Source organism: Bacillus cereus group sp. BfR-BA-01349, from assembly GCF_022663795.1.
In the GTDB taxonomy this organism is placed as follows: domain Bacteria; phylum Bacillota; class Bacilli; order Bacillales; family Bacillaceae_G; genus Bacillus_A; species Bacillus_A cereus.
Map to the genome: position 1 here is coordinate 1 of NZ_JAKUGE010000017.1, position 57671 is coordinate 57671.

Here is a 57671-nt window from a genome sequence, read left to right on the forward strand (position 1 = left end):
CTTTTATTTTATCTTTTGAAGAAAATTTAGCCATAAAAAATGCACCTCCAATTGTTAGTTATGTGTCTAACAATTGGGGTGCACTTCATACGTGAAGTCTGTTTCCTCATTCTTTTATTTTTGTAAATCTGCCCATTTTAAACTTGTAGCTGGACCAAATTGATGTACATATAAATCTTTCACATATGGTTTTTGTAAGTATGATAATCCGCGCTGGAATACCGGTGCAATTACTGCATCATCAAGTAGCATTTTTTCAGCATCTTGCATTGCTTTCCAGCGAGCCTTTTCATCATTACCTAATTCTGTTTTAATCTTCTTAATTAATGCATCATATTCTGGATTTGCATATTCTGTATTATTGACGCTACTTCCAGAAAGGAATACTTCTAAGTAAGTCATTGGATCCGGATAATCTGGTAACCAGCGTGATAACGACATTTCATATTCTTTCTTCTTCTCAAGTGCTAATTTTTGCGTATGTGGTTGTAATTTCACATTCACTTTTAATCCTGGTAAGTTTTTCTCAAGCTGCTCTTTAATGTACTCTCCAACTTTTTTAAAGTTTTCTAAGTCATAATTTAATAATTCTAACGTCACTTCATTTGTACCTGTCTCTTGTTTCGCTTTCTCCCAATATTCCTTCGCCTGTTTTACATTTGTCTTATTAAACTCGCCAGCCGTACTTCTAAAATCTTTCTGATCTGGGCCCTTTAAAAATCCTTTTGGTACGTAATAGTTTGCTGCAACCGATCCATCATTTAAAAATGAATCTGCGAGTCCCTTCTTATCAAAAACTGTACTTAGCGCAAGACGTGCATTTTTATTTTTAAGAATTGGTACATTTTCATTAAATCGGAAGAAGTACATAACTGGATCTGTATATTGTTTTAGCTCTTTATTATTTTTATATTTATCTACGAATTCTGTAGAAATAACAGCTCTATCAACTTTATCTGTTTCATATAAATTTACCGCAGTTGAAATTTCTTTTACAATTTGATAGTTTACTTCATCTAACTTCACTTCTTTTTTATCCCAATACTTATCGTTTTTCTTCATTGTAAAGCTAGCTTCATGCTTCCACTCTGATAATGTAAACGGTCCATTATATACCGCTTTATTTGCTTCTAAGCCGTATTTATCACCTTGCTCTTTCGCATATTTTTCGTTAATTGGATAGAAGGATGGTAAAATTAATAATTTCGTAAAATACGGTACAGGGTGTTCTAGCTCTACGACGAATGTTTTATCATCCTTCGCTTTTACTCCTAATTCATCTAGACCTAGTTGTTTTTTATTTATCTTCTCAGCATTTTTTACATCGTACGCAATGTATGCATATTGAGAAGCTGTATCTGGATTAATCAATTGCTTCCAAGCGTATACGTAATCATGAGCGGTTACTGGATCTCCGTTAGACCATTTCGCATCACGCAATTGGAATGTATATGTCTTTCCATCTTTACTCACTTCATATTTTTGTGCGCCGGCTTCAATTACTTCATCATTTTTCGATAGACGGAATAGTCTTTCCATTACGTTATTCAAAACGTTAAACGAGACTGCATCTGTTACTTTCCCTGAATTTAACGACGGAATTTCACCCGTTTCTAGTAACTGTAATACTTTCTTCTCATCTTTCGGCTTTGTTGCAGTTTTTTCTTTTGCGCAACCAACTAAAAATGAAGAAACTAATAGAGTACTAACTAATGAGTAACGAACAACTTTTTTCATTTAAAAACCCCCTCTATTTTTAAGGTAAGTAACGACGAGCACCAGCGTATTCTTCTATATATCCTGGTGTATTTAGCGGTATAATCTCTACCGATCTTTCAGCTCTTGGTGAGTGAATCATATTGCCATCACCAATATACATTGCAACGTGATGGACACTACCTTTCCCTTGATCATGTGCAAAGAAAATTAAATCACCTTTTTGTAGATTTTCTTTATCAACTGCAACTCCTGCTCTTGATTGCGGTCCAGAATCTCGCGGAATTGTAATGCCGTGCGATTTGTAGATTGTATGCGTGAAGCCAGAGCAATCAAATCCAAAACCGCTTGTACCAGCCCATATATACGGTAATCCTAAAAACATTTTCCCTGTGTTAATTAAATCATCAGCCGCCGGAGTTGGAATATCAGTTTGAGATTGGTAAACTGTTCCATCATTTTTACGTATCCATGCTTTTTGACCATTTGGCAACAATACACGGTATGAAATTGTGTCTTCACTTAATAGCGGCAGTCTTGTATTATAACTGACTTCAAGTGATTTATGTTTTTCAGAAGGGTTTATATATAAAATCGCTGTTGGTTTGGTTATTAAGACAAAAGGTTCATTTGTTTTATCTGCAAATTCTTGATTATATGTTAATTGTTTTTCAGGTATCCAGCCCGGATAACCTTCTTCATTTCGTGGTGTTGGCTGTCCATGCACTAATACCTTCACCCATTCGCCTTTCTTATCAATAACAGTTACTTCTTGACCGAGTAACGCTTGTGTTTCTAATTTATTTGCATTTGTTAACCATAGTTTCTCGTCAAGTGTCATTGATTTCGTCCATTTCCATAGATCCACTGGATTTGTTGCACTCGGTGTATCGATTGGCCTTAATGAATCAGGTACTGTCCATAACGTTGCAGCAGATACATCTATAAATGCTTTATTATCCTTCTTTTCTTCAGCATTTGCCGATGTAAACGATGAAAATATAAATAAAGTTGTTAAAAATACAGTTCCTACTTTTTTCATATTTATCCCCCTTAAAAGATAGTTTACTAGTCTCTTCTCCTAAAACTTACTATTCACTGCCGATTGAAGGTTTATCTTTGATCCAGAATAAGTCATTCCTTCTGGCTCTTCCATTAACCAAAGCGGTGCATCAAGATCAAAATAATGAATATTAGGATGCGCTGCCGCTAAATGCGCAACAGCACTAACGGAAAGTGAAGACTCCATCATGCTGCCCACCATACACTTCACACCAGCTGTTTCTGCGATATCTGCAATACGCCATGCTTCACGTATGCCACCACACTTCATTAATTTAATATTAATGAAGTCTGCATATCTTCCTTGAACGAGCTTTAATGCGTCACTTGCCGAAAATATACTTTCATCGGCCATAATTGGCGTTTGCACACGATCTTTGACGTACTTTAACCCATCCAAATCTTTCGCGTGTACTGGTTGTTCAATAAATTCTATATTTAAATTACGATTTTCCATCTCTTGAATGATAGAGACCGCTTCTTTTGGACTCCAACCTTGATTCGCATCTAAACGTAATGTCGTATTTCTTGGTACCACATTTCGAATTGCCTCAATACGTTCCAAATCTAAATGCGCCTCTTTACCCACTTTAATCTTTAATGTTTGAAATCCTTTTTCTATATGTTTCTTCGCTTCTTTTGCCATTAATACAGGTTCATCCACACTCACTGTAATATCGGTAGGAATTTTTTTCTTCCCGCCTAACAATGCATATAACGGCACATTTTGATATTGGCAATATACATCAAATAAAGCGATATCTACCGCTGCTTTCGCACTTGAATTTCCAATACAACTCATTTGAATGTCCTGTAATAACTGCTGAAACTGAATGATATTTTGACCAATTAAACATGAACGCATCGGTCCTAAAATCGCTTCTTCTATTCCGCTGGTGAAATCCCCCGTAATAACTGGCGTTGCGGCTGCAGCCCCCTTACCAATCACTCCTTCGTCTGTATGAATATAAACATCTATACTTTCAATTTCTGTTACAGTACGAAGTGCGGTTTTAAACGGTGTATGCAGTTTTACACGTCTACGATTTACTTTTACATCTATAATTTTCATTTTGTTCATCCTTTCGTTCCCCAATGAAGTGAAATCTTAATCCACCGGAGATTTATACCCACGAATTATTAGGTAAACCCATTGGACATTTACTCTTCTATCACTCTACTTTGTTTTCGTTTACTTTTGATGTAGAACGATAATGTGAAATAAAAAAATCCAGCCATAAGAATGATTCTTACGGCTGGATTTTGTCTATGATTGAGTAGACAAAGCAGCAATCTGATTATATTTTTTCTGTGCATCTTTTAGCGCTACAAGTAACGCTTTTTGAGAAGAACCGAAATATCGGTTCTTTACTTCCATTACTAATGCCGGGTCATTTATATTTTTATGTAGAAATAAATATTTAACAAATTGAGATGTTAATGCAATTGTCGCTGAGCAGTCTGCATCTACAATTTCCCCTGTATCCTTAACAAGTATAAATGCTACAAAATAGCTTTTAAACTTTTCAGTAATGGGATTATTTTGAGGTGCTTTCGCATCCCCTACGATATAAATTGTATTTGAAGCGTACACAGCTATCTTCCTTTCTTATACGAGGATAACGGGTTTCTTAATAGTCGTATGAGCGAGGAACTCAACGTTGATTAAAAAATGTATCCGCTTACCTTGTATTATAATATAATTGACAGAATTTTAACAACATTTATTTCAGTGCATATTCCATATTTATGAAAATAGCTTAAACTCTTCATTTCTACAATATGTGATTGTTCCTTGTACCATGACATTCATACATAAAAAACTGCACCCCCAATTGTTAGACGGCGTCTAACAATTGGGGGTGCAGTTCAATAGCTAACTGTTTTTTATTACTTTGGCATCACAAATATAGTTTCATTTGACTTAGAAAATTGATACTCTTTTCTCGCTAACTTCAAAATTTCTTCCTCATCGTCTGTTAAATTTTCTATGTTAGTCTTTAAAGAATCTTTATCTTTCTTTAAAGATACTAATTGTTTCTTTTGATCCGTAATCGTATCTTTCTTTTTATCAATTACTTCTTGTTGTTTCGTTAAAATATATTGAACATATAGAGTAGTTGCCGCAATAAAAAGGACCATTAAAATAAGTCGCCTTAACTTCTTTTTATTTACCCTACGCTTGTCACTAGGTTGTGATAATTGCTCTGGTATATTAGGAACATTTACTCGCTCGAGTTTCCTCATTCAAATCCCCCTAACCCATATTTTTCACTACCATCGGCACGTTTTCTTACTAAACTAAATTCTATTCTTATAAAATAAACTCCTTCACAAAAATATCCCATAAATTAACCAATTAAAGATAGCATTCGACGACATTTCCATATTTACACCGATTTTTTTTATACATGCTGCTATAAAATAGTAGTTTCTGTAATTCTTTTTCTACTATTGTAGAAGAGTTTTTTCACACACAAAATTCCTTCCCCACATATCCATGTTATAACATGCTTACAAGGAGGGGGAATATGCATTACCGCACATTAGGTAAAACTGGAATAACTGTTTCTGAAATAGGTTTTGGCGCATGGGCAATCGGTGGTGATGAATGGGGACCTGTTAACGATAAACAATCTATAACCGCTATAAAAAAAGCAATTGAATGTGGTGTGAATTTTATTGATACTGCGGATGTGTATGGTTTAGGACATAGTGAAAAGTTGGTGGCTACCGCGATTAAAGGACATCGTAATGATATTATCCTATCAACAAAAGGTGGTTTAATCGGACATCACTACGACCCTAATGGAGTTCCTGTATATGATACTCCCGAAAAAATCATCGCCGTATTCGAAACAAGTTTACAACGTCTTCAAACAGATTATATTGATCTTTATTTTTGTCATATTTGGTGGCATAATCGTAGAGAAATAGAAGCATTTCTACGTGCATTTGACATATTAAAACGTGATGGCAAAGTAAGAGCAGTCGGTGTTTCGACTCATGATTTACAATACATTCATCATTTCAATAACAACAACGAAATTGATATCGTACAACTTGATTACAATATATTAAATCGAAAACCGGAAAAAGATATATTACCATTCTTACAAGAGAAAAATCTAGGAGCTGTTATTCGTGGTCCATTAAAAATGGGCATTTTAACTGGAAAATTCACAAATAAAACAATTTTTCCAGATGGAGATTTACGCAAAGATTGGCCAAATGAAACTTGGTTTCAAGAAGACTTACAAACCGTAGAGAAACTTCGGTTGCTCTCAAATAAAAATCAGACCCTAGGGCAACTTGCACTTCGCTATGTACTCTCTCATCCGGCAGTAAGTGTTGTAATTCCTGGTGCAAAAACAGGAACACAAGCACAAGAAAATGCAAATGCATCTGTTCGCCCTATTTTGAGTGATGAAGAGCTTAACTATATTCATTCAATATAAAAAGCCCAATCCGGGCTTTTTATATTGGCAAACTAATATCATACTCCATTCGCTTCGCTGTGTCCTCCGCAACATGCACACCTAACAAGTTTTTCACAATATGAAATGCCATATTAATTCCAGCTGAAATTCCGGCAGATGTTATAATATGTCCTTCATCTACAAACTTTACATTTTCTATAACTTCAACATTTTGAAACTCATTTTTAAACTTTTCAATACTAGCCCAATGTGTTGTTGCTTTTAAACCTTCCAGTAAACCTGCTTTCGCCAGTAATAGCGCTCCTGTACAAACTGAAGTCATCAGCTTTACTTCTTTCATTTGTTGGCGAATCCATTTTATTACTATTTCATTTTTTATTTCATATTTTCTAGCACCTAGCCCACCTGGAATTATTAAAATATCCACTTATAATCTGGCTGTACCTTCAATCCATTCCTTGCTGTAATCATTTCCCCATTCTCGCTAACTGTATAAACAGTAAATGTTTTTTCTTCATTCACCTCAGTTACAGAAAAAACTTCAAATGGCCCTGCAAAGTCTAACACTTCTACTTCATTAAATAAAAATATACCAACACTCCATTTATTCATCATAAGTTCACTTCCTGTTTCAAATGATGTAAAAGGTGATTATATCCTTTTTCTAATGCAATATCATACGCTGTTTTCCCATCATTTTTCTTAATCATCTTATTAGCTCCATTTTTAAGGAGCAACATAATTATTTCTTCATTTCCTAATAATGCTGCTTCGTGGAGTCCTGTTCAGCCACCACTTTGCATAATATTTACATCTGATCCTTTTTCAATTAAGAAAGCGACAAGTTCACTTTGCTTGTTCGCAATTGCCGCTTGCAAAGGTGTATTTTCATTTTCGTTTTTCGCTCTACTATGTATATCTGCACCGCTTTCTAAAAGAAAACTCGCTATTTCTTTCTGTCCAAAATAAGCTGCTAAATGAAGTGGTGTCCAGCCATCTTCACTACATTCGTTAACAATACTTGGACTCGCCTTTATAAACTTCACTACTTTTTCCTTATTACCACTTATAACAGCTTGTGCTATTGATTGTAAATGCTCCATAATAATCTCCCATCCTTCAAAATATTTAAGCATCTCCTTCTACATGTTCTATTAATTATTATATTTTCCTTTTAAAATCTTAAGTTTACATAATAATATTATATATATTACTTTTTTGTGCTTAATGCTGAATAGCAATAATGTTAAAAATACTACCTTTAAACAATGAAGACCATGATTTCATTAGAGTTACTGAAAAAGCAAGCAAAAAACTATACACATAGTTTTCATCATATTTGTTCAGTTGCATGAACTAAAACAGGTAATGTTTATTCTGCTATTTATGCTTTCAACATATCAAATAATATTATTCCAATAAAAAAACAATCCATTTTTAAAATGGATTGTTTTTTTATTTCTGTTTTATGCGGTTTATTTTATTTTTGTATTTTCAATGATGAAATAATTACATTTACAAAAATGAAACGCTACTATCTTAGCCCCTCTTATAGTAAGTTTTTCGTTTGAAAACAAAAATACAATTTCACCTTACGATTGAAAAAACATATGTAAAAGTTTCTAAAACAGCTGCCTTATCATACTAATCTATAGCAATTCTGTCTTCTTCCCTTACCTGTTTCCTTTAACACATACGATTTTAAAACTAGCGCCGTTAATGAATCTGTTAATGTTTTATATGATAAATTTGATAATGCCAATAGATCGTTCGTATATAACATTCTATGCTTCTCTAATAATAATAGTACTAATCGTTCAGACGGTTTTAATGCCTCATCACTTTCTAGTATAAAGTCTATATTTTTCATTTCTCTAATTATTACTCCTTATATAAAAAAATACTTTAGACGCTTATTTAATATAAAAATAATACATAACAAAATTATAAATATATTAAAATAGCACCATCTAAAAACACTATTATACTATAACATAGAAGTAGTGTTTACCCAAATAGGAAATGCTTTTTTATATCGCTTATAACATTTTTGCAAACCTACATAATATTTTGTACCATTACCCGCCAAGTTTTCTTCTAATTTTGCTGGTCATCCCGATGTATTTGTAATCAATGAAGTTCTTCTAAATTTATAAACAAATAAAAAACGGTTCGTCTATCATGCCCTAAACATGAATGACAACCGTTTTCCAGCTTCTTCTTAATTAACATGTTCTATCTTAAATATTTCTTGCAATATGCGGCTTACTGTAATGACTTGTTTCACCGCCACCTACTACTACTTTACCGCCTTTTTCGAAAATTAATAATTTACTTGAACCATCTGCAAGAAGCACTATTACTTCAGCATTATTACTTGTTGCTACATAAATTACATAACCACTCTTTGATATACAAGTTTCCCAATTCGAATCAAATTCTGATCTTACTACACGATTTGAATACACTTGATTTTCAATTCTATCTTGTTCTACGTTTTCCAAATTGATTCCTCCCACTTCACTAAAATAGCATTTATAGGAAAATAACAGCCCTATATAAAATAGTAGCCGACTTTAACATAAATAGTATGTGTAATTAGTAGGAGAATGCTTGGACAACGAAAACGAAATAGACTTCAAAAATTTCACAATTGAAACTTCTCTTTAATCATTTCCGCTACTTCTTTTGCACTCAAATACGTGTTATTAATTTTTATATACTCTTCTTTTTCAATTTCACCATGAAGAGAGTTTAATCTATGCTTTTTCATCGTTTCTTTCAAATTATTTTCAGACCACTCAATATCTCTTTTTTTCGGTTTATGTTCTAATCTATTCGGGCTTTTATTTCGTTCTAATCTTTCATCTAATTCCGCTTCCAGCTCTACAAAATACACTGTCCCACCTTTTGATTCAAAAATACTTTCTACATGATGTATATAATTCCAATCCGCTTGGAGGTCAAATGCCCATATATACGTAAAAATCATTCCAGATAAATCACTTTTAGATACTTCTTCAAATATTTCATTACGAAATAAACTTACTAGTCTTTTTGCTTCTTTCGTACTGTAATCAAAAATTGGACTTACTAAATCAATTGTCATGTGGTTATGAAAAAGTTTGAAACCGGTTAATGTTGCTAATTCTTGCCCCACTGTCATTTTTCCAACTGCTTGTGGGCCAAATATTAATATAAGTTTCATTTATTTCCCTCCAATCTTTCTCTATAAACCATTACATAAAATTAAAAATAAGGCAGCCGATTTTAAATCGATTGCCTTATTTTTTATTCATAGTTTTAGTTCTATTCTTTTCGCATAGCTTCAAAAGTAATCATTTGATTTGCATTTGACGGTTCTTTTTCATAATCATATTCAGCAGAGCAAGTAATGTTAGAGAAACCTATACTTTCTAACAGAAGTTTAAACTCTTCTATTCCACACCAACGTACCGCAAAGCGTTGTAGTTCTGTTTGTACTAACTGTCCTTTACTCCACTTTTCATATTTCAAATATGATACAGTAACTTGGTTCAGCCAATCTATTTCAATTGATTTATTTTCTAATGTGATTCCGTCTCCACTCGGCAAAGAGAAAGTCGATGTATGAATTTCCCCAGTCTTCCAGTCATGCGGAAGCATAATATCTACGATTAATCGTCCATCTGGATTAAGATGTTCATAAAAACATTTCAATGCATTTATAGAATCCACACGATTTTCAATTAAACAAAAAGATCCAGTAGGAATGATAATTGCGTCATATTTATGCGGAAGTGAAAATTGTTGCAAGCTTCCTTCATATAAATTAGGATGTAAGCCTCTCTCTTTACAGCGCTTACGGCAAGAATCTAGCATTTCAGGTGAATAATCTATCCCATCCACTTTAAAACCAGCCTCTAGAAGCGGAATGATGACACGCCCTGAACCTACTGCAGCTTCGAGGATTCTTCCTCTACAATCTTTTAAACGTTCTTTGTAATACTCAATATCACCATTTAAAGAATAACCGACTGGTTTTGTGTAATCATACAGTTCCGTACAAAGTGTACTATAAAAGCTAAACATTTATTTTCTCCTCCGTTTTTACGTACGGAAGATTTCAATTCAACTAATCTTCCTGTACCTCTAATTTTAATGATATTTCGAAAGAGCTGACTGTCATAATATATCACTCACTTTCCATAGAATATAATGATATTGTATTACATAACCTTCCAATTTGAAATATAAAAATTAAAAATTCAGACTACAAATTAAAGAGCTTACTTTAGTAAGTTCTTTAGAAAAAATATTTATTTCACAATCGGCAATGTCACTTCACTTAATTTCACTGTAAGTTTCGTGCCAGCTTTCGGTCTAATTGTATAATCATAATCACTTGCAATTAAAACAACTCCGATTTGATGCCCCACTTTAAATACATAATCATCTGGCTGCATGTCCCATGTAAATGTATAATCTTTGCCCGGTTGAATCGCTGTTGAATTTTCTATACTCTTTAAGTTTTGTGGATCCATCCAGCCTCTCGTTACGATTTCCGGCTTCGCTCCTCCATAGTCAACAAGTAATGCTGTTAAATTTGATACAGATCGATCAATATTTCCTGTAATTGAAATCTTTGGTGTACCACTTATACGCGTATCTTTTTGCAGTACAGGCATTGTATATACTAATCGATTTGCTACTTCTAATTCTGGGTTTGCTACTAATTGGTTTGATTTCATTTGTGCATCATCTAAGACTGAGAAAACTTTATTAGCCGCTCCCATACTTAATGGTAAATTGACTGATTTATTACTTAAATACATACGGATTTTTGAAGGTACAGCCGCTGGATCTGGCCAATTTTTTATCTTTTGCCACGTTTTATTTTCTCGTTGCACATCAACCATTGGTTCATCCATAATTCCATTTTCAATTCCGTACAACCAATAATCTAACCATTTATTTTGTGTTTGCTGCCAGTTATTACTTGATGTCCCACCATGACCACCTTGGTGTAGCCACATTTTACGAGGAACATTATTTTCCGCAAGTGCTTCCCACCATTGCGCGAACTGTTTCGTCTTAACATTCCAATCGTTTAAACCATGAACAACAAATACACTCGCTTTTACATTTTTAGCATCTTTTACATAGTTACGTTTATCCCAAAAATCATTATAATTACCTGTTTTTCGGTCTTGTCCAGCCGTTAATTCTTTTATAACTTGTCCGCAAACTTCAGGATTTTCCCTTGTCAGTACTGCTTCTGCCATATTATCTGTATCTTCTCCTTGATATCCGCCTGGAGCAATGACTGCACCATTTGCACGATAATAATCATACCAACTACTAATTGCTGCGATTGGAACAATTGTTTTTAAACCTTCGACTCCAGTAGTCGCAACAGCATTTGGTAAAGTACCATTATAGGAAACTCCAGTCATACCTACATTTCCTGTAGACCAATTTGCCTGAACTTCCTCACCCTGTTCTGTAAATGCTTTCGCGCGACCGTTTACCCAATCAATAACAGATTTTGTCCCGAGTATCTCTTGTTCATCTCCAGTTGTAGGGCATCCATCTGATTTTCCAGTACCGATACTTTCGCCTAGAATAACTGCATAACCTCTTGGCACGTAATAGTTCCCATACGAACCAAGATTAACCGCTCCATACGGTTTTCCTTCATACGCATACAATTCTTCATCTACATTATATACAGGAACATCTTTTAATCCAGATCGATATGGACTCATTTCATAAATAACAGGAACTTTCACATTCGGATCTGTCTTTGGACGCATAACTTTTATCGATACTCTATCTTTCTTACCGTCTCGATCACTATCAACTTCTGTCTCTACATATAAATTTTCGATAATAGCTTCATCGAGAGAATAAATCGGCTTTGTCATCCCATTTTCTAATTCAATTTTCGTATTTTTAATCTCTTCCTTCTTCTCTGCATGCACATTCATAGTAAAGCTAGGTATAATTGTTGCAGATAGCATTGCTGACAGTGTAATTGCCATTTTCTTTTTACTCAAAATGTTCCCTCCCCTTATTCGTTCTCTTTTACTATATAACAAAATAACTGAAAATTCAGTTTTATTTTTATATAAAAGTTGAGAAACTCAAAGATTTCTTATTAAGTAAAATTTAATGCAGGTATGAAAGTATTTTCCCGCTTCCTCCTTCTTTATAAAGTAAAACTTTAATCAGCCCTCACCAATTGGGCGTTTACGAGCAGCAGGGCCACTTCTTTGCTTTCGCTGAATTTTGAGGTGGGGTCTTACTGCCCGGCAAATAGCGGGATAAATAGAGAAAAAGACAACCGATATTTCTATCGCTTGCCTTACATTCCATTTATTATTTTTCTAACTCTTTAAAGGTATCTTTCAAGTCTTTATCAGATACCTTTATATCTGCATTTTTAAGCAGTTCTCTAGTAACTTGTTGATGGAATTGAGGATCTTGTATACGTTGCTGTTCTAATTCTTTACGAATATTCTCTTTCTCTTCCTCATACGGTTTAAGCTCTTTTTTATCCGTTAGCTTAATAATATGATATCCGAAAGAAGATTTAACAGGTTCACTCAATTGACCAACTTCTAACTTATACGCAGCATCCTCAAATTCTTTCACCATCATACCAGGTCCAAATTCAGATAGTTCCCCACCTTTTTCTTTAGAACCTGGATCCTCTGAATATTGTTTAGCCAATGCCGCGAAATCTTCGCCACTATTTAATTTTTCTTTAATTTCTTTTGCTGTCTTTTCATCTTTTACTAAAATATGGCTAACTTGAAGCTTTGGCTTATAATGATCTTTAATATCTTTTTCCGTTACGGTTGCTTTAATAGCTTTTTCAAAAGCAAAAGTAAGCTTTAATTTCTCTTTCAACTGATCTTCATTTTTCACACCATTAGATTCCATATATGTATTAAAATTATCGCCCATCTTGTCTTTTAATTCTTTTAGTTGTTTCGTTACCTCTTCATCCGTAACTTTATATTTATCATTTAATACTTTTTCTACTACCATTTCAGATAAATTCTGTTTACCGTAGTTTTCTTTTAATTTTTTGTTAAAATCACTTTCTGAAATGCTTCCTGATTTTGTCGTTACAATATTATCTGATGAACCACATGCAGATAAAGATAACGTCATACCCATTAAAATGCTACCAATTACTAATTTCTTTCTTTTCAAATCTGAATACCTCACTTCATTAAATTCAAATATAACTATGTAAATATAACGTTTTCCTGTGAACTTCACGTGAATTTAATGAAAGTAGAACATTTGCTAATTCTCTATTTAATACATCAATTTTGAAAATTATGGTGATTCATCCTGTATCGCTAATCTCTAAAGCTGCAAAAAGGACTAATATTTTCATTAGTCCTTTTTCACATTTATATAAAATTGAATTTCTCTATCTATAGAGGAAACTCCATATTCAAAACCATGCCTTTCTAAAATACTTTTCACTATCGCTAGACCTAATCCTGTACCTGATTTTTCTTTACTACGAGAAGATTCTAGTACATAAAAAGGCTCCCAAATTTTCTCGATATCCTTAATTTTATCCGTAGGAATGCCATTTTTTATTTGGAAATATATACTTTTATTTCTATCTTCTAATGTAATTATTATGTTTTGATTTGCTGTATATTTTATCGCATTAGAAATTAAATTTTGAAACACCATTCTCATTTTATTTAAATCTGCATAAACGATTGTATCGCCCGCATTACAATTTACTTGCAAGTTAATTTCTTTCGAATCCAGTTCAATCTGATGCTTATCTAATATACTCTGGACCAGTGGTTCAATGGGGAATTCTTCTTTTTGTAAAATATCTCTTTCTAGTTTAGAAAATCGTAATAGTTCTTCAATTAAGTTTGATATTTGATCTGTTTGTTTAATAATTGTATCTACATAAGTCCCATCATCTAATCCATCTTTAATCCCCATAGAGTATGCTTTTACTAATGCAATCGGTGTCTTTAATTCATGCGTTACATCACCCATAAATCGTTTTAAATGTTCATTACGATCAGTTAAGTCTTGATGTGCTTCATGTAGTTTTTCACTCATGATATTAATACTATTGGCCAACTCTCCTATTTCATCATTCGTTTTCACTTTCGTTCTTTTAAACTGCAAATGTGAAATATCCTGAGCCACATCACTTAACTCTTTCAGTGGTGTCGTTATTATTTTTGAAAGTATCCACACAAGTAAAATAATAAGAAGGAGCGAGAAACATAGGATATATAAGTAAAATGTATTTAACGTATTTATAATTTCATTTGAATTCGCAATGGAAGTCCCAATTAAAATTATCGTATCATCTTTCGCAATATATTTAGCAAAAAAACTCGCTTTTACCTTTCCTTGATCGTACAGTTTATTCGATTGCCCTTCCGTCTTCACTTTCATAACTTCGTCTTTCGTAATCCAAAGCTTATTTAACGTTACTTTCTTTTTCGTAAGTTGCATGCGTAACGCGTCGTTCATAGCATCTTCTGACTGATTAATTGGCGTATACGCAATTGTAACATTATTTTCACTTTCAATTGTATGAATAACATCTTCTAAATCATTGACTAGCGCATTTTGTATTTGAGTTGTAAATTCATTTAAGTTTTCACGTGTTTTATAAATATTATATTTCGGCAGGAGAAAGTTAATTAATAATAAAGAAATTGTAAATATAAGAATAACGGTTAAAGAAATGCTGAGAAATAGCTTTTTCCCAAGTTTATTCACTTTGTTCCTCCAAACTATAACCCAGCCCACGATGCGTCTTAATAATATTTTCTCCAATTTTTTTACGCAGCCTTCTTACATGTGTATCAACCGTTCTCTCTTCTCCAAAATAGTCAAATCCCCATACAATGTCTAACAATTTTTTACGAGTTAAAATAGTTCCTTTATGATTTAAAAAGCATTTTATTAATTCGAGCTCTGTTTTTGTAATTTCTAACTCTATATCATTTTTATATACTTTATTTTTGGCGAAATTTATCTTTACATCTTGTACTTGAATAATATCATCATGCTGAATAAGTTTTTTCGCTCGTGTAATTAGTACTCCTGGATGAAATGGTTTTTTTACGTACTCATCTGCCCCACTTTGAAGCGCTGCTAATTCATCTTCACTTTCACTTTTCGCCGTAAGCATTAATACTTTTACGCTTGAATTCTTTTTTATTTCCTGACAGACAGTAATACCACTATGTTTCGGCATCATCCAATCCAAAATAGCTAAATCAATTTTTTCATCATAAAATATTTGAAGTGCTTCCTCTCCGTCTTTCGCTAATAATACTTCAAAGCCTTCTTTTTCAAAATAAGCTTTTAAAATCCTTAACATATCTTGTTCGTCATCTGCAATTAAAACTTTCATATTTTTTCCTCCATTGCCTTTAAACAAAAACCAATTGTATCATACAACATCTTTGTTACATGAATGTGACAGAAAAATATTTAAAGCTTTTGAGGGGATAGTAATGGTGAGGTGTTGTACTATGATAAAAAAAATCGGGGTCATTTCTCTTCTTCTATTTCTATTATCAACAAATGCGTTCGCAAATACAAATCAACAAATTGAAGTATTTGATTGTCAAAAAGAAATGGTCATTCAAAAACAATCTTTAGATCCAGTAATCCAAAAAGAAGCAGTTCAATACGCTAAATCAATTACTGGTCCATTTAAAAACTTAAATGTCGTTCCAAAAGATGGCTATATGATAAAAATCCCTTTATCTAAGCCGGTTTCTATTACTAATCAATGGTTACACACTACAATAGACGAAGTACTTATACTACTCCCACTAAAAGAAAAGCCTTATATTATGCTTTATGATGATGAAAATAATCCGCATTTTTATTATGTAAAAGGTAAACCAGGATTATTATTGAAACAAATGAAGGTTAAAACGTAATTGACTGAAAAGGAGTCACCTTATAAGCTAAATTTTAAAAGCTAAGGTGCTCTTTTTTATAATAACAATTTGGTAAATGAAATTATAAAAGTTGTTTCTAATATAAGGGTCGCACCTTCATATATATCAGCGATTTTTTAAGATATATCGATTTATCAACGAAAATACCTTTCCGTAGCTATTGTTTGGATAGCAATCTCTATAATACTTTGTAGTGACTTGATCCCTTATATAATCCCCCTTTCACAAATCCATTTGCAGTATAAAACACATCCCCTTGCTTCGTGTCAGTATGTAAAACAATCACTTCAAAATACTTTTCCGCATGACCTAATAGCTGGTTTAATAATAAGTTCCCTAACCCTATACGCCGATAATCCCTTAAAATATAAAATCTCCTTAACCGCCCAATCCTATTGTCTTTTATGTACTAATCTTTATTTAAACCTCCAACTCCGACTAACATATCCCCTTGGAAAATACCATATAAACATTCTCCAGTTTTATTGAATACATTTATTTTGTTTTTATATTCATTTATTAGCCTTATAAGGAAATTAAAGCCCTCTTCTTCACTGTCTTGAACGAGATGACTGAATTCATATTCCATTAAATTTTCTATTTGTTGAATATGTATATCTTTCAAGTCCACTCCCCCTAAGTACGAAAATACATAAAAATGCTCGAGAACCATTTATTCTGAGCATTTTTATGCTTATTACTTTATTTAATTCATAGTATGCATATACTTCACTTCATATGTAAATCGATAATACAGTCGATTAATTTTATTATGAAAATATAAGAGTCTTGTTACAATCTAGTGTGTCGTAAGGCTCTTTAAAGTTGTTTAATTCTTATTGAACTAAAGCATCTGTTTGTTTAAGTGTATACATTCACCATTTATACTTTCTCTCAAATATACTATCAGTTTATATATTCCTCATTCTTCTCTAACAGGTTCAAGATAAATTATAATTTGTTAATCGATATGTTTGTGTAACCACTGTTCAAATATCTTTAACTGTTCTTCGGTATGAAAGTAATGTTCACCCGTCTCCATAACTTCTAATTCACAACGATGTTTTTTTGTAAAATAGTTAATAGTTTCAAGTTCACACAGTTCATCCTTAGCTCCGTACATAATATATGTATCTGTATTCCATGTACTAATAGGATGCTCTTTTACATAGCATAAATAATCCCAATATAACTTTTGACCAATAGGTGTCTCTATAGTCATTTCTTTTTGCAAAAGCTCCGGTGTTACATTAAACCATTTCATCATATTTTCAATAATTCGTTCCATATTAACTACTGGTGATAAAAATAATGCCTTTTTTAGCACATCATTTTGATAAGCTAAAAGACTAAAATACGCCCCCATACTACATGCAAATACGTTTATTTCTTTCCAATGTACTTTTCCGTAGTTCATAATTATAGATAATTCATTAACACAAAACTGTACTTTACAAGGAGTGTTATCATTTTTTCTTTCTCCATGCTCAGGTAAATCAAAGCTTAATACTTGATAACCTTTTCGATTGGCTTCTTCAGCTAATATTTGAATAACTGCATCTTCCTTATTTGACATATTTCCATGTACTGCAATAAAAACTTTTTCACTCTTCTCTCCCCACAAAACCGCAGGAATATTACTAATTTTAAAATTATTTTTAAGCATACTCCCTCCATAAAATAAGACATATAGGACTTGGAAAAAATGCACACACTTTATTTATCTCTGTACAGCAGGCAGTATCCGCTTTAACTCTATTAAATCATCTATTACTATATCAGCGTGAGCAAGTTCATCTTCTTGCGCAAAATCAAAATTGCACCCAATTGCAAGTAAACCGTTGTCTTTCGCTGCATTTATATCAGATAGCCGGTCACCAACTACCGCTGCCTCTTTTATATCATATTTGTTCATAATACTTTTAACTAAGTCACCTTTATTTAGCGATTGTATTTGTTCAATACTAAACGTTTCTGTCACCCACTTGTCTAAAGCATAATACGTTACGATTGCTCGTAAATATTCTTTCAAACCATTACTAGCAATGTAAATTGAACAATTATTTTCTTTTATATATGTAAATATTTCTTTTACATTTGGATATAAAGCGCCTTTTCCGCTTTTTATGTTTTCAATTAGTCTATCTAAAAAATATGCATCTGTTTGTTCTCGTATTTCAATAGAATGGTCCGGTAATAAAGCTTCCCAAACTTTCGGTAGCGGCACACCCATAATTTCACGGTATTTTTCAATCGGTGTTACCGTATCCCATAATTGAAGTGATCTTAAGTGATCAAAAGTATCATCTAACGATAATTCTAAAATTTTATCTGTTTGAAATAATGTTCCATCCATATCAAAAATTAATGCTTGTAACATTCCTATCTCTCCTTTTGGACTATAGTTTTACCAGATATATTTTTAAGCATCGCAATAATAATTTCTGAGCAATAATTCGCAGCAGTTTTCGCGAAGTCATCATAAGAAACTTGAGCTTCATCATCTGCGCTGTCAGAAATACATCGTATAACAAGAAACGGTATATCATTTATGTAGACGACATGTCCAATTGCTGCCCCTTCCATTTCTGTACAATGAGGTGCATATTCATCTATTAATTTTGCCTTTAACTTTGAATCTTCAACAAAACATTCACCACTTACAATTCTTCCTTCGTGAGCTTGAATATTTGAACTATTACTGTTACATGCTTTACGTGCTAACTCTATCAATTCCTTACTTGCAATAAACTCCTCTTGAAACGGGAATAATTTTTTCATTTGATTTTTACTTACATCATGATGGGTAACGTTAGTTGAAATAACTAAATCGCCAACTTTTACACCTGGATGTAATCCACCAGCAACGCCCGTATTGATGATAGAGTCTACATTAAATTTATGAATTAATGTTTGCACACATGCAGCAGCATTTACTTTCCCTACACCAGAACGTGTAATAATTACTTCTGTTCCCATGAATTCTCCAATATAAAATGGCATTCCCGCAATTGTCTGTTCTTCTTGTATTACTAGCTTTTTTAAAAGTAAATCTATTTCAATTTGCATTGCTCCGATAATGCCGATTCTGTTCATGTATGTAGTCCCCTTTATTAATTAATCCCTTTAATCCTCTCAGACATAACTGATAATAAAAATTTCGGAAGTACAAGTTGTCGCTTTAATCTTTTCGGCTGTGAGAGTAACCTATACAGCCATTCAGTTCCAGTATCCCTCATTATTTTTGGTGCTCTTTTTACAGTACCAGATATTATATCAATCATACCTCCGATACCAATAGATAGCGGAACGTTTAATGTTTGTATGTTTTCATAGATGAACTCTTCTTGTTTTGGTGAGCCTAGTCCTACGAGTAGTAAATGCGGCTTGAACTGCTTAATTTTCATTTTTATTTCTTCTATTTCTTCACCATTTACAAATCCATGCTGTCCTTTAAATTGTGCTCCTGGGAACTGCTCATTTAATTTTTCTAATGCCTTTTTATTACTTTCTGGCGCAGCTCCAAAAAGAAAGACACGATATTCATTGTCGTTACAATATTTTATTAAATCGTGAGTTAAATCCGCCCCAGTAACACGTTCTTTCAAAGTTCCTTTTAATATTTTCGAGCCAATTATGACACCAATCCCATCCGCTGTTATTAAATCCGCAGATAGTAACATCTTTTTAAACTCCTTTGATTTTTCCGTATTTTCCTTTGCAGACATAACAATTTCAGGATTTGCAGTTACTACAAACCTGGGTTTCTCTTGTTGTTCATGTAGCCAACCTTTTAATAAACTTATAGCTTTTGCATATTCTAAAGTTGAAAAAGGTATACCTTTTATAAACTGCTGATCCACTGTACTCTCCCCTTACATAAGCTGCAAATATTTATCAATGTCTTTAGAAATTTGAATAAAAGCTTTATTCCAAAATTCATAATTTCTTATATCTATTTCAAAATGTTTTTTCATAAGCTCCTCTACTGGAGCCTTTCCTGTTTCTCGTAAGAACTCTTTATATTTCGAATGAAAAGTACTTTTACCTTCTTGAACTATTTCTAATAAGCTAAAACTTACTAAATATCCAAATGTGTATGGATAATTGTAAAAAGGAACATCTGCTATATAAAATTGAATATATTTCATCCATACAAACGGCTGGTATTCACTTAAAGCTTTTCCATAAGCTTCTTTTTGTGCAATTATAGATAATTTCTCAATTTCATCAGCACTTAAAGGACCCTCTTTACATTTTTCATAAAATGTTTTTTCAAACTGATACGATGCTCGTATTGCCATTACATAATTAAAACTATTTCTTATTTTCCAGCTAAGTAATGACTTTTTCATATCTTTACTATCCGTTGTTTCAATTAGATAATTTAAGAGTACCGTTTCAAAGAAAATAGATGCTGATTCAGCCGTACTCATTGGCAAGTAATCATCTAAAAAAGATGTAGATTGTTCAAAACTCATATTATAAAAATGCCAAGCATGTCCTAATTCATGAGCGAGCACTCTTACACTATCTATACTCCCATCATAACGAATGGAAATTCGCGATTCTTTCTCACTGAAAAATGGAGCACAAAACCCACCTGGTGGTTTATTCTCTCTCGGTTCAGCATCTACCCAACCACTTTCTATCGTATTACGTGCAAATTCTGCTAATTCTTCATCAATATTCTTACATGCATCATAAACGTTTTGTATTGCTACTGAAAAAGGAATCATGACCTCATTACTTTCCTTTACCGTCATAAGTTCATGCCATGTAATTGAAGCTTTTCCTTTCTTATACACGTTTAAAGCACTTACTAATTTATCAAGGTTTTCTTCTGTCGCATTCCACATTTGGAATAATACGGTTTCTGAAATGCCATTCGCATGAAAAGATTGTGTTAAAATCTCTCTATCTTCTATTTCATTACTCTTTGCATTACGCAATCTCCCTATTTGATTTAATACAGTAGCAAAGATTTCTTTTTCCTTATGTAAAGTACTTGTAAGTAACTCGAATACTTCTAATCTTTCCTTTTCATTATCACTATTCATTGCAATAGTATTTGCTTGTCCAAAGGATAATTGTCTATTATTGCGCTCTATTTCTATCCTATCCCGTAATTGTATGTACATATTTTCCCACGCATTAAGCTCATCTTTTATTAACTTAGTATTATCTGAAGTTTCCACTTCATTATGTTTTATTACTTGCTGTAATTCATTTTTTAGTTCCTTCACTTTCACGGTCAATTTAGTAAGGTCAGATGGTACACTTTCTTCAACTGATCTACAGTACAAATAGTATTCTGCTTTTTCAATAGCTTGTATTAGCTTTGAAAGAACCTCTACATCTTTTGTTACAAAATATTGCTCTTTCAACTCCAAAATCGGAAATAGAATATCCTCATTCGAATACAATCGATTTAAATCCCATCTAGCAATTTCTTGCATTTTTATAGCCACCCCCTATTTTTACAAATAGTTACAGATATTTCTCCCCACACAATTATATATGAAATGGCAAAATTTTGATATCTTCAAATATTTAAATTCCTACAAATACATTCTTATTTATACTCTTTTCTTCTACCATTAAGTATCATTCCACATATAAAAAATACTCCCTCTACAAGAGAGCAATTCATATAGGAAAACTTCAAAGATTTTATCTTCACCAATACCATATCGACCGGTAATCACAGATTAAAGAAAAAAGGATTGATCAAATGATCAATCCTTTACTCTACTTCATTTAAGAAAAATAACGTTATAACGCCAGGTCCTGTATGTGCTCCGATTGCTGCACCAATTGTATTTACGATAAATACTTCACAACCGAATCTTTCCGTAATTAATGATTTTAATGCTTCCGCTGTTTCTAAGTCATCACCATGAGTCATACCGATTGTTTGACCTTTAAGGTCTTTACCACGTTCTTCCATAATATCAACAATTCGGCTTAATACTTTCTTTTTCCCTCTTACCTTTTCAAGTCGTACAAGTTTTCCTTCTTCCACGTTTAAGATAGGCTTAATGTTTAGTAAACCACCGATAAAACCAGCTACTTTACTTAAACGTCCACCTCTAACAAGGTACTGTAAGTCAGCTACAGTGAAGATGTGCTCCATATGGTTCATTAGAAAAGCGACACGGTTTAAAATATCTTCTTTTGATGCGCCGTCTTTTGCCATTTTAGCAGCTTCTAAAACGACAAGACCTTGACCAAGCGAAGCGCATTTTGTATCAATAATTTCTAAATCTAAATCTGCATATGTTTCTTTTACTTCCTCTTTAATGACAACTGATGATTGATATGTACCAGACAGTTCAGATGAAAAAGCTAAATATATACAAGGATTACCTTCTTTTGCATAAGAAACAAATTTTTCTTGGAAAGTTTCAAGCGAAGGCAATGACGTTCTATAAACAGCGCCTTCTCTCATTTTTTGCAATAATGTAACTGACTCTAATGTTACTCCATCTAAATACTCTGTTTCTGCTTCATCATATACACGGAGTGGAATTAAATCAATATCATATGCTTGCAGCAATTCTACTGGTAAATCCGCCGCACTATCCGTAATGATTTTAACACTCATTTTTAAACCTCTATTCTGTTATAAATATAAAATAATAAAATAAAAATAGTACTTTTAAATTATATACGTAAAACTTAAATGAAGAAAGGAAAACACTTTATATTGTATGCACTATTCTTCAAAACTTGAACTATTAATGAAAATGATTCTATTTTAAACATCCTTTTCTTATTATTTTTCTATAACACGAGTAATTTTATAAGTATTTTGTATCAGTATATTTTACTTCTTTAACTTAATATTATCTTTTCAAATTTATACTGTTTAAAATTTAAAAGCCAAATCCAATAAAGGAAATGGCTTTTAAATTTTCGTAAAATAACCAAACTTTATTTTCCATCACATTGTTTGTTTACATTCATACTTTGGTGATGTTGAATATTAGTCCAGTTATGATAAATATTTATAGCCTGTACTATAATTAAAACAGTCAATATTTACCTGTAAGATGCACTATATCTAAAAAAGGTTAAACATTTTATAAAATATTTAATTTTACTAGTAAAGCTAATAAAATTTGGAGAAGAATTTGAACATTTACTGCTATGTCTGTATCTGTAGTCGTAACTGTAACATTTCTAGAATTTCTAATAACAGTTTCTTGTTTATTAATTTGTTTAATAGATGATTTTTGAAACAATTCTTGTGCTACACGGTCAGCTTTTTCACTATCTGCTATAGAAATACTTATTATAACCACGATAGCTGCTTGTAATGCAGCTTGAATAGATAACGCAGCTTTTGTATCTGTAGTCGTAACTTCTACATCTGCTGAATCTACAATTGTAATAGATTCTTCAGAAATTTGGTAAGTTTTACTTTCTTGTGCTGCAGCTTCTGAAACGGTATCATTTTTAAAAGATGGATGAGGATTTGAGGAGTCTAATGCACTCCACCTTTTATTTTCATCTGAATGACATGTTTTTTTCATACATTCACCCCCTTTCAATCTAAATAATTATTAACTTGTGATTGTATTTCAGAAACAATACTTTTAATTTGCTGCTTTTTTTCTGGCGATAAATTTTTTAGTTTTTCTTCATTTATCCCATGCCTATTAAAAATATCTGAGAGTAAAAGGTCTATAATTATATTCTTTTGATCCTTATCAAACTTAAAAGAAGAAAACTTATTTAAATCATCCATTTACAATATTCACTCCTATCAGTTTTCTATAAAAATTTAGATTAACTACCAGCATTATATGTATTTAAATAAAAAATGCTTGGACAAGTAACTTAATCTTTTATTTTCACGGCTTTTTACTAATAAAATTAAAAAGCTGTCTTCTAATACGAAGACAGCTTTCCTTTACTTCACATATATAAGTTTTATTCACTGTTAAATAATAGGTTCACCTTTGTTATTGTGTAGTTTTCCACACTTAATTTCCCATCAATCTTGAATATTAATTCGGTCATAATGAGAAAGTCCAAGCTTGTACCACATATTACAACAAAAAATATTTACTTAGTGTGAACCCTTATAGCTAAATATAAATAGGATAGACACTTTATAAAATGTTTAGTTTAACTAGTAACGCTAATAAAATTTGAAGCAGAATTTGAATATTCACTGCAATATCTGTATCAGTAGTTGTTACGGTTACGTTTCTGGAATTTTTAATAAATGTTTTTTGTCTATTAATTTGTTTAATAGATGATTTTTGAAACAATTCTTGTGTTATTTTATCTGCCTTTTCACTATCTGCTATAGAAATACTTACTACAACCACAATAGTTGCTTGTAACGCGGCTTGGATAGATAGTGCAGCTTTTGTATCTGTAGTCGTAACTTGTACATCTGCTGAATCTACTATTTCAATATATTCCTCAGAAACTTGATCGATTTCATCTGTTTGTATAGCTTCTTCTAAAAAATTTGCATTTTTACTAAATGAATAAGAATTCACTGATTCGGAATCCTGTTTTTTTGGTTCAGAACCCCGATTTAATGGATCACGTTTTTTCTTTCTTCTACAAACTTCACAATCACACATAAAATCACCCCTTTTAGTCTAAAAAATTAGCAATATAAAAATATTGGCTAACTCCTAGCATTTTATGTATTTTAAAAAAAATTGTTTGGACAAGTAACTGAATTTATATTTTATTTCCAATTCTTTTTTGTAATAACAAAAAGCTGCCTTCTAATAAGAAGACAACCCTCTTTTATTTCACATTTATATAAAAGACCCATACTTAAATACACTTAACTTCATATGATATATTGCATCCTCTCTTTTTAGAATGAGTAGTCGTTACTGAAGGGCACTTTTCGAAGTGCTCTTATCTTTAATCCCCCTCTTTTTCAGGAAGAATTTTTTTTACTAAATCCTAATATGATTTGTATCACTAGGGCTGGCGATTACCACATTTCCTTAATAGCTTCAATGAATACAGTAGCTACTAATTAAAATAACCCTATGATTTTCTCTACACTTAAACAATCGTACGTTACCGAACACATAAACTAATTTTTATTTTGACTATGTAACACTAAATTCACAAGATTATTATCCTATGTTTGGTGAAGCCATGATTTCAATGCCAGCAATCCCACACTTTTAACTAATAACTTAAACAAATGTGCTATCTCAAGGTTCTTTTGATATAGTATCTTATGTTCTATATAATGAAGAGAGCGCTAGTATTCCGAAGGAGGATGTATATGAGTATTCAATTGGCCACATCTAACGATTTAGAATGGATTAATAACCAATATGACTCAATAGGATTTGTACGGAGTGATTTAAAGAGAGATAAAGTTGCAATTATTACATATAACAACGAGTATGCAGGTGTTGGCCGATTAGTCCAAATAGATGAAGATACTTTAGAAATGGGCGGAATTTTTATTCTGCCTCAATTTAGAGGGCTACAATTAGCTGGTGAGCTTGTTTCATTTTTAGTAGAAACTGCAAAAAAATCACAAATACAAAATGTATATTGTCTTCCTTTTGAGGAATTAGAAAACTTTTATAAGAAATATGGATATACTGAAGTCGATACTACGAAAGAAGCAGTCCATCCAATCATTCTAAAAAAATATAATTGGTGTTTGGAGAATTACGATAAACACGTTCTACTCTTCAAATTGTAAATGTAATAAAAAAATATATTCTCAATCGTTTTTCTATCAGTACTCCTAATTGGAGCTAAGGATTAATCAAAGATATTTTATCTCTCCTTTTATAAATGGCTGATTAAAACTCAATGTTCTGTCAATACTATAGGTAACATGATTGTATTTCTCCATTCCCCCTTGGAGAAGAGCAGTTAGCTTTTGCTAGCTGCTCTTTTATTTTTTCAAAAAGTCACATAAATATCTTTAATTCCAAACATTCAAAAGATAAAATATGATAAAATTGTTATGAAGATATTTACCAACTAATAAATACGCCCTAGACTTACGTACTAGGGCGTATTTATTTTTTAGTATGTAACTCCTTCACTCATCTATTATCTACAAAATAAGTATCATATGCCTTATCAAATTCATATCCTAACTTTTCTGCTAGTTTAGCAGCTGTAGTATTCGCTGCGTCCCAGTTTGGATACTTTCCATTTTCTAAGCAATCCAATATAATAGCTGCACTAACTACAGTTGCCAAGCCCTCTCTTCTATGATTGTGATCAGTCGCAACTTCAATTTCAATCCCGTCATTATAAATACTATACGAGGATGCACCGCATACAACTTCTCCGTTATATAAAATGCTATAACCTATACCACGGTTTATATAATCTTCTACCGAATGAAATTGACTTGTAAAATCTTCAGATATCTTATGTAATTTGGGGCTATTTGCGATATGCTCATCTATTCTTCTTAACTCATATTCTTTTGGAAGTGTTGATATAAAAGATTGTAATTTTGAACGATTAAAAACTTCTGGATTTCGTTTGAATTTATAACGTAAAAACTTATCTATTTTTCTTTCATGGAATGTTTCTAAGCGTTGTTTCCACTCTTCACTATTTACGATAACTAAAATTCTTTCTGGAATATTACGTAATAACTCTTCTGTTTCTTTCGTATTTGGGTCTCCAGCGTAAAATGTAAAAATCCCTACCGTAACTTGTGCTACTTTTGGATTTTCAAGGTCATTTACCCAAGCAGTACCCATATGCCCTTGTAAATAAGAAAGTAAAACAACGTTATTGAAATCCTCAAACATAGAAACTAGTTTTTTTCTTGTATGTATATTCGCTTCATATATCATTTACATTCCCGCCTTCTTTAGAATCAACTACTCTTAACATTTTCATGAGCGCTCCATAATTCGTATTCATATACATACCCACCTGTTCATCATAAAAGCAATTGACTATTAAATTAAAACTTCGAATATTTATAAAATATCAGTAAACATAAAATGATTATAACATCTACTAACTATGAAATGATCAACCTATAAAATAAGTCAACAATAAATATATTTCTTACCCGTTAACAAACGGTTTGAAGGACCAACATAATTAATTATGTAACACCCCTCAACAATAGTTTGAGGGTGCATTTAAATACATGTATTATAACTCATTTTTATAAATAAAAGATTCTGTCTCACCGTTCTTATATACTTTAGTCAATTTAACAACTGATTTGTACGTGTTAACGTCATCCTCTATCATTTTTTTATCTCTTCTATTTCGGCATCACCAGTTCCGCCCTCTATTTTTAAACAGTTCGAAATGGAAAGGTATCCGCTTGATGCCAATATAAAAATAAAAATCGTATCAGGAAAATTAATAAATAATAATCCGTAGTTTAAAGGGTCTCCAGCTGGATGTGATAAAAGTAATCGAAAACCTACCAGTTCAGGTACTTGAACAAAATCTCTAGAAACTCTCGGTTCACAACCCACTTACACTCCATCCCTTCTCTATATAGAATTGCTACTACATATATATGAGAAGAAAATAAGAAAAGCTTGGACAATATAACTTTAACGTAACATTATCGTTACCTACTTGTACATTTATATGGAAATTACACCAATTTTGAGTAAGGACACATAATTTTTACTACAAATACATATAACAATTTCATCTTTCATAAAAAAAACGTTATAATGAGGTGTAGCCTCTACGATTACGTTATAAAGGAGATTAAAATTATGGCTAAAATTAAAGTGTACCAAGCAAAAGAAGAAAATATGGATGCAGTAAAAAATATCATTGATGTTGAGGAACAAAACCCAACTACTGAAAATTTACAAAATCTATATGCGTGTGTATTAGATACTGAAGATATGGCATTGCCTGAATCATATATTGAAGAAGATATCTTAATTGATTCCTATTGAAGTTATGGTTAACGCTTCTCAAAGTAAAGTAAGAGACTTAGGCGCATACGATGTAATCGAAGTTCAAAACAAAGGCAAGAAAACGCAAATTTTATTACTTGCAGACGAAGAATACGAAATTATCGAAGGCTAATCTAACACCGTACATACGAAAAAGCTCCTTTCCAATTGGAAAGGAGCTTTTTCATTACGCTTTTGATGTTTCACTCTTTTTATTCATTTGTTCTTTCTTAATTACCATACGCTCATTTCCCATAAAGAAAATGAATATGAATGCTAATCCAGCTGGTACCAATGCCCACATGAATGTTTGAACAATTGAACTAGAAAGAGCGTCAATAATTTTATCTAATATTTGCGGAGGGATTTGAGATCTTGCCGATTCTGATAAAATGGCTCTTGAATCCCCTAATTTTGTATTCATTTCCCCGCTCATCCCTTTAAATGCTTCTTCTAATTGATCTTGGAAACCTGTTCTTTGGATCATTCCGAAGATTGTAATACTTAGTGTCATTCCTAATGAACGAATGAAGTTACTCGTTGAAGTCGCAGATCCACGCTGTTCCATACCGAAGTTATGAATTGAAGCCATACTTAGTACAGAGAATGAGAAACCTACTCCAAATCCGATAATAATCATATAAACTGTTAATAATACACGACTTGTTTCTGGCGTTAATGTACTTAATAAGAATAATCCGATTAACATAATAACAGCAGAAATAATCATAATGTTTCGGTAGCTCAGCTTAGTCGTTAAAAATCCACCTAACTGCGCTGTTACGACTGATCCTAGCATCATAGGTAAAAGTAATAATCCTGAGTTTGTTGCAGTCCCGCCGTATACACCTTGAATGAATAACGGAATGTAAACAGTTGCTGCCATAAATGCAGCACCGTAACATAATGCAATAATTGTACTCATTCCGAATAAGCGCTGCTTAAACATCTCAAATGAAATAATTGGTTCTTCTACTTTTCGTTCAATAAAAATGAATGCGATGATTAAAATAGCGAATCCACCAAATAAACTTAAAATAAAGCTAGAATCCCAATCATATTTTTGTCCGCCTAGTTCAAGCGCAAACATTAAAGAAACTACTGCACCAACTAAAGTAATTGCGCCAAACCAATCAATTTTTTGCTTTCTATGAACGCGTGATTCTTTATAAAAGAATGTAATAAAAATAAGTGCTAAAATGCCAAGTGGTAAGTTAATATAAAATACCCAGTGCCAGCTAATGTAATCGGTAATATATGCGCCAAGTAATGGCCCGAAAATACTAGATAATCCAAATACAGCTCCGAATAAACCACCCATTTTCCCGCGTTTTTCAGGTGGAAAAATATCAAAAACGATAGTAAACGCGATCGGCACTAATGCCCCGCCACCAATACCTTGAATGGCACGATAAATACCTAACTGTGTAATATTTTCAGCAGTACCACAAAGTGCCGAACCAATCATAAAGACAATTAAACCGAAAATAAAGAATCTCTTTCTACCATACATATCTGATAGCTTACCGAAAATCGGCATGCCTGCCATTTCTGCGACCATATAGGCAGAAACGACCCATACAAAGTTTTCAAGGCCTCCTAAGTCACCAACGATTGTTCCCATCGCCGTTACGACAATGGTATTATCCATCGATGCCATTAAAATACCTAGCAATAAGCCCGCCACAACAAAGCCGAGCTTATTATTCTTCTCAACCATATCTCTTGCTCTCCCTCATACTACTTATATTTGTTTATGTTCTTTTACGACTGCATTACCTTTTTGATTAAAACTAGTATGATATTCTACAACACTAATTTCACATCCAGGACCAATTGTGACGTTGTTGCCTCTTACCACTTCAGCGATCGTATGTTCTAAATAGATATCATCTCCTTCAACAATCGAAGTTTGGAGGCTCCCAGCATGACTAGTAAAAGGAATAAATCTCGCTTTTTTACGAACGGTAATTTTTTTACCACCAATTTCTCTTATCTTACTGCCTTCATAACGAAGTGAAATTTCAATATTTTCAGCATTAAGTAATCCATCACTTTCAAGACCACCAGTTAATGATAAATCTTCTACTTCAATATCTCCCTTTACATTTAAAGCACCTTTTACATCTACGAAATCACCTGAAAACTTTCCTTCAATATTTATCATACCTCTAACTTTTGTTTTTTCAATATGAGCATCACCATGAATTTGTGTATTACCATATACTTTTACATATTCCGCATCTACATTTCCTTGTACTTCGTTATCTCCATACACGACATAATTTTTCACTTTCATATTACCGCGTACATCACTCGTTCCGTACGTTTTAAACTCATTACAACTCATATCATTCGTAATTGTTCCTTCACCGCGAATCTTCACTTTATTATAATCTCCGCCTGCTGAATTACCAGAACCATTTACTGTCAGACTATGTGGATGTTCCATACTGATTTCTCCCTTCCGTTAAACCTGCTTAATTTCTTTTACATTTGCATTTTTATCAACAGTAAGAACACCAGTATATTCAATCAGTTCAATCTCACAGTTTGCTCCTACTGTAACATTGTTTCCTCTTACTGTTCTTATGTGAGCATAATCAATATCGATATTGTCACCTTCTAATAGTTCAGCTTCTAACTGCAAGCCAAACACTGTTTTAAATAGCCTACTAAATGTACCTGATCTATGTCTTACTTTAATCGTTTGACCACCAATTTCTTTCGCTCGACATGTACCGTGAATATTTATATTAATTTCATCTGCGTTTAATAAACCACCGATTGTAAATTGTCCTTCTGAAGAAAAAGTATCCACTTCACAATTACCGTCAATTGTAGCTTGACCATTGACTTTAAATTCTTCACCAGTGACATTTCCACCTATCGTACCTTTTCCTGCAATTTTCAAACTGTTTGCTTTTACATTTTGCGTAATTGTTGCTTTTCCATCAATTCGCATCGTTTCAGCATGAACTGTGCCATCAACTTTACCAGATCCGCTAATTCGTGCACTACTACTTTTCAAATTGCCAGTAACTGCACCGTAACCGTTACATTCAAATTGCTCACATTCAACATTTCCATTCACAGTTCCTTTTCCGTTTAATTGCACTTTATGAAACTCGCCGCCATTCGATGAACCGTAACCATTTATAATCAAATTATCTGTACGCATACTTTCTCCTCCACTACAACAATTTAGTTTTTAATGCTTCGGTATATTTCATAATCGCTTCGCGTAAAACGATTTTGGTGCCTTTTTCAAAAATTAAATCGTCCACGTTTGAAACTAATAAACATGTAGAAATCCCTAACTTTCGGACAATGATTAAGTCACAAGTTTTATGTTTAATTGCTTCATAATTTTCACGTAAAACTTGCAAGACCATTTTTCCTTCTTCTAAACTAATCTCTCCTGATTGTAGTAATTCTTCTAACATGTACACATAAAGAATATCTACAAATTGAAAATCTGCTCTTTTATTCGTTTGTTCTATGAAAAATTGTAAAACTGGTTCTGATGCAATCCCCTTGCGTAAAATGTCTTCCTTTGTTAAAAGAATTTCTCTCACACTCGGTGAAAACATGTTAGCTAGTTCATCAAGTGATAAATCCTCTTTCATCGTTTGGATTTTATCGATACGCTCTAATATCTTTTCTTTCGGAAAAAATGTCTCTTGACCTGTAAACGTTGATTTTCGTACAAACCAATCTTCCGGAATTAAATTTTTTCTTTTCCACCTATATAACTGTCCATATGAAATACCAGTTAGTTCTAATAAATCTTTTTTTGAAATTAAATCTGTACTCAACTGTATAACACTCCTTCCTGATAATAATGTAACATAACACTGTTACGCCGTAAATAAACTTTTATCACAAGTAGCGTAACAATGTGTAAAACAAACCTATTCCTACATACAAAAAAGGCTCTTACACACCTTATGAAAATGTGCAAAAGCCCTTATATATCAAGACTTAAACCAAATATTATAAAAATCAATCCAACCTTGTGAATTAATCATTATATTTTGAACTTTTTCATGTGTACTTACCTCTTGTTTATTACGATATAAAGGAATAATATGAATTTGACGTAACAAAGTATCCTCGATATCACGTAACAGTGTAACTCTTTTCTCTAATTCTTCTTGTCTAAAATAAGGAGACAACTTTTCATGAAAGTCCATGCTGCTTTGTCCATGAATAAAACTATTTTTTGTAAGAAACATATATAATAGACTATCTTCTATTCGTTCACTAATTGTGGCACTATCATGCATCATATCAGCCTTTTGTATCGTACTTACTTCCAATAGCTCTTCTATATCAAGAAAATTATTTTCTACACGAATCCCATATTTCGCACACTCTTTTTGTATCCACTGTGCATCTTCAACATGATCTCGTCCTGTAAATGTGTAGAGTTGTAGCACTTCATTATGATAAGTACTCCTTTTAATTAAACTTTCTACATCTTCCTCAATCTCTACAATGCTTTCACCTGCTAATATTAGTTTTTTTGCCACTTCTCCACGTTCTCCGCCGAGTTCTTGAACGATTGTATAACCATGAATGATGTTATATAACGCTTTCCGAAATAACTCATCTTGCATTGGTCCTTCTTTCGTAAGATTACATGTTATATATGTCACGTTCGACTCAAGCCGAGACAATTCTTTATTATGTTTTTCTTTATCTTTATACTGCGCCTTTACTAAAACATCGTATGTACCTACACCTTGTTCTACATTCCACAACTCAACACGATCTAAAAAAGGTCTTTCACGAAAATATAAAGGATGTCCTTCTAAAATGAACAGATTTTCATTACTTTTATATAATTGAAAAGGCCCGGTTCCAATTAGCCCTCCTGCTTCATCTTCATTCACGATAGAACACTGTTCTGCACTTAGCATATGTAAAAACATTCGATTTTCTGTATGTAATTGAATTTCGAAAACGTAGTCATCCACTGAACGGATACTTTCAACGTGTTGTAACATCCATGCGTGTGCATTATTTTCCAGCTTCATAAATCGATTCAACGAGTATATAACATCATGTGCAGTAAGTTGTTTTCCATTATGAAAGTGAACTCCTTTTCGTAAGTAAAACGTCCATATTTTTTCAGCGTCATTATATTCCCAGTGAAATGCAAGTCTTGGCTCTATAATGTTTGTATTACCGTCTACATACACGAGTGTGTCGAATATATGTTTTACCATATGGCATTCTGAGCGCATTGTAGCGTATACAGGATCTAATGTGATATCTAAATTCATTTGTACTTGCAACCGGAGTACATCTCTTCTCCCTTCAGATGTCATTTCAACCTTATGACCAAATATTGAATCCACCCAGGAATGATATTCTCCCTTTACTGATGGAAAATGTGAGCTATAGCGTTCCACAAATATACTTCCGCTTTTCACATCCCCTTTTTTCGTTATTTCTTTTCCTCTATCTAAAATTAAAGATATCGGGTACTTTTGAAATATTAACTTAGACCGATTTCCTCTGCCGCGACCTGGAAACCACTTGATCCAATTTAACTCATCTAATTTTTTTATAATTAACTTACTATTGCGCTCTGTACAAAATAATGTACCAGATATATTTTGCACTGTTACTTCCAATCGTTCTCCCTCTTTTTTTCCTTTTCCATAAGCAATCCATAGTTCAATGTATTGATCTAAAATAAACATCATACTCCCCCTAAAAGGTGAAAAATCCTCCCTATAGTCTCTACCCTTTTTCCAACTCTCCTTTCATCTTATCATTTCAATATAGAAAGGAGGAATTAATATTGAATTATCTCTTACTTCGTTACAATAAACCTATTTTTATTAGATTGTGTGGTGAATTATTAACCCGAACGACTGAATCTATGTTAGCTCTCATTATGATTATTTACGTCAATAAAATGTTAAACGGCAATGTAATAATAACTATGCTAATTTTCGGATTACAGCCACTTTCAGACATTTTATTTACGCTTATTGCTGGAGGAATTACTGATAAATATGGCCGAAAAAAGATTATGTTACTCGGATTATTACTACAAGGTGTTGCAATCGGCAGTTTCGTTTTCGCTCAATCTGTTTTTATATTTGCACTGTTATATGTCATTAATGGTATTGGCCGTTCCTTATACATTCCAGCTCAGCGTGCACAAATTGCTGATTTAACAAAACAAGAGCAGCAAGCAGAAATTTTTGCTCTCCTACAAACGATGGGAGCAATTGGATCCGTAGTCGGCCCTTTAATCGGTGCATGTTTTTATAATACTCACCCAGAATATTTATTTATCGTGCAAAGTGTAACCCTTACGATATATGCCGTTGTTGTTTGGACCCAGCTCCCAGAAACCGTTCCACCTATGAGTAAGTCGAAACAAACAGTTGAGGCAAGTTCACCAAAGCAATTTATTTTTAAACATTATGCTATATTCGGTCTTATGGTTTCTACACTCCCTATTAGCTTTTTTTATGCACAAACTGAGACGAATTATCGTATTTTTGCAGAACATGTATTTCCTAATCTCGTATTCATACTCGCATTTATTTCAACATGCAAAGCCATTTTGGAAATCATACTACAAATCTTCCTCGTAAAATGGTCTGAACGATTTTCTATGGCGAAAATCATCCTTATTTCTTACGCCTGCTATACAATAGCTGCAGTTGGCTTTAGTTATTCAACGACGATATTGTCGTTATTCTTCACCTTACTCTTTTTAGTCATTGGAGAAAGTATTGCTCTAAACCACTTATTACGATTCGTTTCAGAAATTGCACCTCACAATAAACGTGGTTTATATTTTTCAATTTACGGTATACACTGGGATATATCTCGAACGTGCGGACCAGTTATTGGTGCAGTTTTATTAAGTAAGTTAAATGGAAGTATGCTGTTTTATATTTGTGCTAGTTTCTTATTAATTGGAGGTATTGTTCAAGCACTGTTTGTTCAAAATTTAGAACGTAAAAAAATCACGAACCAGCCTACACATAATTTATAGGTTACTACTTTTTCAGTAGATCAATATTTCTTATTGGATGAATATTAAAAAACAAAAGTGAAGTATTTCGCGTATGAAAGTATGTTTTATATGGCAGGAGACGTTCCTTATTTACAACTAAAAACACCTCATTTAAGGAAAGTGAGGTGTTTTTGAAATCACTTAATTTCTTATCCTGCCATTTTATTAATACTATCCTCTGGTGAAAATACAGAAATATGATCTACCTTACCAGTCGATTTTGGAATGACAAATTTCAGCTCATACTGGTTATTTACTTTGTATACATATATTTTATCTTCACCATTCTCTTTAACTGAAGATGGTTTTCCTAATGCTTTTTCAATTTCTTGTAATGTAATCAATTTTAGTTCTGCATGATATGAGCGTACATCAAAAACTTGTGACCCTTTATTAAATCCGAAAACAATATTTTTATTTGTAAAAGTTGCGTACATTCCGTTCCCTGCATATTCGGTTTTATTTGCTTTCCCCCACGCTTTTTCAATTTCTTCAATATCCCCTGTATGGGCTCCAAATGGTACATTAGGTACTTTTCCTTCTTTTGCGAGTTCAAACAAATCTTTAACGTGGTTAATTGATTTTTGATTAAGTGTTCTATTTTTCGAATCTGGGTCAGGCGATGGTTTTGTTGTTTTTTCATTGCTTGGTTTTGCTTCAGGATTTTTCTGTTCTTCTGAAAAATTACTTTGTTCATTTTTATTATTTTCCGAGGTTGGATTTGTTTCCTTTTTTTCGTCTGTCTCTTTACATGCGGCTAGCGCAAACATACATGTAAACACCAAAAATAACATAACTATTTTTAAATATATTTTCATCATCTTTACCCCCTATTGCATCTTATTCATTTCGTTAACCAACCCATTACACTACTTTTCAAATTATGTTTGTTCCAAAAAAGTCAGTGCTTCACTCTCTCCAAAAGCTTGTACAAAATATATTACAAAAGCTGTTTCTAAAAAGTAACCAAGTCTGTTATATCCGAAGTAACTACCTCCTGATAAACGAAACCATTTTCATCTCCTTATTTAAACCTTCTCTTCTCAATGATAATATCCTCTATCTATAACTTAAAACATGCTCTCACAACAGCTCCTTGAAACAGAAAAAAACCAGTAGGAAGTGATTACTCTTTTCCTACTGGTTAAAATAAAATTATACGGTAAATCTTAGCTTCTTAAAAAATGTAGCGATAGTATTTTTTACAGTTTCAAGATTATAAGCAAACGTGTTATCTCCACTTAATGATGAAATACATGTTAAACCTGCAGCTTTAATAAAAGCTTTTACATCTACAAGCATAAAATTAGCCTCCATGAATTTAATTACAATCATTATAACAGGTGTTTTACGATGCTAACATGAAAGTAATAAATAAATTTCTATTATTAATTTATCCCGCTATTTGCCGGGCAGTAAGATCCCCACCTCAAAATTCAGCGGAAACAAAGAAGTTAGGTGGGGGCCTGCTGTCCGTAAAAGCCCGATTGGTGAGGGCTGATAATCAGTGGGGATGAACACCCCACTGATTAAAGTTTCACTTTATTTAGCTCACAGTACACCATTCCAATGTCATATAAAAAAGCTGCCCAAAAAGGGCAGCTTCAAATATGTATATTACACTTCGATTGATTTACCATCTTCAACAATATGATAAAGTAAATGCGCTAAATGATGAATTGGACCGTATTCTTCCTCTTCCTCATCTGTTTCACCTTGGAACTCAAGATCGTTTAAGTACAGTGCTAAAAATTGATAGTATAGTTTTAAATCAAATCCGTAGCACGCAGTTGGCTCTTCATGATCACCTTCGTATTGTAACATTAAGTATTGATCGTTTCCTTCTGCATCTTCTGCATCAAAGAATACGAAGAATCCAACGTTTGTATCTAAATCAAATAGATGACGAGTGCCTTTTTCTGTTGCTTTGTTAAAGTCCTCTTCACTTAATTTATGTACTGTTGTCGCTTTAGCATTATCTTCTTGATGGAAATTTACTGTGAATGTTTTCAATGCTGACACCTCCTGATTGTATAATACTAGCATAACATATAAAAAGGACTGCTTACAAATGTAAACAGTCCTTACATTCATTTTCGCATTGCTCGTAATAAGAAGCTTACGATGAAAATTAAAATGATCGCACCGATTAAAGCTGGAATAATTGCATATCCGCCAATGACTGGACCAAAACTACCAAGTAATTTCGAACCAACCCAAGAACCGATAATACCAGCAATAATATTACCAATTACACCACCAGGTACGTCTTTTCCAGTAATTAAGCTCGCAAGCCATCCTAATATACCACCGACGATTAAAGACCAAATCATATAATAACCTCCTTTACATTTCACCAATCAAAATATAATTAGAAACAATTGCTTACCATTAGTTATGTGACATTTTTCATAAGTTATTCATGTTGTTCAACTTTAAGATTTTTGAGAATAATACACACAGATTAAACCTTTTTTTGAACTAACGATTTATCCGACTTGTTATTACACACATTAAGGACAATCTGGCTTCAATATTGTTCGCATAAACTCTTCTTTAAAAGCTGCATAGTTAAAACCAACAGCAATTCTTTGAATCGGCCGATCATCAAACCTTGTTGGCTCAGCTATTTTTCTAAAGTCTGCTACACTTTGGCCCCTAGTCACATCATTTGTCGTACTAATCCACACTGCCGATTTTTTATATTCGAAAATACTGTCATTTATAAACGAGATAAACGGTAGTAAATCGTGTATAGGACTTCCACCAATACCCGGATATTCTTTTTTATAAAAGTTCTCATAATAAAAATCAATCATTGGTTTAATGAGTTTCGCCTGTCCAGTTCCTTGTTTATCTATTATATTGGCCATTTCAGGTGTTATAAGCGCGCCCTGTGTTACATTTAACGGGTATATGCTAGCGTTTTTCGCATATTTCATAACAATATTTGCTGCAATTGGATCACCATAAAAATTCGCTTCAGATACTGGTGTAACATTACCTGGAAATAGGAAAGCGCCGCCCATTATATAATACGAACAAATACGATCCATTATATTTGGATACAATAAAAATAACGTAGCAAGCGTCGTTAGTCTCCCTGTCGCCACAATTATAATATCTTCTGGACAAGGTTCGATTAATTTGATTAATTCACAAAAATTTTCTCGTTTACAAATTCTCATCTCAGGTGGAATAATAGGACCTAAACCGTGATCCCCGTGGATTTCAGGGAAAAACAAAGGCTCTTCAGCTGTCATCGGTCTACTCGCACCTTCAATAATTTTCACTTGTGTAGCATAGTACCTTTCTAAAAAATAAACATTTTCCGTAACGATATCTCGTGATACATTCCCGTACTCAGCAACAATACCTAGAATATCTAATTTACATGTTTTATTTGCATAAATTAACGCTACGGCGTCATCAATACCAAAGTCTCCAAAAAAGATAATTTTCTTATTAACTATTCTCACCCCTCTTGAGCATAATCTACTATTATTATTATGTAAAAAAGACAAGGCGGTGAAACAGCGCAAACTAAAAAAGCCGCCTATTTATTGGCGACTTCAATCTTTTTATAAGACAAATATGCAAGTACATTTTTACTTGAATCGTATTTCGGGTTATTTCCTTTTCTCGGCTCTCTCATATGTGTCTTTTCAAATCCAGGAATGTCTGGCATTTTCCCCATAAATTCAAGCATTTCTTCCTCAGTACCTTCAATGCGTACACGAATCATTATAACTATTCCTCAATTCTCAGTTTCTCTGTACTAAGTATATCGTACTTCAGAAAGACTGCAACACATTTATCTTTTTAACGTTGTACTTTTTTTACATATAAACATAGCCATTTCAGTATAGAACGATTCTACTTTATTATTTTTAAATTGAATATTAAAATATCCCTTCATTTCGTTTGGTGCTTTCATCATACATTCTGTTAATTTTTCACGCTTTTGTAAAGGGACATCCATCATATTACACCACCAGTCAAAATCAAACTTCTTATCAAAAGTAAGACATGACTGCATTTGCAAACCGTTTTTTTCTAATAAAGTAAGCCATTCTGTCTTTTTTAGAGCTCGTTCATGACTTGGGTCACGCTTTTTTTCTATAAAATTATAAAATGTATCATATTCATTATTTTCTGGCGAAACATTATCTATTAAGATGAATAATCCATTATCCTCCAACGTACGATTTACTTCATAAATAAATTGAGCCGGACTCGTAAAATGATGGGCTGCAATCCGGCATGTAATTGTATCAAAAAAATGGTCTGCAAATGGTAAATTCTCTGCATTTCCTGCTACAAAAGATACATTTTCATGACCATTCTGCTTTATAAAAACTTTTGCTTTTTCTAACATCTGTTCTGTTAAATCAAGTGCAACTACTTCTTCAAACATAGGTGCTAACATATTTGCCACATGCCCGCCACCAGTAGCAACATCAAGAAGACGATTATTATGACGAGACTCAACTTGTTGAACTACATATTGTAAATCCAGTCCTTTAGCATGTATTTTACTATTTACATATTTATCTGCATTGCTGCCAAACTGTTTTTTCACAAGCTCTTCTTTACTCATATTAGCATCTTCTTTCTATTGTTATTTACATATACGACTCATATAATTATTACAATTCTCTTAATGTATTTTCAAATCCTCTTTTCATCTCACTTCTTATCATATTACCTTTCATTAAAATAATATAATTTTACATTTTATTATTAAACAAAAAAAGGCTATGGGAACTTCCCCCCTAACCTGAATAAATATTTACTACATTTTTATTTCTTCGTATATATCTATATAATATAAATCCTCTTTCAACTTCATAATAACATCTACTTCGTTATAAGTAGCCTCACGAGCATGTAAACCAAATTGATCCATACCAATCCATATCCACCCAGGTGTAAGATATAAAACATCTATATTAAAATAATCTAACTTAGTAAGCTCCGATGTAATAAATTTATCTTTATTAGCGATTTGTTTATCTATTAAACCGTATTCTTTCCCATTTTCAAATAGCGATATAAATTTCCCTACAATCGGATGTTCACGAACAATAAAATGATATTCTTTTTCTTCTATATTTACCACAATCAAACGAGAAACAGATAAATCAGGCCCTGAATTCGACATATTTGTTTATTCACCTCCTTATATAGGCTTCTTAAATATGATAACAAATGAATATTCAAATTAAGTTAATGTAATGTAAAAAATAAAAAAGCTGATTTCTCTTTAGAAATCAGCCTTTATAATTTGATCAACTTTATTCTTTTACAAATTATTATAATGTTTCTTTTTCCTCATCATTTCCAGAAACTAAATTTCCTATAGCATCCGCTGTTACTTCCACTACAAATTCACAAATACCAGCTACAACTTCTCCAATTATTTCATCCATCTTTTTACCCCCTTATTTTATGTAACCTATTTGCATTATAGAAGAAACTGGTAAATACGAACTATCGAAAAAGGTGACATAAACCTTACAGAATTGTAAGCCCTTTTATCCCTTTACTCATCCCCTTTGAAACTCCAAGTATTTTTAGCAGACATATAGGCCATCATAATATGAAGCAAGTAATAATCTAGTGTCAGGAGGCGTTTAATATGTATTACGTAAAATTAATTAAAGGTCAATCTTTCTACGCTTTTGATCATCGTTTCTTAGTGTCTGAAGAAGAAGAGGTTTCAGAGAAAATTTATAATTACTTACGACGTAATGAATTTTTTGAAGTACGTAAAGAAGAATATTCTGCTTAATTACAAAAAGCATTAAGAAAAATATCATCTTATTGTGATATATTCTTAATGCTTTTATGTGAATTTCTTCTTTTCAATAATTATTGTTGACTCTATTAAATAATCTAGTATTTGTCCAAACTAATTATTCACTATTTTCATATTCTAGTATATGAGGAGGTGAAGAATATGACTCATATCATTGATTACCAAGCTACTCAACCTATTAGTAAAACTGGTGAAACAACTTTTGCAATCCCATCTTCTCCAAATAAAGCAATTTTAGCAAATTTGAAATTGCGAATTTCAAGTAGAGATTCACGTAATAATCGAGTAGAATTAATCGCTACAATTGGTATAGAAGGTATAACTGAGACTTCACAAGTTTTATTCCGAATTTTCCGTGATAATATTGAAATTTTTAATGCACAAGTAGGTATTGAATCTACAGATTCTGAACAATTCTATGTACAAACATTTCAAGCTATAGATCAAAACGTTAGCAGTGGAACACACGAATATTCATTAACTGTAGAAAACCTTACTAGTGGTGCAAGCGCAGAAGTTGTTGGCCCACTATCTTTTAGCGCTTTAGCTATTGGACAAGAGCGTAAATGTTGCTAAGTGAATCTAATATTTAATTTTGTACTTGAGAAACGCGAGGCGTAGTTATACGTTCTTGCTTTTTTATATGTCCCCTTACTTTCTATTAGCTTTAATCATAAATTTTTTACGTTTTGATTCACTTATTTCATCAATTAACACATCAAATTTTTGACCAATCAAAAAGATTGAAATCCAATTATGAAACACGTAATATAGACTCTGACTCTAAAAAAGTTCGTATAAAAATACTACATAAATAAGGAGGTTTTATATACGCGTTTTTCATTTTAAAAGACGGAGAGGTTTTATGTTATGTGGCGTAATAAAAACGTTTGGATTGTTTTAATTGGGGAGTTTATTGCAGGTCTAGGATTATGGCTTGGTATTCTTGGCAACCTTGAATTTATGCAAAAATATGTCCCTTCTGATTTCATGAAATCAGTTATATTATTTATCGGACTATTAGCCGGTGTTCTAGTTGGACCTATGGCTGGCCGTGTCATCGATCAGTATGAAAAGAAAAAAGTTCTTCTTTACGCTGGGTTTGGTCGAGTTTTAAGTGTTATTTTCATGTTTTTTGCTATTCAATTTGAAAGTATCGCATTTATGATTGCATTTATGGTTGCTCTTCAAATTTCAGCAGCATTTTATTTCCCTGCATTACAATCTGTAATTCCACTCATCGTACGTGAGCATGAGTTATTACAAATGAATGGTGTACATATGAATGTTGGTACAATCGCTCGTATTGCAGGTACTTCACTAGGTGGAATTCTTTTAGTTGTGATGAGTTTACAGTACATGTATGCCTTCTCAATGGCAACATACGCCTTATTATTCCTCTCGACTTTCTTCCTACAATTCGAAGACAAGAAATCAACAACACCAAGTAAACAAGCTGCAAAAGATAATAGCTTTATGGAAGTATTTCGTATTTTAAAAGGAATTCCTATTGCTTTTACAGCACTTATATTAAGTATCATCCCTCTATTATTTATAGCTGGGTTTAATTTAATGGTTATTAACATTAGCGAAATGCAACATGATCCTACGATTAAAGGGTTCATATATACAATTGAAGGTGTCGCATTTATGTTAGGTGCCTTCGTAATTAAACGTCTATCTGATCATTTCAAACCTGAAAAATTACTATATTTCTTCGCAGTTTGTACTGCTTTTGCACATCTGTCATTGTTCTTTAGCGATATAAAATGGATGGCTCTTACATCATTTGGTTTATTTGGGTTTAGTGTTGGCTGCTTCTTCCCTATTATGTCGACGATTTTCCAAACGAAAGTGGAAAAAAGTTATCACGGTCGCCTCTTCTCATTCCGTAATATGTTTGAGAGGGTTATGTTCCAAATCGTCTTACTTGGAACAGGCTTCTTCTTAGATACAATTGGGTTACAATATATGGTTCTCATCTTCGGAGTCGTTTCATTATTGATTATTTCTATTTCCCTTTCTAAGCAGAAACATTATGAAAAACAGCATTCACAATCTGCGAATTTATAAAATAAACAAAGAAGTATGGATCTAATATTGAATCCATACTTCTTTGTTTTATAATACGCCTATTTATTACGTTTATTGAAATTACCTAAAGGAGTATCCCCCTTTTATTTCGAATAGATTATAAAAAGTACTCTTTATAAAAGGAGTGGTAAAATGTCTGATGGCATCCAAGTATTTATTGTCCTGCTCTTTGCAATTGCTCTGTTTAGCATCCTAAACTTTTTAGCCATTTCCTTATCTGGACATAGTTTTAAAAAAAGAATCGTGGCAGGTTTCATATTTTTACTACTGACTCCCATTATCTTTTTGACTATCGCAACATTTGCTTCTATATTCGATGCAGGTACGTTAGCCTTTATGATTGCAAGCGTATATATATTAAATGGAATAGTAATTCTGCTTTCCTCTTTATTTATCCTCAAAAAAGACATAACATAGGCTATAGTACTAGCATGAATCTGACTTTACACTAGATTCATGCTTATTTAATTTCTCCTAAATTTTTATATGAAATTAAATAATTCTTTAAAAAAATTTAAACTTTATTTATTATAATATCCCTATCGTATTCGCACGTTTATTCAAATTTAAAAGAAAGGAGCACAAAATGAAAAAGGTTCTACTTACAATTCCTATACTAATCATCCTACTTAGTGGATGCAGCAATAACGATATATACGGTTCTTGGGAAGTCGTTGACAATAAAAAAGGTGAATGCCCTGTATATTATAAATTTGAAACAGTTGTCAAAAAAGAAAATAAAGAGGAAATTGTGCAAAATTTAGTAGAAATGCAAACAACAAAGAATAAAGACGATTTATATAAAGGCTCATTTGTCAAAAATTCTAATGTATATCACATTGATTATGGTAATTCATTTACATCGGACCAAACTTTAAAAGTTGCCGACGGTACATTAAATGTATACTTTTTGACAGCCGAAAAATTATGCACATATAAAAAGAAATGATTACATTTCAGAGGAGACGCAGAAAATATTTTCTGCGTTATTTCACTTTAGAAATCGTCCGCAAAAATAGCCCTTGTTTTCGTATTCTTTTTCATTCAAAACATGAGAAATATACTTAATAAAAACTAGAAAATACCTTAAGTTATATAAAATGAATCATATAATACACATTTCAATTAATATATCTACGCTATTTACATCGTTACTTTTCAAAATAGGCTAATCCTCCCTCTAAATTTATCAATCGTTTTAATTTTCATAAAAAAATGATAAAATGTAAACATGTGTTTTCAGAATAATTAAAAACGCAGAATGAAAGCACTGTTTTTAGGAGGGGTTTTGATGACTTACACGTTAGCAACTAGAATGAAAGCATTCCAATCTTCTATATTTAGTGAATTAGGAGCCTATAAAAAAGAAAAAATTGCAGCAGGTCATAACATGATTGATTTGAGCATCGGAAATCCTGATATGCCGCCCGCTGATTTTGTAAGAGAAACAATGGTACATACAGCGAGTGAAAAAGAGAGCTACGGGTATACATTATCCGGTATTCAAGAATTTCACGAAGCTGTAACTGAATATTACAACAACACTCATAACGTTTTATTAAATGCGGATAAAGAAGTTTTATTATTAATGGGTTCACAAGACGGGCTCGTTCATTTACCTATGGTTTATGCAAATCCAGGTGATATTATATTAGTTCCTGATCCAGGATATACAGCTTATGAAACAGGTATTCAAATGGCTGGTGCAACATCTTACTACATGCCTTTAACGAAAGAGAATGATTTCTTACCAGACTTAGAAGTCATCCCTGAAGAAATTGCCGATCAAGCGAAGATGATGATTTTAAACTTCCCAGGGAATCCCGTTCCAGCAATAGCTCATGAAGATTTCTTTAAAGAAGTAATCGCATTCGCGAAAAAGCATAATATTATCGTTGTCCATGATTTTGCTTATGCTGAATTTTATTTCGATGGTAATAAGCCAATTAGCTTCCTCTCTGTACCTGGTGCTAAAGAAGTTGGTGTAGAAATCTATTCTTTGTCAAAAAGTTATAGTTTAGCAGGTAGCCGTATTGGATATATGATTGGAAACGAAGAAATTATTCGTGCACTTACTCAATTTAAATCTAATACCGATTACGGTGTATTTTTACCAATTCAAAAAGCGGCATCTGCAGCACTAAGAAATGGCGCTGCATTTTGTGAGAAAAACCGCGATATTTATCAAGAACGGAGAGATACTTTAGTCGATGGATTCCGAACATTTGGCTGGAATGTCGATAAGCCAGCTGGTAGTATGTTTGTCTGGGCTGAAATTCCACAAGGATGGACTTCTCTAGACTTCGCTTATGCATTAATGGATCGTGCGAATGTCGTTGTTACACCTGGTCATGCATTTGGACCTCATGGAGAAGGCTTCGTACGTATTGCACTCGTTCAAGATAAAGAAGTTTTGCAACAAGTTGTTGAAAATATTAGAAATAGCGGCATTTTCGTCCTTGAAAAAGTAGATGAATTAGTTAAAAATTAGTTCCCACTCCCCTGCTTAACTTTAGCAGGGGTATTATTAATTGGAGGTACTTTCATATGCATATTAAAGACACGCTTCCCCATCGTTATCCATTTTTAATGATTGATAAAGTAACAAATGTAAAACAAGGTGAATCCGTTACAGGATATAAACTCATTACAAATAACGAATGGTTTATAAATGATAGTCAAAAACATATGCCTCATATGTTAATTGTAGAATCACTTGCCCAGCTTAGTGCATTTGTACATACAAGTGATTCTGAAGGACTAGGATTCCTCTCCTCTTTAGATGGAGTTGAATTCCACGGAAAAGCATATCCCGGTGATAAACTTGATTTACATTATGAGCTAACGCGCAATCGCCGAGGTTTTATTCTTGGTAAAGGTATTGCAACTGTAAACGACCAGCCTATTGTAACTATAGAAAAACTATTAATATATCAAGCAGATTAAAGTGTTCCTTATATCAGTTGGAAATATCTATTCTCAACCAATTAAGTAAATAGGAAAACATATTACGTAGTTAGGAGCAGGAAAATGGAACGTACTATCGGTATCGATGCTGGAGGCACATTAACGAAAATAGCTTATTTTAACGAAAAAAAGCTATTAACTTTTGAAAAATTTTATTCGCATGAACAACATAAAATAATAGATTGGATTAAAAACAACAATGGCATAAAACAAATATGTATTACGGGTGGTAGATCGAAACTATTACAGCATCTGCTTACAGCTTCATATAAAATAATAGAGCTAAACGAATTTGAATCTACTCTTGCAGGTGTCCAATACATATTAAAAGAAGAAAAACACACTATAAACAATTTTATTTTAACCAATATCGGTACAGGTACTTCTATCCATTATGTTTATAATGAACAATATATTCGCGCTGGTGGAACCGGAGTTGGCGGTGGGACTATTATGGGACTTTCAAAATTGTTAACAAATATAGATCATTTTGAAGATGTAATCCCTCTAACAAAAGTAGGATCTAGAAAAGAACTAGATATTACGGTTGGAGATATTTATAGTGGTATTCTCTCACCTATTGATAATAGCTTAACTGCTAGCAATTTTGGTAAAGCCGCTATTTCAGAATCGAAATATAATAGCTCAGACATACTTGCTACTATACAAGGACTTGTCGGTGAAGTCGTTACTGCATTAAGCCTTCAATTCGCTGAAACAAAAAACATTGAACATATTATTTATATTGGTTCGACTTTATGTAATAACGTACAACTTCAACATATTATGAGTAGCTACACCGAATATCAAAATAAAACACCAATCTTTTTACAAGATGGTGGTAATAGCGGTGCAATTGGTGCATTACTTCATGCTACGAAATAAAAAGCTGACTTTTGTCCGCTTTTAAAAAATGGCACTTCAAATTCAATAATTGATTCCCCATTCTCTCCAATTCGCTCCACGCTTATTCTATCAATCACACAATTTAACTTCCCATGAAAACTAGGAATCTCCTTCACTACTTCAGCAGCTAATTCGGCACTTTCTTTTCTTCCGACTGTTACATGTGGGATGTACGGAATGTCTTCTTTCAAAAATTGTAATAAAGGTCCTGTATACAGGCTATCATGTAGTTCTTCTATTTGTTTTCTTCCTCTATCAACTTCTAAAAACAAATAGTTTCCTACGCTAGTGATACGATTTGCAAACTCAATTTCAATTTTGCCTCCCCCTTTTGATACATTAAAAATATGAGATTTTAATTCATCATTTGAAATATTACTCTTAAATGGGAATACGATTGTTATATGCGATGGAATTAATCCAAATAAAGGATCATGTTTATGTCTAATGTTCTCTATTTTATCGATGGACATGTTGTTTAGAAAAAGTAAAATTGTACGCATTTTTATCCCCTCAACTTTTCCTCATTATAATATGTACCATATTCTATGACAGCCTGCCCTTCAACAACTTGTTTTGCTTACCTATAAAAATAAAAAAACTTCTCAAATGAGAAGTTTTCATATAGCATGATTATTATTTTCCCGCCAAACTTTTCTAAACTTATACTTTGAACTGTTCCACCACCGGGTAAATGATTAACAATTGCAACCACATCTGAGTTATTACCAACATATGTTCCAGCATATTTCTTAAAGTCACTAGGTTTCACATCACATATTTCTTTTATTCTTTCTCCGCTAGAACAAGCAGTAATAAATAAAAAAATTGTTAGCATAACAACTACATTACGATGCATATATTTCATTTAGCATCCCCCATTTTTATCGATATTTCGTTAATTACAATACATCTTCTCAAAACCCTTTAAAACATACGTATTTTAATCAAAATTAAAAATTTTCAATTTTTCCGTTTACAATTATCCATTAATTGTATATAATTACTAACGTAAGAAAAATATTCTAAAAGGAGGTCGAAGGAAATGATGAAATTACAATTACATGCATTAACTTTAGCGTTAACTGCACCTGTGGTTTCTGGACAATTAAATATGAATTCGACCACCCTAATGGAGAATTGAAAATCGTACTTTATTTCATTTAATTCATAAATTCGCCACAGGAGGTCGTATACTTTCCTGTGGCTTTTTCACGCCCAGCCATAGGAGAACTGTATCTTCCTGTGGTTTTTTTGCGCGATTTTTTAGTCTCTTACATTATTTTTCTAAGAAAGGAGCAACATTCAATGACTATTAGCGTATTGTTTTTAAGTATTACGATTCAAAGAAATACAATTTCCAAAGATGAAATTCTTCATAATGAGCAAATTGAAAAAGCTATGAATGATGTTAAGGAGCGCCAAGCACTTTACTGTGATCACCTGTAATTCCTTTTCGAAAGGAGGAATTCATTTATGACTTTTCATATTTTCTTTTTTACGACTGTACTTCAAAAAAATACTTTATCTGAAACTGAAATTAATCGTAAACAACAGTTAAAACAACTAACTGATAAAATAACTGACATTAAAAGTTCATACTACACTCAAATGTATTAAAAATATATTTTAAAGGGGTAATATATTCATGAAATTTAAAGCATTCTTTTTAACAATCACCATTCAAAAACGTAAACTTTCACAGAAAGAGATTTTACGTGAGCAACACATCCAAAATATTATGGACGAAGTAAAAGAACGCCAATCTTCTTATTACACTCGTCTTTTCTAAAACACTTATAAAGGGGCAATTATTTTATGAAATTTAAAGTATTCTTTTTAACCATTACCATTCAAAAAAATAAATTTTCCGAGTCTGAAATGCTTCATGAGCGACAAATTAATCAGGCTATGGATTCTGTAAAAGAAAGACAAAGTCATTACTGTAGTCACCTGTAATTTCTTATTACACTCGTTTTTTCTAAATCACTTATAAAGGGGCAATTATTTTATGAAATTTAAAGTATTCTTTTTAACCATTACCATTCAAAAAAATAAATTTTCTGAGTCTGAAATGCTTCATGAACGACAAATTAATCAGGCTATGGATTCTGTAAAAGAAAGACAAAGTCATTACTGTAGTCATCTGTAATTCCAATTCGAAAGGAGGAATTCACATATGAAGTTTCACCTATTCTTTTTAACCATTACGATTCAAAAAGAAACAATATCTCAAAATGAATTAAAACAAGAAAGACAATATAAACAAGTTATTGATGAAATTCGAGATCGTAGAAGCAAGTACTACACTCACCTTTAATCGTTTAACTATATAGAATTGAAAGGAGTCGATTATGATGATGATAGCACGCTGTAAGGAAATGATTTGGATAGTTCAGAGGGATTCCACATAGTTTTATAGAGCTTATATCCCACAAGTTCATCGCTGAATTTGATGTATAAAAAATATATAATAAAATCAAATCAACCCGCTTTTAATTATTTTTTTATAAACAAAAGATACACCACTTAAAAAGAGGTGTATCTTTCTCAGGTTTTACTATTTCCGATTACTTCTCTTCGTCTTAAACAATCTCACTAAGTTCGAAACAACTGTTTTTGTTACTGCATAAACTGGTACTGCTAAAATCATTCCGATGATTCCAGCAAAGTTACCTACCCCTAAAATTAGGATAATAATTGTTAATGGGTGGATGTTTAATTTCGAGCTCATAATACGTGGTGAAATAATATTACTTTCAAACTGTTGTACAATTGTTACAATAATAATTACGTATAAGGCTTGCATCGGAGATACGAACAGTCCTACAATAACAGCTGGTGCTGCTCCGATAAATGGGCCTAAGTTAGGAATGATGTTTGTAAATGCTGCGATAATCCCTAAAACGAAAGCGTACGGTAAATCGATAATTAAATAACCGATAAAAGTAAACGCACCTACAAATATACAAACGAGCGCTTGCCCTTGAATATATGCAGATAATGTTTCGTTCGTTTCCTTAATGATACGAAGCCCCTCTTCACAGTAAGACTCTGGTAATAAACTTACCGCTTTCCCTGGAAAGGCATGTCCATCTTTAAACATGTAAAATAAAATGAACGGTACAGTAAATACAACTAATGCAACGTTCGTGATAATACCAAATAAAGCCGTTGCACTCGACGTAATTGTATTTGGTATATCTTTTAAGTATTCAATCGCATTTTTTTCAATTGTTTCAATGGAAACGTAGTTTTGTGTAGATAACCATTCAAACAACCTATGATGTGATAATTCTTGTATGTATACTTTTCCCTCTTTTATGTAGCCTGGCATATTTTTAACCAAGTCCATTAGCTGTTGTGAAATCGTAGGAACAACTACTCCAACGCCAACCGCAGTTAATGTTATGATAAAAAGATATAACAGCAATATCGCTAAATTTCTAGGTACTTTTTTATTCTCCAAAAAGATTAATACAGGATTAAATATGAAGTATAAAAAAAGCGCGATTAAGATTGGGAAAAATAATGTTGATATGAAGATACCAATCGGTTGAAATAAAAATGATATTTTTGTGCAAATAAATATGATTCCTACAACCATTAGCACTTCTAATGTCCAAAAGTGCACTTTTGATTTCAAAAAAATGGCCTCCTTTAAACTAGCACTTCTCTTCATTGTACCAAAATAAGTATGAATTTCACATAATATTTTCCTTTACAATATTCCAAAATACCAATAAATACACTACAATGAGATTACATACAAATTTGCAGGTAAAGGTGATAAAAATGACACAATGCATCATTTGCAGAAAAGATACGAAAGAACTTAGTGAACAATATGTCATTCCAGAAATATTATGTGGATATTATTTCACAAACTCAATTTGTGATACTTGTCATGAACAAATGACAACAAATATTGATCGTCCTTTAATTAGGCATAAATTGAGTCAATTTAAGATTGAACAAATGAAAAGACAAATTGATTCCCCACTCTATACGAATGAGCACGGTGAAGAACTTGCGGCTACTGAGACTGATGTTGTCGAAGTAAGCGACGAAATTCTTTATTCTAATGCATTAATTATGAAACTATGTAAAAAGCACGATATTTCCTTACATAATGAAATTTGGAAAGAGGAACGTGTAACGAAAGTAGCGAGTTCTATTCAACGTGAATTGCTATTGGATAACCGTAAATATAAAATGAGTATATTAAAAATGGCTTATACATTCGCTGTACAAACAGTTGATGGCTACTTTGAAAATCAAGATGCGATTGATATCTCTACCATTCTCTCAAATGCAGATTTCGTGGAACTAAAAGAAAAAAGCATTGTACGTGATTTAAGCAAAAGTTCTTTATGGAATACGCTAAATACAAGTAGTGAAAATCATTACTTTATTTTACTTAGCGATAAAGACGGTCTGTTTTGCTTCATTCGTTTGTTTGACATCTTTGATGTTGTCGTTCATTTATCAGAAAAAAGATTTGACCTTCCATCACCCATTGTCGGTGTAAATAATGTGAATACACAGAAATTTTATGTCCAAAGTTTAAAACAGTATATGGATGGTCTGTTTAAAGAAAAAGCACCTACTATATAATAGGAACCAGAACGTACGGTCTCCTTTCTTGATGAAAAGACACTGTGTTATAATGAGTATGAAAAGAACAATACAATCACATAAACCAATTATAAATTGTATATAAATAAAAAAGACTAGTGTGCGGCTACACACTAGTCCACGTAACTTAGCAGATTGGATTGTTCATTTATCCTATTTGTTTCTTACAAACAAAACAACCCACATTCTATAGGCATAGGTGGGTTGTTATTTTTTGAGCTTGTCTATTAAAACGACGACGAACGTTAACAATGCAACGAGAAACAGTCCACCTTGCAATAGCAACGCTATTTCACTCACGAATTATCACCCCCCTCCTACTTGGAGAAGTGATAATTGAACAACCAACCGCACCTTAAGTTACCCTTTAATTTTACCATATTTTCTAATAATTTACGATGAAAACCCGCAAGCGAATAACTTGCGGGTTTTTTATACCGTATTAACAGGCAGTAAACAAAATGAAGCAATAAATAGGTGAAACTTTATTTCTCACTATTTTTTTAATGCATATGCATCAGCAATCATTTCACCAACAATTTTATTTTCTTCTTTCTTCTCGTCTTTCAATAATGGGAATAACAATTCTGCCACTTCATACGCTTCTTCTAAATGCGGATATCCTGATAAAACAAACGTATCAATTCCTAACGATTCATATTCTTTTATCCTTTTTGCTACTGTATGCGGATCGCCTACAAGTGCAGTACCTGCCCCACCTCTTACAAGTCCGATTCCAGCCCATAAATTAGGGCTTATCTCTAACGACTCTCTCGTACCTTTATTTAAATGGGTCATCCGTTTTTGACCAACCGAATCATATCTTGCAAATGTCTTTTGAGCAAGCCCAATTGTTTCATTATCCACATATTGAATTAAACGTTCTGCCTCTTCCCATGCTTCTTCTTCTGTTTCTCTTACAATTACGTGTAATCTAATGCCAAATCGCACTGTACGCCCCTTCTCTTCTGCAAGTTTTCTTACTTCTTCTATTTTCTCTTTCACTTGCTCTGGCGGCTCTCCCCACGTTAAATATACATCACTATGTTCAGCTGCTACTTCTTTTCCAGCAGCTGACGATCCTCCAAAATATATAGGAGGATATGGTGTTTGAACTGGTGGGAAGACAACTTTACTATCTGTAACTTTAATATGTTTTCCTTCTAAAGAGATCGTTTCACCTTGCAATGTCGATTTCCAAACTTTTAAAAATTCATCCGCTGCTTCATATCTTTCATCATGATCAAGATATAATCCATCTCCTTGTAGTTCAACTGGATCTCCTCCAGCTACTACATTAATAAGCAGCCTCCCATGTGAAATTCTATCAAATGTAGATGCCATCCTCGCTGCAACTGTAGGGGACATTAGTCCTGGTCTCACTGCTACTAAAAATTTTAGTTTTTCTGTTTCAGCAGCAAGAGCTGAAGCTAACACCCAAGGGTCTTCACATCCTTGACCAGTTGGAAGTAAAACACCCGTATATCCTAAATAATCAGCTGCCGCAGCAACTTGCTTATAATAACCATATTCAGCTGCTCTTCCTCGTTTTGTCGTTCCTAAATATCGACCATCTCCATAAGCCGGAATAAACCATAATAATTCCATACCTTTACACACCCCTTATTTATTTTGAATCGTATACTAACACATTCTATATAAATTACCCCTAATAATTTATATGTTAATTCCCTGTCTCACCTTTAAAGTTATCTCGCCATCTTAAAAACTTCACTTCTAGTAAACGTACTAGAGAGTCAGAAAACTTCCCAACAAATGCAAATATAATTATGCCGACAAATACAATATCTGTATTTGAAAATTGCCTTGCATCCATAATCATATAGCTAATACCTTCTGTAGACCCCATAAGTTCTGCTACTACTAAACTCACCCATGCAACACCTAACGATAACCTTGCTCCTAGTAAAAGGTTAGGCAATGCAGCTGGTAAAATTAGTTTCGTGATTAATTTTCTTTTACTAAACTCTAACACTCTCGCAACATCAAATAACTTTGAATCCACACCTCTAATACCTAAAAATGCGTTTACGTATAAAGGAAAAAATGCACCATCTGCAATTAATAACACTTTCGATGTTTCACCAAAACCGAACCATAATACGAAAAGCGGTGCAACAGCTAAATGAGGTACAGTTCTTAACATTTGCACAGATGGATCTAAATATTGCTCACTTCTCGTTGAAAATCCAACAATCGTTCCTAAAATGATTCCTAAGCCCCCACCAATAAAGAAACCAGCCGCAGCCCTAAATACACTAATACTTAAATGGCCGAATAACTCTCCTGTTTTAATAAGCTCTTGGAAAGCTAGAAAAATATCTAATGGTGTTGGTAAAACTGTTTTAGAAACAAGACCGAATACACCAGCTAACTGCCAAATTATTAATATAATAACCGGTATAGTAATCGCCCTTACTAAAACTTTTACATTTAACTTTCGCATCTTCTTGACGTTGTTTTTCTCAATCGTTATACTCGCTGGTTTAATAACAGCTTTCGTATTTCCCACTTTACAAAACCTCTTTTCACTTCGCTTTCAATGCTTTTTCTACGAAAGAATTATCTACAACTTTTTCCGTCTTAATTTCTTTCTTTATAGAACCGAGCTTATATTGAAAATCCGCTGTCTTTTGTTGTTCTGCTATTATTTCCTTCGTTACTGGAACTAAAATTGGTTTGTCGTGATTAAACACTTCTTTTACGATCTTCGCATCTATCTTTTTTACAGAAGTATATACTTTTATTGCTTCATCTAAGTTAGCATCTTGCCATACACGTGCTTTCTCATAAACTTTGAGGAATTTCTCAACTAATTCTGGATGTTCTTTCGCAAATTTTGTTCTCGTAATTAAAAATTCTGGTGAAGAGACATTTAATGTTTCACCGTCTGCAATCACCTTCGCACCTTTATTTAACGTATGTAATGATATGAAAGGGTCCCAAATCGCCCATGCATCTACTGATCCTGATTCGAATGCAGGCTGCGCTTCATCTGGTTGTAATTGAATGACATTTACATCTTTTGAATCAATCCCTTCTTTATCAAGTGCTCGATACAATAAATTAAAAGCACTACTTCCTTTTGCTACTGCAATTTTTTTACCTTTTAACTCTTTTACACTCGCAATTTTGCTATCTTTTTGAACGAGAATTCCAGTTCCTTTTCTCGCATAACTTGTATTGGCGATTTCGGTAAATCCAATACCTGCTGCTTGCGCTGAAATGACTGGAGAATTCCCTACTTCACCAAAGTCTAATCGGTTTGATGCGATTGCTTCAAAATAAGGAGGTCCACTTTGGAACTCTGTCCATTTCACTTTAACTCCTTCTTTTTTAAACTCCTCTTCAAACCACCCCTTTTTCTTTGCTAGTAATAGCGGGCTTAATCCTTGCTGTATACCAATTTGTATTGTTACATCTTCTTTCTTACTACTTGCTGTACTTTTTTCACATCCTAATAAACATACTGATATAGCTAAAACAAAAGAAAGAATTTTTAATTTTTTATACATATAAAATCCCCCTTTTCCTATATACTTGTTTGAATCAACCCTCCATATTCAAACTGCTGTAATACTTTCGTTCGAAGTTGTTGGAACGATTGAGAAGTTTTATTCCGCGGATAAGGCAAATTATTTTCAATCACTTTATGTATTTTCCCTGGTTTTGCACTCATAATGATGATTCGGTTTGAAAGATATATCGCTTCGTCTATATCATGTGTAACGAATATCATTGTTGTTTTCTTATGCTCCCAAATATTTAGCAATACTTCTTGTAAATGACTTCGAGTAAAAGCATCCAGCGCTCCAAAAGGTTCATCAAGTAATAATACATTTGGATCTCTTTATAACGCTCTCGCTATCGCAACACGTTGTGACATCCCGCCTGAAATTTCTTTCGGATACGATTTTTCAAAGCCATCTAACCGAACGATTTCAACCCATTCTCTCACCTTATCTTTCACATACTTATCTTTTAACGACAAATCTGCCGCTATATTTTCTTCAACTGTTAACCATGGAAAAAGCCTATGTTCTTGAAAAATAAAACCTTGTTTCTTGCTCGTTTTTAAGATAGGCTCCCCGTCAATAACAACTTCACCTTCAAAATCATTATCTAGACCTGCAACAATTTTTAGTAATGTACTTTTTCCGCACCCACTCGGACCAATTACTGTAACAAAATCCCCTTTCTCTAATTGAAAATTAATATTCTCTAGCACTTGAACCGTACCAGTTTGTTTCAAAAAATATTTTGATACCCCATCAATTGAAACAGTCATTTCTTCCCCTCCTTAAAATGATTCATATAAATGAACAGATTCAGTATTTGTGCAATAAAAAAACCAAAGGCATTTTATCAACAGATAAAATGCCTTTGGTTTCTCCAATCGGCAATACGTTATGGAATTAAGTACATATTATACAAATATTTCCGATAAGTCAACTGGGTTTTGTCAAAACATACATATGATTCGTTTGAACATTTTTACTGTTGTTTATTTGAACAATATCATTTACTTACTATTTTTTCTGATCTTTAATCTACTGTAACCAATAAGAAAACTCACACGCTAAATGCAGTTGATGGGATTTAATAACTAAGCGACGAAATTTCTACAAAAAAAGAGTAATTTCAAGAAATATGCTACTAACCTTAGATTTATTAAAAAAGTTAGATCGTATAACTTGAGACTACTCATTCCCATTCAAAATATTTATGTAATTAAATTTTATTTCCTCTGCACCCTGGCTGTCTCCAAAACTATTGGTGGCAGCTCTTTTTGAATGATTTCTTTTAATCCATAAAGAGCTTTCCTCACATAACCACCTTCGAAATTCCCTAATGGTTCTGGTAATTCATCTTCATCCAATATGAAGTATTCTCCATTTGGAAGTACCATAATATCGATGATTAAATCTTCAAAGGAAACCACTGCATCTTTTATTTGTGTGTTTTTTACGATATTAAAATAGGAACCTAAATACTTTCCTTTTATATCTCTCCATACGTATAAATTGTACGGACGATCTTTCCAGTAATATGCGATTGTATAACTTCCTTTTGGGATTGTTAACTTAGTATCATTTGCAGTCATTGTAAATGAATACTGCACCTCGTGAAATAAAACGATACTTTGTGATTGCTTTTCAAGTAATAAGCAATTGTGATCTACTATTGTTGAGTTATACTGGATTTTTCTTTCTATAATTTCAATTTTCGATGTAAGTAACTTATTCATTATTTTGTTTCCCCTTATGCTAGTTCTATCCTCAATTATATCCATTTATATAGCGATAAAGAAGTGTATAGTTTTTTATATAATGATTTATACAAGTACATAATAAAAACTCCTTCTTATTTAGAAAGAGTTTTTATTATGTAACTAACAGCACTATTACTCATGTTTTAACTTTTCCTTAACCGCATCATAAAATTTTCGTTCTTCATCAACATTCAAGTAAACACGACTTACTGTTTTAGAAAAGCCGTATAACAACTGCGCTTTCACTGGCTCTTTTAATGTTATTTCAAAAGTAGCAGGTTCTTTTATGAACTCCATAACAGTTGCATCCAATACCTGTTTCCTTTCTTTTGCCGTTAGCAATTCCCCCTTGTAGAACGCAATACTATCAATTTGTGTAAATGGCATAACAATTTTCTTTCCTAATCCGATTTGAATGATTACTTGTTCTTCTGTTACGACAAGGGGATTTTTGCGCATCGCTTGTATTTCAGCTATAAAATAAATCATCGCGTATACATTTAAAATAAGCAAAATCCATGCTATTACTGGATTCCACTGATGTAGTAAATAATGAAAACCAATGCTTTCAATTATTGTTGCATGAATAATCATGATATACACACCTATAGCACCAGTCTTTTTATGATATGAGTATACAGATTTACCTGTTGGTACTTTTTCACGCCACGATAAAAACGCATAATAGATTAACTTACACTCTGTTAGAATGACATCTACTAACTTACTTCTTTTCATAGTAGCGTCAAACGCTGCATCAATTGCATAAGAAAAGGAATAATTTTCTCTTCTATATT

Annotated in this window: 63 protein-coding genes and 8 pseudogenes (1 of these 71 running past the window's edge); 20 read left to right on the forward strand and 51 right to left on the reverse strand. The window is 32.7% G+C overall.

The window, feature by feature from the left end:
• Positions 1-114 precede the first annotated feature (114 nt).
• The 5 genes from MR169_RS11425 to MR169_RS11445 form a co-directional block, all read right to left on the reverse strand.
• The gene (locus MR169_RS11425; protein WP_242319420.1) at positions 115-1737 is read right to left on the reverse strand and encodes a peptide ABC transporter substrate-binding protein; all 1623 of its coding nucleotides are present in this window, start codon (positions 1735-1737) and stop codon (positions 115-117) included.
• Between the two features lie 19 nt (positions 1738-1756).
• Positions 1757-2758 (reverse strand): C40 family peptidase, encoded by a 1002-nt coding sequence (locus MR169_RS11430; protein ID WP_242319421.1) that lies wholly within the window; start codon positions 2756-2758, stop codon positions 1757-1759.
• Between the two features lie 39 nt (positions 2759-2797).
• Positions 2798-3859: a dipeptide epimerase gene (locus MR169_RS11435; RefSeq protein WP_242319422.1), complete on the reverse strand. Its 1062-nt coding sequence runs from the start codon at positions 3857-3859 to the stop codon at positions 2798-2800.
• Between the two features lie 186 nt (positions 3860-4045).
• Entirely contained in the window at positions 4046-4372 is a 327-nt protein-coding gene (locus tag MR169_RS11440) for a DUF3870 domain-containing protein (protein WP_000271312.1), read from the reverse strand.
• A 296-nt stretch (positions 4373-4668) separates the two neighbouring features.
• A complete protein-coding gene (locus tag MR169_RS11445; protein WP_001228374.1) occupies positions 4669-5025 on the reverse strand; it encodes an FtsB family cell division protein in 357 nt (118 codons plus the stop codon).
• 284 nt (positions 5026-5309) lie between these two features.
• On the opposite strand from MR169_RS11445, the gene MR169_RS11450 reads away from it, so the two are divergent.
• Positions 5310-6236 (forward strand): aldo/keto reductase, encoded by a 927-nt coding sequence (locus tag MR169_RS11450; protein WP_016118074.1) that lies wholly within the window; start codon positions 5310-5312, stop codon positions 6234-6236.
• Positions 6237-6255: 19 nt separating this feature from the next.
• Here MR169_RS11450 and MR169_RS11455 read toward each other — a convergent pair.
• From MR169_RS11455 to MR169_RS11500, 10 genes and pseudogenes are all read right to left on the reverse strand, one after another.
• Positions 6256-6833, reverse strand: a pseudogene (locus MR169_RS11455) (DJ-1/PfpI family protein).
• Positions 6830-7321: pseudogene (locus tag MR169_RS11460) on the reverse strand (ankyrin repeat domain-containing protein). The pseudogenes MR169_RS11455 and MR169_RS11460 overlap by 4 nt, the downstream one beginning before the upstream one ends.
• A gap of 536 nt (positions 7322-7857) precedes the next feature.
• Entirely contained in the window at positions 7858-8088 is a 231-nt protein-coding gene (locus MR169_RS11465; protein ID WP_000789031.1) for a hypothetical protein, read from the reverse strand.
• 370 nt (positions 8089-8458) lie between these two features.
• A complete protein-coding gene (locus MR169_RS11470) occupies positions 8459-8722 on the reverse strand; it encodes a hypothetical protein (protein ID WP_000432428.1) in 264 nt (87 codons plus the stop codon).
• 143 nt (positions 8723-8865) lie between these two features.
• Entirely contained in the window at positions 8866-9426 is a 561-nt protein-coding gene (locus MR169_RS11475) for an AAA family ATPase (protein WP_061664951.1), read from the reverse strand.
• A gap of 101 nt (positions 9427-9527) precedes the next feature.
• The gene (locus tag MR169_RS11480; protein WP_000490908.1) at positions 9528-10289 is read right to left on the reverse strand and encodes a class I SAM-dependent methyltransferase; all 762 of its coding nucleotides are present in this window, start codon (positions 10287-10289) and stop codon (positions 9528-9530) included.
• 227 nt (positions 10290-10516) lie between these two features.
• Positions 10517-12256 carry a Xaa-Pro dipeptidyl-peptidase gene (locus MR169_RS11485; protein WP_137074807.1) on the reverse strand — a complete coding sequence of 580 codons (1740 nt, stop codon included), beginning with the start codon at positions 12254-12256 and terminating at the stop codon, positions 10517-10519.
• A gap of 322 nt (positions 12257-12578) precedes the next feature.
• Positions 12579-13421 carry a peptidylprolyl isomerase PrsA gene (locus tag MR169_RS11490; protein ID WP_002103226.1) on the reverse strand — a complete coding sequence of 281 codons (843 nt, stop codon included), beginning with the start codon at positions 13419-13421 and terminating at the stop codon, positions 12579-12581.
• Between the two features lie 189 nt (positions 13422-13610).
• Positions 13611-14987 (reverse strand): sensor histidine kinase, encoded by a 1377-nt coding sequence (locus MR169_RS11495; protein WP_061664950.1) that lies wholly within the window; start codon positions 14985-14987, stop codon positions 13611-13613.
• Positions 14980-15627 (reverse strand): response regulator transcription factor, encoded by a 648-nt coding sequence (locus tag MR169_RS11500; RefSeq protein ID WP_000865979.1) that lies wholly within the window; start codon positions 15625-15627, stop codon positions 14980-14982. Before MR169_RS11500 ends, MR169_RS11495 begins: the two co-directional genes overlap by 8 nt.
• 121 nt (positions 15628-15748) lie before the next feature.
• On the opposite strand from MR169_RS11500, the gene MR169_RS11505 reads away from it, so the two are divergent.
• A complete protein-coding gene (locus tag MR169_RS11505) occupies positions 15749-16165 on the forward strand; it encodes a hypothetical protein (protein ID WP_000591772.1) in 417 nt (138 codons plus the stop codon).
• 199 nt (positions 16166-16364) lie between these two features.
• Here MR169_RS11505 and MR169_RS11510 read toward each other — a convergent pair.
• From MR169_RS11510 to MR169_RS11555, 10 genes and pseudogenes are all read right to left on the reverse strand, one after another.
• Positions 16365-16859: pseudogene (locus tag MR169_RS11510) on the reverse strand (GNAT family N-acetyltransferase).
• A 288-nt stretch (positions 16860-17147) separates the two neighbouring features.
• Positions 17148-17852: an alpha/beta hydrolase gene (locus tag MR169_RS11515; RefSeq protein ID WP_000916869.1), complete on the reverse strand. Its 705-nt coding sequence runs from the start codon at positions 17850-17852 to the stop codon at positions 17148-17150.
• 54 nt (positions 17853-17906) lie between these two features.
• Positions 17907-18566: an HAD hydrolase-like protein gene (locus tag MR169_RS11520; RefSeq protein ID WP_000938420.1), complete on the reverse strand. Its 660-nt coding sequence runs from the start codon at positions 18564-18566 to the stop codon at positions 17907-17909.
• Positions 18567-18568: 2 nt separating this feature from the next.
• A complete protein-coding gene (locus MR169_RS11525) occupies positions 18569-19282 on the reverse strand; it encodes a 5'-methylthioadenosine/adenosylhomocysteine nucleosidase (RefSeq protein ID WP_242319423.1) in 714 nt (237 codons plus the stop codon).
• A 17-nt stretch (positions 19283-19299) separates the two neighbouring features.
• Positions 19300-20049: a WecB/TagA/CpsF family glycosyltransferase gene (locus MR169_RS11530; RefSeq protein ID WP_000372655.1), complete on the reverse strand. Its 750-nt coding sequence runs from the start codon at positions 20047-20049 to the stop codon at positions 19300-19302.
• A 12-nt stretch (positions 20050-20061) separates the two neighbouring features.
• Positions 20062-21645, reverse strand: a complete 1584-nt coding sequence (locus tag MR169_RS11535; protein WP_242319424.1) for a M3 family metallopeptidase — start codon at positions 21643-21645, stop codon at positions 20062-20064.
• Positions 21646-21932: 287 nt separating this feature from the next.
• Complete coding sequence (locus MR169_RS11540) at positions 21933-22793, reverse strand: DegV family protein (protein WP_242319425.1); 861 nt, start codon at positions 22791-22793, stop codon at positions 21933-21935.
• Between the two features lie 478 nt (positions 22794-23271).
• Positions 23272-23724, reverse strand: coding sequence for a spore coat protein (locus MR169_RS11545; protein ID WP_000750488.1), 453 nt, complete (start codon positions 23722-23724; stop codon positions 23272-23274).
• A gap of 14 nt (positions 23725-23738) precedes the next feature.
• The gene (locus MR169_RS11550) at positions 23739-23939 is read right to left on the reverse strand and encodes a spore coat protein W (protein ID WP_000342253.1); all 201 of its coding nucleotides are present in this window, start codon (positions 23937-23939) and stop codon (positions 23739-23741) included.
• A gap of 367 nt (positions 23940-24306) precedes the next feature.
• Positions 24307-24792 carry a spore coat protein gene (locus tag MR169_RS11555; RefSeq protein ID WP_242319426.1) on the reverse strand — a complete coding sequence of 162 codons (486 nt, stop codon included), beginning with the start codon at positions 24790-24792 and terminating at the stop codon, positions 24307-24309.
• Positions 24793-25463: 671 nt separating this feature from the next.
• Here MR169_RS11555 and MR169_RS11560 point away from each other — a divergent pair.
• Positions 25464-25895 carry a GNAT family N-acetyltransferase gene (locus tag MR169_RS11560; RefSeq protein ID WP_000027151.1) on the forward strand — a complete coding sequence of 144 codons (432 nt, stop codon included), beginning with the start codon at positions 25464-25466 and terminating at the stop codon, positions 25893-25895.
• 352 nt (positions 25896-26247) lie between these two features.
• Here MR169_RS11560 and MR169_RS11565 read toward each other — a convergent pair whose 3' ends face one another.
• Positions 26248-27018, reverse strand: coding sequence for a GNAT family N-acetyltransferase (locus MR169_RS11565; protein ID WP_000638730.1), 771 nt, complete (start codon positions 27016-27018; stop codon positions 26248-26250).
• 310 nt (positions 27019-27328) lie between these two features.
• A pseudogene (locus MR169_RS11570) lies at positions 27329-27654 on the reverse strand (BC_2878 family exosporium-associated protein); the annotation flags it as partial.
• 261 nt (positions 27655-27915) lie between these two features.
• Here MR169_RS11570 and MR169_RS11575 point away from each other — a divergent pair.
• Positions 27916-28237 (forward strand): annotated as a pseudogene (locus MR169_RS11575) (hypothetical protein).
• A 54-nt stretch (positions 28238-28291) separates the two neighbouring features.
• Here the strand turns inward: MR169_RS11575 and MR169_RS11580 are convergent.
• The 5 genes from MR169_RS11580 to MR169_RS11600 form a co-directional block, all read right to left on the reverse strand.
• Complete coding sequence (locus tag MR169_RS11580; protein WP_242319427.1) at positions 28292-29824, reverse strand: MDR family MFS transporter; 1533 nt, start codon at positions 29822-29824, stop codon at positions 28292-28294.
• Positions 29825-29848: 24 nt separating this feature from the next.
• Positions 29849-30556 (reverse strand): polymer-forming cytoskeletal protein, encoded by a 708-nt coding sequence (locus MR169_RS11585; protein WP_000400904.1) that lies wholly within the window; start codon positions 30554-30556, stop codon positions 29849-29851.
• Between the two features lie 18 nt (positions 30557-30574).
• Positions 30575-31285 carry a bactofilin family protein gene (locus tag MR169_RS11590; RefSeq protein WP_001258387.1) on the reverse strand — a complete coding sequence of 237 codons (711 nt, stop codon included), beginning with the start codon at positions 31283-31285 and terminating at the stop codon, positions 30575-30577.
• 13 nt (positions 31286-31298) lie between these two features.
• Complete coding sequence (locus MR169_RS11595; RefSeq protein WP_000102244.1) at positions 31299-31922, reverse strand: YhbD family protein; 624 nt, start codon at positions 31920-31922, stop codon at positions 31299-31301.
• Between the two features lie 159 nt (positions 31923-32081).
• Complete coding sequence (locus tag MR169_RS11600) at positions 32082-33818, reverse strand: ABC transporter substrate-binding protein (RefSeq protein WP_242319428.1); 1737 nt, start codon at positions 33816-33818, stop codon at positions 32082-32084.
• A gap of 101 nt (positions 33819-33919) precedes the next feature.
• Between MR169_RS11600 and MR169_RS11605 the strand changes: the two genes are divergently transcribed.
• A complete protein-coding gene (locus MR169_RS11605; RefSeq protein ID WP_001108458.1) occupies positions 33920-35134 on the forward strand; it encodes an MDR family MFS transporter in 1215 nt (404 codons plus the stop codon).
• A 170-nt stretch (positions 35135-35304) separates the two neighbouring features.
• Here the strand turns inward: MR169_RS11605 and MR169_RS11610 are convergent, their stop codons facing one another.
• From MR169_RS11610 to MR169_RS11650, 9 genes and pseudogenes are all read right to left on the reverse strand, one after another.
• Positions 35305-35976, reverse strand: a complete 672-nt coding sequence (locus tag MR169_RS11610) for a YjgB family protein (protein WP_001987496.1) — start codon at positions 35974-35976, stop codon at positions 35305-35307.
• 23 nt (positions 35977-35999) lie between these two features.
• Positions 36000-36171, reverse strand: a pseudogene (locus tag MR169_RS11615) (aminopeptidase); the annotation flags it as partial.
• 139 nt (positions 36172-36310) lie between these two features.
• A complete protein-coding gene (locus MR169_RS11620) occupies positions 36311-36457 on the reverse strand; it encodes a chorismate mutase (RefSeq protein ID WP_242319429.1) in 147 nt (48 codons plus the stop codon).
• A gap of 315 nt (positions 36458-36772) precedes the next feature.
• Positions 36773-37168, reverse strand: coding sequence for a hypothetical protein (locus MR169_RS11625; protein ID WP_000847587.1), 396 nt, complete (start codon positions 37166-37168; stop codon positions 36773-36775).
• A gap of 77 nt (positions 37169-37245) precedes the next feature.
• Positions 37246-37488, reverse strand: coding sequence for a GlsB/YeaQ/YmgE family stress response membrane protein (locus tag MR169_RS11630; protein ID WP_000638306.1), 243 nt, complete (start codon positions 37486-37488; stop codon positions 37246-37248).
• Positions 37489-37668: 180 nt separating this feature from the next.
• Positions 37669-38634 (reverse strand): nucleoside hydrolase, encoded by a 966-nt coding sequence (locus tag MR169_RS11635; RefSeq protein WP_001223681.1) that lies wholly within the window; start codon positions 38632-38634, stop codon positions 37669-37671.
• Positions 38635-38711: 77 nt separating this feature from the next.
• A complete protein-coding gene (locus tag MR169_RS11640; RefSeq protein ID WP_000621885.1) occupies positions 38712-38900 on the reverse strand; it encodes a DUF3970 family protein in 189 nt (62 codons plus the stop codon).
• Between the two features lie 69 nt (positions 38901-38969).
• Entirely contained in the window at positions 38970-39755 is a 786-nt protein-coding gene (locus MR169_RS11645; RefSeq protein WP_000031305.1) for a class I SAM-dependent methyltransferase, read from the reverse strand.
• Between the two features lie 195 nt (positions 39756-39950).
• Positions 39951-40319, reverse strand: coding sequence for a hypothetical protein (locus MR169_RS11650; RefSeq protein ID WP_000071478.1), 369 nt, complete (start codon positions 40317-40319; stop codon positions 39951-39953).
• A gap of 477 nt (positions 40320-40796) precedes the next feature.
• On the opposite strand from MR169_RS11650, the gene MR169_RS11655 reads away from it, so the two are divergent.
• From MR169_RS11655 to coaW, 8 genes are all read left to right on the forward strand, one after another.
• Positions 40797-40949 carry a YqbF domain-containing protein gene (locus MR169_RS11655; protein ID WP_000291905.1) on the forward strand — a complete coding sequence of 51 codons (153 nt, stop codon included), beginning with the start codon at positions 40797-40799 and terminating at the stop codon, positions 40947-40949.
• Positions 40950-41117: 168 nt separating this feature from the next.
• Complete coding sequence (gene exsC, locus MR169_RS11660; RefSeq protein ID WP_000148806.1) at positions 41118-41552, forward strand: exosporium protein ExsC; 435 nt, start codon at positions 41118-41120, stop codon at positions 41550-41552.
• Positions 41553-41846: 294 nt separating this feature from the next.
• Positions 41847-43049 (forward strand): MFS transporter, encoded by a 1203-nt coding sequence (locus MR169_RS11665; RefSeq protein ID WP_242319430.1) that lies wholly within the window; start codon positions 41847-41849, stop codon positions 43047-43049.
• Positions 43050-43202: 153 nt separating this feature from the next.
• Entirely contained in the window at positions 43203-43487 is a 285-nt protein-coding gene (locus tag MR169_RS11670; protein WP_044797261.1) for a hypothetical protein, read from the forward strand.
• Between the two features lie 169 nt (positions 43488-43656).
• Positions 43657-44019: a hypothetical protein gene (locus tag MR169_RS11675; protein WP_000757017.1), complete on the forward strand. Its 363-nt coding sequence runs from the start codon at positions 43657-43659 to the stop codon at positions 44017-44019.
• Positions 44020-44361: 342 nt separating this feature from the next.
• Positions 44362-45561 carry an LL-diaminopimelate aminotransferase gene (locus MR169_RS11680; protein WP_242319431.1) on the forward strand — a complete coding sequence of 400 codons (1200 nt, stop codon included), beginning with the start codon at positions 44362-44364 and terminating at the stop codon, positions 45559-45561.
• 56 nt (positions 45562-45617) lie between these two features.
• The gene (locus tag MR169_RS11685; RefSeq protein ID WP_000547659.1) at positions 45618-46016 is read left to right on the forward strand and encodes a 3-hydroxyacyl-ACP dehydratase FabZ family protein; all 399 of its coding nucleotides are present in this window, start codon (positions 45618-45620) and stop codon (positions 46014-46016) included.
• A gap of 84 nt (positions 46017-46100) precedes the next feature.
• A complete protein-coding gene (gene coaW / locus MR169_RS11690; protein WP_242319432.1) occupies positions 46101-46922 on the forward strand; it encodes a type II pantothenate kinase in 822 nt (273 codons plus the stop codon).
• On the opposite strand, the gene MR169_RS11695 is transcribed toward coaW, so the two are convergent.
• Positions 46907-47446, reverse strand: coding sequence for a 2'-5' RNA ligase family protein (locus MR169_RS11695; RefSeq protein ID WP_242319433.1), 540 nt, complete (start codon positions 47444-47446; stop codon positions 46907-46909). The two genes, coaW and MR169_RS11695, sit on opposite strands and share 16 nt — an antisense overlap.
• A gap of 134 nt (positions 47447-47580) precedes the next feature.
• Positions 47581-47811, reverse strand: a pseudogene (locus MR169_RS11700) (DUF4825 domain-containing protein); the annotation flags it as partial.
• A gap of 440 nt (positions 47812-48251) precedes the next feature.
• On the opposite strand from MR169_RS11700, the gene MR169_RS11705 reads away from it, so the two are divergent.
• From MR169_RS11705 to MR169_RS11730, 6 genes are read left to right on the forward strand one after another with little or no spacing between them, the layout of a single operon-like run.
• Positions 48252-48392, forward strand: a complete 141-nt coding sequence (locus MR169_RS11705) for a YrzI family small protein (protein ID WP_000156193.1) — start codon at positions 48252-48254, stop codon at positions 48390-48392.
• A 27-nt stretch (positions 48393-48419) separates the two neighbouring features.
• Positions 48420-48563 (forward strand): YrzI family small protein, encoded by a 144-nt coding sequence (locus MR169_RS11710; protein WP_000142729.1) that lies wholly within the window; start codon positions 48420-48422, stop codon positions 48561-48563.
• A gap of 28 nt (positions 48564-48591) precedes the next feature.
• Positions 48592-48735, forward strand: a complete 144-nt coding sequence (locus MR169_RS11715) for a YrzI family small protein (protein WP_000668963.1) — start codon at positions 48592-48594, stop codon at positions 48733-48735.
• Positions 48736-48761: 26 nt separating this feature from the next.
• Complete coding sequence (locus MR169_RS11720; protein ID WP_000669805.1) at positions 48762-48902, forward strand: YrzI family small protein; 141 nt, start codon at positions 48762-48764, stop codon at positions 48900-48902.
• A gap of 52 nt (positions 48903-48954) precedes the next feature.
• Entirely contained in the window at positions 48955-49095 is a 141-nt protein-coding gene (locus MR169_RS11725) for a YrzI family small protein (protein WP_000669805.1), read from the forward strand.
• Between the two features lie 27 nt (positions 49096-49122).
• Positions 49123-49263, forward strand: coding sequence for a YrzI family small protein (locus MR169_RS11730; RefSeq protein WP_000668497.1), 141 nt, complete (start codon positions 49123-49125; stop codon positions 49261-49263).
• Positions 49264-49503: 240 nt separating this feature from the next.
• Here the strand turns inward: MR169_RS11730 and MR169_RS11735 are convergent, their stop codons facing one another.
• Positions 49504-50589 (reverse strand): AI-2E family transporter, encoded by a 1086-nt coding sequence (locus tag MR169_RS11735; protein ID WP_242319434.1) that lies wholly within the window; start codon positions 50587-50589, stop codon positions 49504-49506.
• Between the two features lie 149 nt (positions 50590-50738).
• On the opposite strand from MR169_RS11735, the gene MR169_RS11740 reads away from it, so the two are divergent.
• A complete protein-coding gene (locus MR169_RS11740) occupies positions 50739-51560 on the forward strand; it encodes an HNH endonuclease (RefSeq protein ID WP_242319435.1) in 822 nt (273 codons plus the stop codon).
• A gap of 228 nt (positions 51561-51788) precedes the next feature.
• On the opposite strand, the gene MR169_RS11745 is transcribed toward MR169_RS11740, so the two are convergent.
• From MR169_RS11745 to MR169_RS11775, 7 genes and pseudogenes are all read right to left on the reverse strand, one after another.
• The gene (locus tag MR169_RS11745) at positions 51789-51881 is read right to left on the reverse strand and encodes a putative holin-like toxin (RefSeq protein WP_001289320.1); all 93 of its coding nucleotides are present in this window, start codon (positions 51879-51881) and stop codon (positions 51789-51791) included.
• A gap of 195 nt (positions 51882-52076) precedes the next feature.
• Positions 52077-53189 carry an FMNH2-dependent alkanesulfonate monooxygenase gene (gene ssuD, locus MR169_RS11750; RefSeq protein WP_242319436.1) on the reverse strand — a complete coding sequence of 371 codons (1113 nt, stop codon included), beginning with the start codon at positions 53187-53189 and terminating at the stop codon, positions 52077-52079.
• Between the two features lie 76 nt (positions 53190-53265).
• Positions 53266-54114: an ABC transporter permease gene (locus tag MR169_RS11755; protein ID WP_242319437.1), complete on the reverse strand. Its 849-nt coding sequence runs from the start codon at positions 54112-54114 to the stop codon at positions 53266-53268.
• Positions 54115-54130: 16 nt separating this feature from the next.
• Positions 54131-55117: an aliphatic sulfonate ABC transporter substrate-binding protein gene (locus tag MR169_RS11760; RefSeq protein WP_000277092.1), complete on the reverse strand. Its 987-nt coding sequence runs from the start codon at positions 55115-55117 to the stop codon at positions 54131-54133.
• A gap of 17 nt (positions 55118-55134) precedes the next feature.
• Positions 55135-55890: pseudogene (locus MR169_RS11765) on the reverse strand (ABC transporter ATP-binding protein).
• A gap of 450 nt (positions 55891-56340) precedes the next feature.
• Positions 56341-56850, reverse strand: coding sequence for a ribonuclease FAU-1 family protein (locus MR169_RS11770; RefSeq protein ID WP_016118094.1), 510 nt, complete (start codon positions 56848-56850; stop codon positions 56341-56343).
• 156 nt (positions 56851-57006) lie between these two features.
• Positions 57007-57671 carry the 3' portion of a hypothetical protein gene (locus MR169_RS11775; protein WP_044797267.1) on the reverse strand. It continues 391 nt past the right edge of the window, so the window shows 665 of its 1056 coding nt (coding positions 392-1056); the start codon falls outside the window, past its right edge; the stop codon is at positions 57007-57009.

Bases quoted from the DNA above. Each gene is read 5' to 3' on its own strand.
- MR169_RS11425 (WP_242319420.1), bottom strand. From the start codon at position 1,737: ATGAAAAAAGTTGTTCGTTACTCATTAGTTAGTACTCTATTAGTTTCT.
- MR169_RS11430 (WP_242319421.1), bottom strand. From the start codon at position 2,758: ATGAAAAAAGTAGGAACTGTATTTTTAACAACTTTATTTATATTTTCA.
- MR169_RS11435 (WP_242319422.1), bottom strand. From the start codon at position 3,859: ATGAACAAAATGAAAATTATAGATGTAAAAGTAAATCGTAGACGTGTA.
- MR169_RS11445 (WP_001228374.1), bottom strand. From the start codon at position 5,025: ATGAGGAAACTCGAGCGAGTAAATGTTCCTAATATACCAGAGCAATTA.
- MR169_RS11450 (WP_016118074.1), top strand. From the start codon at position 5,310: ATGCATTACCGCACATTAGGTAAAACTGGAATAACTGTTTCTGAAATA.
- MR169_RS11465 (WP_000789031.1), bottom strand. From the start codon at position 8,088: ATGAAAAATATAGACTTTATACTAGAAAGTGATGAGGCATTAAAACCG.
- MR169_RS11475 (WP_061664951.1), bottom strand. From the start codon at position 9,426: ATGAAACTTATATTAATATTTGGCCCACAAGCAGTTGGAAAAATGACA.
- MR169_RS11480 (WP_000490908.1), bottom strand. From the start codon at position 10,289: ATGTTTAGCTTTTATAGTACACTTTGTACGGAACTGTATGATTACACA.
- MR169_RS11500 (WP_000865979.1), bottom strand. From the start codon at position 15,627: ATGAAAGTTTTAATTGCAGATGACGAACAAGATATGTTAAGGATTTTA.
- MR169_RS11505 (WP_000591772.1), top strand. From the start codon at position 15,749: ATGATAAAAAAAATCGGGGTCATTTCTCTTCTTCTATTTCTATTATCA.
- MR169_RS11515 (WP_000916869.1), bottom strand. From the start codon at position 17,852: ATGCTTAAAAATAATTTTAAAATTAGTAATATTCCTGCGGTTTTGTGG.
- MR169_RS11520 (WP_000938420.1), bottom strand. From the start codon at position 18,566: ATGTTACAAGCATTAATTTTTGATATGGATGGAACATTATTTCAAACA.
- MR169_RS11525 (WP_242319423.1), bottom strand. From the start codon at position 19,282: ATGAACAGAATCGGCATTATCGGAGCAATGCAAATTGAAATAGATTTA.
- MR169_RS11535 (WP_242319424.1), bottom strand. From the start codon at position 21,645: ATGCAAGAAATTGCTAGATGGGATTTAAATCGATTGTATTCGAATGAG.
- MR169_RS11540 (WP_242319425.1), bottom strand. From the start codon at position 22,793: ATGAGTGTTAAAATCATTACGGATAGTGCGGCGGATTTACCAGTAGAA.
- MR169_RS11545 (WP_000750488.1), bottom strand. From the start codon at position 23,724: ATGAAAAAAACATGTCATTCAGATGAAAATAAAAGGTGGAGTGCATTA.
- MR169_RS11550 (WP_000342253.1), bottom strand. From the start codon at position 23,939: ATGGATGATTTAAATAAGTTTTCTTCTTTTAAGTTTGATAAGGATCAA.
- MR169_RS11555 (WP_242319426.1), bottom strand. From the start codon at position 24,792: ATGTGTGATTGTGAAGTTTGTAGAAGAAAGAAAAAACGTGATCCATTA.
- MR169_RS11560 (WP_000027151.1), top strand. From the start codon at position 25,464: ATGAGTATTCAATTGGCCACATCTAACGATTTAGAATGGATTAATAAC.
- MR169_RS11565 (WP_000638730.1), bottom strand. From the start codon at position 27,018: ATGATATATGAAGCGAATATACATACAAGAAAAAAACTAGTTTCTATG.
- MR169_RS11580 (WP_242319427.1), bottom strand. From the start codon at position 29,824: ATGGTTGAGAAGAATAATAAGCTCGGCTTTGTTGTGGCGGGCTTATTG.
- MR169_RS11585 (WP_000400904.1), bottom strand. From the start codon at position 30,556: ATGGAACATCCACATAGTCTGACAGTAAATGGTTCTGGTAATTCAGCA.
- MR169_RS11590 (WP_001258387.1), bottom strand. From the start codon at position 31,285: ATGCGTACAGATAATTTGATTATAAATGGTTACGGTTCATCGAATGGC.
- MR169_RS11600 (WP_242319428.1), bottom strand. From the start codon at position 33,818: ATGTTTATTTTAGATCAATACATTGAACTATGGATTGCTTATGGAAAA.
- MR169_RS11610 (WP_001987496.1), bottom strand. From the start codon at position 35,976: ATGATGAAAATATATTTAAAAATAGTTATGTTATTTTTGGTGTTTACA.
- MR169_RS11620 (WP_242319429.1), bottom strand. From the start codon at position 36,457: ATGCTTGTAGATGTAAAAGCTTTTATTAAAGCTGCAGGTTTAACATGT.
- MR169_RS11630 (WP_000638306.1), bottom strand. From the start codon at position 37,488: ATGATTTGGTCTTTAATCGTCGGTGGTATATTAGGATGGCTTGCGAGC.
- MR169_RS11640 (WP_000621885.1), bottom strand. From the start codon at position 38,900: ATGATTCGTGTACGCATTGAAGGTACTGAGGAAGAAATGCTTGAATTT.
- MR169_RS11645 (WP_000031305.1), bottom strand. From the start codon at position 39,755: ATGAGTAAAGAAGAGCTTGTGAAAAAACAGTTTGGCAGCAATGCAGAT.
- MR169_RS11650 (WP_000071478.1), bottom strand. From the start codon at position 40,319: ATGTCGAATTCAGGGCCTGATTTATCTGTTTCTCGTTTGATTGTGGTA.
- MR169_RS11655 (WP_000291905.1), top strand. From the start codon at position 40,797: ATGTATTACGTAAAATTAATTAAAGGTCAATCTTTCTACGCTTTTGAT.
- exsC (WP_000148806.1), top strand. From the start codon at position 41,118: ATGACTCATATCATTGATTACCAAGCTACTCAACCTATTAGTAAAACT.
- MR169_RS11665 (WP_242319430.1), top strand. From the start codon at position 41,847: ATGTGGCGTAATAAAAACGTTTGGATTGTTTTAATTGGGGAGTTTATT.
- MR169_RS11670 (WP_044797261.1), top strand. From the start codon at position 43,203: ATGTCTGATGGCATCCAAGTATTTATTGTCCTGCTCTTTGCAATTGCT.
- MR169_RS11675 (WP_000757017.1), top strand. From the start codon at position 43,657: ATGAAAAAGGTTCTACTTACAATTCCTATACTAATCATCCTACTTAGT.
- MR169_RS11680 (WP_242319431.1), top strand. From the start codon at position 44,362: ATGACTTACACGTTAGCAACTAGAATGAAAGCATTCCAATCTTCTATA.
- MR169_RS11685 (WP_000547659.1), top strand. From the start codon at position 45,618: ATGCATATTAAAGACACGCTTCCCCATCGTTATCCATTTTTAATGATT.
- coaW (WP_242319432.1), top strand. From the start codon at position 46,101: ATGGAACGTACTATCGGTATCGATGCTGGAGGCACATTAACGAAAATA.
- MR169_RS11695 (WP_242319433.1), bottom strand. From the start codon at position 47,446: ATGCGTACAATTTTACTTTTTCTAAACAACATGTCCATCGATAAAATA.
- MR169_RS11705 (WP_000156193.1), top strand. From the start codon at position 48,252: ATGACTATTAGCGTATTGTTTTTAAGTATTACGATTCAAAGAAATACA.
- MR169_RS11710 (WP_000142729.1), top strand. From the start codon at position 48,420: ATGACTTTTCATATTTTCTTTTTTACGACTGTACTTCAAAAAAATACT.
- MR169_RS11715 (WP_000668963.1), top strand. From the start codon at position 48,592: ATGAAATTTAAAGCATTCTTTTTAACAATCACCATTCAAAAACGTAAA.
- MR169_RS11720 (WP_000669805.1), top strand. From the start codon at position 48,762: ATGAAATTTAAAGTATTCTTTTTAACCATTACCATTCAAAAAAATAAA.
- MR169_RS11725 (WP_000669805.1), top strand. From the start codon at position 48,955: ATGAAATTTAAAGTATTCTTTTTAACCATTACCATTCAAAAAAATAAA.
- MR169_RS11730 (WP_000668497.1), top strand. From the start codon at position 49,123: ATGAAGTTTCACCTATTCTTTTTAACCATTACGATTCAAAAAGAAACA.
- MR169_RS11740 (WP_242319435.1), top strand. From the start codon at position 50,739: ATGACACAATGCATCATTTGCAGAAAAGATACGAAAGAACTTAGTGAA.
- ssuD (WP_242319436.1), bottom strand. From the start codon at position 53,189: ATGGAATTATTATGGTTTATTCCGGCTTATGGAGATGGTCGATATTTA.
- MR169_RS11760 (WP_000277092.1), bottom strand. From the start codon at position 55,117: ATGTATAAAAAATTAAAAATTCTTTCTTTTGTTTTAGCTATATCAGTA.
- MR169_RS11770 (WP_016118094.1), bottom strand. From the start codon at position 56,850: ATGAATAAGTTACTTACATCGAAAATTGAAATTATAGAAAGAAAAATC.